Genomic DNA, 57,671 nt, shown 5'->3' with positions numbered 1-57,671 from the left:
TCTCGGCGAGCGTGCGCGTGATGAGCGCCTCGTCGAGCCCATAGGGCGTGAGCAGGACGTCCTTCGCGGTGATGAGATTGCGGATGCCGGGTTCGATGATGTTCATGCGGTGCCTGTGGCTTTATCGATGACGTGTGTGGTTATTCTAACGTCGGTGTCTGGGGAGCCATCTGCGGGAGAAAAAGCGCGCTTTCAAGCTCGGGATATTTTGTCGGATGGTTCGCGTGAGGTTCAGCCTAGCACGCGATGGCGATAAGCCGGGAGGCTCTGCCGCACAGACGCGATGCGCGCGGGATCGATCTCGCCGGCCACGACGCCCGCGCCTTCTTCGCGCACGCCGATGATTTCGCCCCACGGATCGATCAGGATGCTATGGCCCCAGGTGCGGCGGCCGTTCTCGTGCTTGCCGCCTTGCGCCGCGGCGAGCACGTAGCACTGGTTTTCGACGGCGCGCGCCTTGAGCAGCGTTTCCCAGTGCGCCTTGCCCGTTGTGTAGGTAAACGCGGAAGGAACGACGATCAGCGCGCAGTCGCCCATCATCCGGTACAGCTCGGGAAACCGCAGGTCGTAGCAGACCGACAGCCCGACGCGCCCGCACGGCGCATCGAAGGTGCGGACCTCGCCGCCGGGGCAAATGGTGCGCGCCTCGTCGAACGACTCTTCGCCCTTTTCGAAATTGAACAGATGGATCTTGTCGTAGCGCGCCACCTGGCTGCCGGACGGATCGAAGACGAGCGTGGTATTCAGCACGCGTGACGGTTCCGGCGACTCCAGCGGCAGCGTGCCGCCGATCACCCACACGCGATGTTCACGCGCGGCATCGGCGAGAAACTGCTGGATCGGCCCGTGCCCGGGCGTTTCGCGGATGGCGAGCTTGTCGGTGTCCTTGAAGCCCATGAAGCAGAAGTATTCGGGCAGCAGCACCAGTTGGGCGCCAGCGCGCGCGGCTTCGGCGATCAGCCGGCCTGCCTCGGCGAGATTGCGCTCGCGATCCGGCGTGCTGACCATCTGCAGCGCCGCGACCCTGAACGGCGCGGCGGGGGTTTCGCTTGATCTTTCGCTCATGTCTGCCTGCGGTGAATGCGTCCGAATGTGTCGATAGCGGGACAGTGGGGACCAGACGCGCCGCTGTCAGCCTCAGTCGGTGACAGCGGCGGCAGGTGTTTCGATCTTACCCTGATCGCCGTGCACCCGCTGGATGACCGGTTTCGACCACGTTCCGGTGATCGCGTAGTCCCGGGCGAACGCCTTGCCGATCGATTTCGACAGCACGAGATCGGCCGCGAGCGTGCCGAGGCCGAGCAGCGGATTGATGACGGCGGCGCCGATCGCCACTGCCCCGGCGCTCACGGTCGGGATCACGTAGGCGTGCAGGTCCTGGGTGTGGGTCGGCAGGTTCACCATCCCCTTCAGTTCGACGCGCGCCGGCGACGTGACCATCGTGAAGTTGTCGCTGCGGGCGATGCCGTTCTCGATCTTCGCCGTGCCCGTGACCTTCTCGAACGGCAGCCCTTTGCCGACGACGTCCTGGAAGTCGAGCGTGAGCAGGTGCGCGAGGCTTTGCAGGCTGAGGATGCCGAGCAGCTTCGCCGCGCCCGCGTTCGGCTTCAGGATCTGGCCGTGGCGCAGGTCGACGGCGAGATTGCCGTTCAACGTGGGCAGGTCGATGGTGGTCGGGCCGCCGTCCCACGCCGCGTTGCCCGAGATCGTGCCGCTTCCCGCGTTCAGCGCGTGCGGCAGGCCGAAGCGGTCGAGCAGCAACCCCAGGTTCGACACGGCGAGCTTGAAATCGAGCGCGGTGCGGCGGGGCGGGCCGGCTGAGGCGGGCGCGCGCCAGTTGGCGGTCGCCGCGAGCGTCGCGTCCGCATTCGACAGTTCCAGCTTGTCGAGCTGCCACACCGGCACGCCGTTCTCGACGTCGTTGCGAGCATCGACCTGGAGCCGCCCGATCGTCCGTCCGCGCACGACCACTTCGTTCACGATCAGATCGATCGACGGCATGTTGGCCGGCGGCCTGCGGATCATCTGTCCGACGAGGTCGTTCTCCGACTTCTCGGGGATCACGACCTGCGCGAAGCGCGCCTGCAACGCGCCGGGGCTGCCCTTGACCGCGCCGGGCGTCCACGCGACATAGCCCGACACCTGGTTCGACGCGATGTTGGCCTGCCATTTCCGGTCGGCCTGGCTCGCACCGATCACGACGTTTTCCCAGCGCCGGTTGAGCAGCTTCAGCGTGGTGAGATGCAGGGCGACGCGGGTCGGGATGAACTGCTTGACGTTTTCATTCATCGCGGGCGCTTGCGACACTTTCTGCACCGCTTTCTGCTCGCCCGGCGCGGGCGGCGGATTTAATTCGGCGAAGAACTTGCGCCATGCGTCGGCATCGAGTTCGTCGAGTTCGACCGCGGCCGTCACGCCCTGCGACGGCAAATCCGCCGGCTTGTTCACGCCGATCGCGCCGCGCACGACGTTCATCTGCGTCTTGCTCACCTGCTGCAATACGTAATGCGCCTTCACGGGCCCGAGCGTGAGGTTCGCATCGTGACGCCCCGCTGCGTCGCCCTCGGCGGGCTCGAAGCTCAGCGCGAACGGCATCGGCGTGCCCTGCGGCTTCGCGAAAGGCGCGGGAAAGTCGAGGCCGAGGCCCGTGAGGTCGGAACGGGTCTCGATGCGCGGCAGCGCGTTCTTGACCCCGCGCACGTGCATTTCGTAGGGCGCCGTGCCGCTCACGCGCTTGAGAACCTGCGCGACCAGCGGACTGATATGAACGTTGAGCCCCTGCGCCGCGTCCGCGCCGATACGGCCATTCACGTTGAACGCGTAGCTGCCGTCCGGCTTGACGCCGCCGTTGCCGCGCACTTCGCCGCCGAGGAAACGCCCGGTGAGGTTGTCGAGCGTGACGGTCTTGGCGGCGAAGCTCGCGCGCCCGCGCACGTGCGACAGCGGCGGCAGGTTCTCATAAGCGATTTCGTTGTCGGCGAAGGTGAGCGAACCGTCGTAGTCGACGTGCGGCTTCGGCAGCCGGATGCGCGGAATGCCGAGCTTGAGCGCGAGCGTCGCGTCGCCGGTCGCGTGGACCTTCTGCACCGCGTGCTTCGAGATCAGGCCGAGCGAACTGTCGTCGACGTACTGCAGCATGTCGGTGAGCGGGCCGTGCGCGTGGCCGTCGATCAGAAGCAGCGACTCGCGGTTGCCCGTGTCCTCGATGCGGCCGTTCGTCTTCGTGATCGCGACGTTGCGATAGTGCGCGCGGTCGATGTCGAAGCGCAGCTTGTTCTGCGCCAGCTGGAACTTGCCGTCGATGCCCTCGAAGCCCGGCCAGAAGTTCGGCATGCCGTTCGCCAGCTTCCTCGGCGGGAACGGCGTGGGATCGAACTTGCCGCCGGTGAACGGCGCTTCAATGTGGAAGATGCCGGCATCGGGAAACTTCGCGTAGGGGAATTTCGTCAGGTCGCCGTGCACTTCGATCGTGCCGTTGCGCGACGTGCCCGCCTGCAACGCATGACCGAGATAGATGCGCACGCGTTCGCTGAGGCTCGTCGGCAGGTAGCGCACAAGGCGCGTCACCTTCAGGTGCGCGACTTTCGCCTTCAGGTCGAGCGAGCCGCGTCCGTGGCCCTGGTTCCAGTAGTAGGCGGTCGCCTCGCCTTCGGCATCGGCGTTCTTCACGCGCAGCGTTTCCACGCGCACCGTGAACGCCTTGCGCGGCTCGCCGGGCGCGGGCGCGTCGGCGACGGTCCAGGCCGCGCGCCCTTCGAGCGAATCGAAGGTCAGGCGCGGATCATCGAACGCGCCGGGAATCGTGACCGCGGCGTTCCTAGTGTCGATGGTGATCGAGCCTTGCGACTGGTCGGCGTCGACTTTGCCCCACAGGTTTTCGATGCCGGGAATCCCCGCGCGCGGATGGTTGTTCACCGTGAGGCCGGGCGGCGGTTCCTGCGCCTGCACGCTGATGCCTTGCAGGTCGGCCTTCAGCATATAGCTCAGCAGCGGCGGCGCCTCGCCCTTCGCGCGTTGCTCGTCGGCTTCCTGTTGCGTCCTCGGTGGGGCGCGCTCGGAGCGCAGGACGTAATTGGCAATCTGCCCGCGCGGATTGAACCGCACGAGATCGTTCAGCACCTTGCGCGGCAGCGGCAGCGCGCGCATGAACTCGGCGAGTATTCCCAGATCGATCTGGTCGCCGGCCACGCTGATCGCCTGTCCACGCTGCGGCGCCGGTGCGCGATAGGTGGCCGTCAACGTTTGCGAGGTGAAAAGACGCGCGACCGGCGTGCCGTCGTCGAGCGGTGCCTGGCCGAACTCCGCGTGCACGTCAGACAGGTGCAGCGTGTACTCGCCGTCGTCCTGCGCGAGCGTCCAGCCGAACTGGGCGATCGGCAACTCCAGGCGCGGCTGCGTCGGCCTCACGCGCAGCGCGATATCGTTGCCCGACGACTCGCCTTGCGCCGTCTGCAGCTTGCCGCCCGCGAAGTTCAGCCAGATCCGGTTGTCGATGCGGCCGCTGTAGATCGCGAACGGCATCTCCACATAACGCGCGAGCATCGGCAGGTCGACGGGGCCTGTCGTCAGGTAGGCGCGGCCGCTCCAGTGCGCTGGCACGCCGATCGCCGCGAACGGCTGATGGCGGAAGTCCGCGCGAACGTCGAGCGGGCCGTGCAGCAATTCGCCGTCGGCGGGGGCCTGGAGCGCGAGCCGGTGGCGGGTGCCGTCGTTGATGATCGCGAGCCGCAGGCGCTTCAGCGCGATCTCCGGCGCCGCGCGCTCGGCATCGCGCCAGCGCAGCGTACCGTCGCGCAGCACGATGGCCTGCTGCCTGAGAAGCCATGTCGTGAACGCGCTTTCGCCGGTGCGTTTCGTTGGGATGGGGACGCCCGCGACCCGCAGCGAGCCGTCCGCGGCGCGCGAAATGATCACGTCAGGGCCATCGACAGTGAGATTCGAGAGCACCGGCGCGAGCCTGAACACGGAACTCCACGACAGGCTCGCGCTCGCGTGCGGCACGGCGAGGCCGGGCGCGCCATCGGCGGCATCGATGCGCAGGTTGTCGACGTCGAACACCGGCTCGAAGCCCGACCAGCGCGCGGTGAGCCGCCCGATGTGCAATTGCGCGTGAAGCTTCGACGAGACGAGATGCTCGATGCGTGGCCGGAAGGCATCGACTTGCGGAAGGACGACATAGCGCAAGCCGAGATAGAGGCCCGCCACCGCGAAATACAGCGCGACGGCCAGCACCAGGATGACCCTGAAGGCGTGCGAAAGCACGCGCTCGGCAGTGCCGCTGGGCTTCGCTTGTCCAACTTCGAGAGGGTCGACGGATTGCTTGCTGTCGGACATGCTGCGGCGTTTCGGCGATATGGTAGTTTTGCGTGTTATGCGTTGAAATGTAACACACGGTGGTGCGCATCAGGCTTGGCGCGTGCCTTCGAATCCTCCCGGAAAACCAAGCCCAGACGGCGTCTGGCGTGTTTCGCGACGGCCATCGAGCGGTGTCCCGAAGCGTCTCGCTGGCCGTCGTGTTCTTGAAGCAACGAGCGAGCCCGACTCCAGATGACTCCAGCAACACTTCGCAGTTCCGCCTATTCCAACTTTGCCGCGCGCGCGTACGCGGCGCGTCCCGAACTGCCCGCGCAAGTCGCGCAATGGGCATCGGCGCGCATCACGCGGACCTGGATCGAAGCGCGTCTGGATGCGCTGTGCCAGACCTGCGGGACGGGTGCCACGCTGAACGAGGCCGCCCTCAAGACCGCGCTGCGCCGGCTTCGCACGGAAGTGTTCTGCACCGTGATGGAACGCGATCTCGTGGGCGACGCGGACGTCGCCGAAGTGACGGGCGCGATGACCGATCTCGCCGAACTCACCGTGCAGCGGGCGCTGTCGGTATTGTCGGCGGATCTGGAAGTGCTCTTTGGCGAGCCGCGCGGGCCGGGCGGCGAGCGGCTGACGCTCGGCGTCGTCGGCATGGGGAAGCTCGGTGGGCGCGAGCTGAACGCATCGTCGGATATCGACCTGATCTTCGTCTACGAAGACGACGGCGAGACAGCCGGCGGCCAGCGCGCACCGCTCACGACGCAGGAGTTCTTCAGCCGCCTCGGGCGCCGGCTGATCGCCGCGCTTGCCGAACTCACGCAGGACGGCTACGTGTTTCGCGTCGACATGCGGCTGCGGCCGAATGGCGATTCCGGTCCGCTCGTGTGCAGCCTCGGCATGCTGGAGGAGTATTTCTACGTGCAGGGCCGCGAGTGGGAACGCTACGCGTGGATCAAGGGGCGACTCGTGTCAGAAGGCGAGAGCGCTTCGGCGCAGCGTCTCGCCAGGCAGCTCGACGCGATCGTGACGCCGTTCGTCTACCGCCGCTATCTCGACTACGGCGTGATCGCGGCGATCCGCTCGCTGCATCTGCAGATCCGCCAGGAAGCGCAGCGGCGCGCGTCGATGCGCCCAGACAAGGCCGACGACATCAAGCTCGGACGCGGCGGCATTCGCGAGATCGAGTTCAGCGCGCAGGTGTTCCAGTTGATTCGCGGCGGACAGGTGGCGGAGTTTCGCATTCGTCCGACGCTTGCCGTGCTCGCCCGGGCGGCTGCGCATGGGCTGATTTCGACGACGGTGCGCGCCGGGCTGACCGAGGCCTACCTCTTCCTGCGGAAGGTCGAGCACCGGCTGCAATATCGTAACGACGCGCAGACTCACGCGATGCCCGTCGCGCCCGAAGAGCGCGCGCTGCTCGCCGAATCGCTCGGCTTTGCCGATTACGCCGCGCTGATGGCGAAGCTCGACGCGCATCGCGAAATCGCCGAGGGCCAGTTCGACGAAATCTTCGCCAACAAGATGAACGGTCAGGGCGGGCGCGGCGTGGCCGAGGATTCGGCGGCGTCGTGGATCTGGAGCAGCGCGCTCGCCGATGACAGCGCCGGCGAAGAACTCATCGCGCGTCTCGCCGGTCTCGGTTTCACCGACCCCGCCGGCTTGCTCGCACGCCTGACGAGCGTCTGGAATTCGTCGCGCTACGCCGGCTTGCCCGCGAAAAGCCGCGAGCGCTTCGACATCGTCGCGCAGCGCGCGCTGGAAGCGGCGCAGTCGATCGAACCGCCCGAGCGGCGCGGCGACACGATCACGCGTCTCTTCGACCTGCTCGAAGCGACGGCCAAGCGGGGTGCTTATCTCGCGTTGCTGACCGAATATCCGGCGGCGCTGGATCGCGTGCTGTCGGTGCTCGGCGGCTCACGCTGGGCGGCGGGCTACCTGATCCGGCATCCGCAACTGCTCGACGAACTGCTCGACGACGAAGCCATCGCGAGCCCGTTCGACTGGCCGGAATTCAAGCGGTCGCTGCGTGCGCACATCGACGCCGCCGATGGCGCCGAACAGCAGATGGACCTCCTGCGTCACGCGCATCAGGCCGAGGTGTTCCGCATTCTGCTGATCGACCTGGCGGGGCATCTCACCGTCGAGCGCATCAGTGACCGGCTGTCCGAGCTCGCCGATGCCGTGCTCGACGTGACCATCGAAACGGTCTGGAAGCAGTTTCCGAAGCGGCATCGGGAGGTGCCGAAGTTCGCGGTGATCGCGTATGGGAAGCTGGGTGGGAAGGAGTTGGGCTATGCGTCGGACCTCGATCTGATTTTTCTCTACGACGACCCCGCTGATGCTGCTTCCGATATCTATGCGATGTTCGCGCGGCGGCTCGTCACGTGGCTCACGACGGCGACGGGGGCGGGCACCTTGTTCGATGTGGATTTGCGGCTGCGTCCGAATGGAGAGTCCGGGCTGCTGGTGACGAGTTTTGAGTCGTTTCGCGCGTATCAGATTCGCGAGGGCGATGCGGCGAATACCGCGTGGGTTTGGGAACATCAGGCGCTTTCGCGGGCGCGGTACTGCGCGGGCGATGCTGAGATCGGCGAGCAGTTCGAGGCGATCCGCGCTGAAGTGCTCGTGATGCCGCGGGAGCCTGGTGTGCTCGCGCGGGAGATCGTCGCGATGCGCGAGCGGGTGGAGGTGGGGCATCCGAATCGGACGGAGTTTTTTGATATCAAGCACGATCGCGGCGGGATGGTCGATATCGAGTTCATCGTGCAGTTTTGGGTGTTATTGCACGCGCGGGAGCATCGGGAGTTCGTGCGCAATGCGGGGAATATTTCACTGCTGAGGATCGCGGCGGAGTGTGGGCTTGTTTCGGGGGATGAGGCGGAGAGGATTGGGGCGGCTTATCGGTTGTATCGGAAGTTGCAGCATAAACTCAGGCTCGATGGGATGGAGAAGGCGCGGGTCGAGCCTGAGTTGGTCGCGCAGGAGCGGGCGGCGGTGGTGGGGTTGTGGGGGAGGGTGTTTGGGGGGATCTGACGCGTGAATAAGGTTTGCGTCGCGAAGTGTGCAAAAAATGAGCGTCGCGGAAATGTCGTTCAGTTAACCTTTTACGTGAAACAAACCGCGCGGTGATATGCGCGGTTTAGGTGAATATTTGAGGCAGTGATCAGCGGCTACTTGACTGGAGAATGTCGCAAGTCGGCCAGTTATGCGGATAACGGCGTGGGCTGGGTTCACAATCGGGTCGGCCCTAGGGATTGGCGAGTCGACACTCGGACGCCGATGGGGAGTTCCTTTCCGGAGGGTAGTCGCAGTGGTCGCTTAGCGAGCCTTCGCGGAGCTCGCCATCAGTTGCTAGTCCGTCAGGGCGCTCAAGTTTTAGCGACTGTTGCCGAAAGGTATTAAAAGGAGGTTTGTTGACGTTTCTGAGAGAGTTGATGGATACACATAGCAACGAACGATTCACGGCGTTTCTTCGCGAAAAGGCGGCAGAGGCGAAGCGCGAATTGAGATACGACCCGCGGCAGTTTCTCTCTATGTTGGGGGCAGAAGGCGGCTATTCGACTGTGGCAAAGCTGGTTGGGGGAAAAAATCCCTCCGACGGCTTCGTTAAGCTCTGGGAAAGTGGGCGTCTGGACCTTTCCGTGGAAGCGCTAGTTCTCGAGACGGAATGGATCCGATTCTTCGATGAACAATTGCTCAAAGTGGCCGAGCGAAAGTTGAAGGGGGCCGGTTACCGATACGTACGGTATGTTGCCGCCGAGAGCAGCGAGCGGCTGCCTGCGGTCGTTCTGAAAAAAGCCACGCCTGAGTACATCTGGAGGTCCGTTCAATTGTTTCAGAGCGGGGATGTAAGCCACGCTTTCGGTTCATCCACGAAATATGACTTGATCGACGAGAACGGTGATCGGTTTGCACCGAAAGCCGTCTTTGGCGTCGCCCTCTCCATGGCGTTAGATGGTGCGACAATCGAGCCAAAGCATTTTTCGGGAGACGAAGCATCGCTATGTTTCGCGCTCCTGCGAGACGCCGGCTATCAAATTGTGCCGAAAGACTTCGATTCGCCTTCGACCGATCCGGCGTCGATGCCGGAACAGGAGTGGATGGAAGGCGATCGAAAACTTGTCTCGCATCTCAGGCGAGAGCGATCCCCCGGACTGGCAAAAGCTAAAAAGGCGCAGTTTAGGCGTCTGCACGGAAAGCTCACCTGCGAGCGCTGCAAGCTGGATCCTGTTGCTGTATTCGGAACAGAGCATGCGGAAGCTTGTATCGAAGTCCATCATTCGACAACTCACGTCGGCCAGATGGGGCCTCAACACAAAACGATGCTCGATGACGTACAGTGTCTGTGCGCAAACTGTCACCGACTTGTGCACCGACTTCTGCGAGAGGAAGACAAAGTCCACGCCCACGAAGATTGATTTCCGAGGGGCAGCATGCACGTGAGAAGACGATCACCGCTTCCCTTGCATCGCATGAGTGACTGCTGCACTCTAAAACGCGACGCTTGAACTGCGACGCTATGACTGGCGGCGACGGGTCGAGCTGGGCCGGCCGCGGCGCCTCAAGGATTGACGAGACGCGCATGGTCCGCGAGCCGATTCACAATCCATATTCGTTGTTCCTTGATGGAAGGTCGATGTTCTGATTCGCGAAGTGAAGTGCGGTGGGATGGTTGGAAAACAAGAAGAAGGATAAACCAAAGAACAGCGAGCTCGTCACCTAGGCGGGATCCGGCCATGAGGCGCCAATCGCCTGTCACGTCGCCCGGACGTTCGAACGTCGGCTCCGCAACTTGCAAGCGGCCATTCGATGAGCGAAGACGAATGTAGCCTTGTCGGCCTTTGTCGATATTCCGATGTCGGTGTTGGCAATTCTGTCAGAATCCTGACAGACTATAATCCAGCGCTCGGGTCCTGCCCCACAGGGTCCCTTCACACCGCTCACCGCCCATGCTTACTGCCGTCAAAACCCGCTGGTTCCAGTCAAAGGTCCAGGCTGAAATCAAGGCGCAACACAACGATCAAGCGTTCGTCAACACGGTGTTCAACCGCGTCGATGTGCTTCGAGAACTCGACCGCCTCAGAAATGATCCTGTCCTTGCGCGCGCGAAGACGGGTCCGTTTCTAGCTGCGTGCAAGGTCTTGGCGTTGAACGTCGCCGCGACGGACAGCGAGCCCATTGTGCAGATGCAATGTGCCAACCTGCTCGGCGAGCGGCTGCGCAAAGCCCGCTCAAACAACGCCTTCTACGAAGCACATAAAGCCTTCTTTTCGGAAGTCGAAAATCTCTTTCACAACGCTATCGAGCGCAACCGTGGCGCAGCGGCTCCCCAAGCCACGTCCGACATGCCTGGACTAGCTCGACTCCGCCAAGCGTTCGACGAAGCGTCGGCCGTGGCGTCATGGTCGCTGATAACGCTGCTTAAGTTGAACGAGGAGTATTACGTCGAGCATCCCGAAGAACTGAACCGTGCCGAAGCGTCGCTCTCCAGAGGATTTGATGCGGCAGAGAACAAGAACCCACGATGGGCTTACCTACATTTCATGGAGGGGATCAACCAAGCAATCAAGGTCAACCAGAACCTAGTGCTTGCGCATCCCAAACTAACCGACGCGGTGGTGCGAATCCGGTCGATCGAGAAAGAAACGATTATCCCTCTCTGGCCGGAATACCAAGACGATCCCTCGTGGATATAGGTACATTAAGGCCCCGCTGGATAGACCCCTGTGCTCGTGATGACCGCTGTGAACCGACACCTGCCCTTGAAAATACGACGGCTCGACCGGCAGCAACGGGTCGATCTGAGACATTTATCGGCAATAAAGCACACCATGCAGACTGAGTTCGTGAGTCATAAACGCAATAGGCCGCGCTAAGTGCTCACGGCGGCCTATTTGTACATAGCATCTAACTTGAACAGCATTATCGCCATCGCAGCTTCTCGCTGTCCTGAACTGAACAGCAGCGCCCACCTAAGCCGCCAGCATCTCCTTCGCATGCTTCCTCGTAGTCGCGGTGATCTCGATCCCCCCCAGCATCCGCGCGACTTCTTCCACACGCTTCGCCTTATCAAGCGCCGTAACCGTACTAACCGTCCCGCCGTTCGAGTCCCCCGCCTTCGCCACCTGAAAATGCTGATCGCCGCGCGCCGCGACCTGCGGCAAGTGCGTCACACAAAGCACCTGCCGATCGCGCCCAAGCTGATGCAGCAGCCTGCCAACAACTTCCGCGACACCCCCGCCGATCCCCGTATCCACTTCGTCGAAGATCAACGTCGGCGTCGGACTAGCCGTACTCGCGATGACAGCAAGCGCCAAACTGATCCGCGCCAGCTCCCCACCCGAAGCAACCTTGGCCAATGGCCGCAAAGCCACCCCCGCATGCCCCGCGACGCGAAACTCCACCTGCTCAAGCCCATTCGCGCCACCCTCAACCAGCGGCACGAGCGCGACTTCAAAGCTCCCACCCGCCATCGACAACTCCTGCATCCCGACTGTCACCGCCGCCCCAAGCGCTTTCGCCGCCTTCCCGCGCGCCTTCGACAGCACCCTGGCTTCCACAAGATAAGCATCCTTCGCCTTCGAAGCGACAGCCCGCAACCCCTCAAGATCAGCGGCAGCATCAAGTTGCGCGAGTTGCTGACGACGCGCCGCATGTTCCTCCGGCAGCGCTTCCGGCTGCAACCGAAACTTCCGCGCAGTCGAATGCAACTGATCCATGCGCTTTTCGACCTGCGCGAGCCGGTCCGGATCGAGTTCCAGCCGCTGCGCATAATGCGACAGCGAATACGCCGCCTCCTGCAACTGGATCTCGGCCGGTTCCAGCGACGCGAGCACGTCTGAGAGCGCCGGGTCGATATCGGCGAGGCCGCGCAGCTTCGAAGTGATCGCGGCAAGCTGCGTGATCATCGCTTCGTCGGACTCGGAGAGGGCGTTCAGCGCACCCTGCACGCCATCTATCAAACTCGCCGAGTGCGAAAGCCGATGATGCTCCGCGCTCACTTCCTCCCACTCGCCCGGCTGCGGCGCAAGCTTGTCGAATTCGCTCAGTTGCCACGCGAGGCGCTCGCGCTCCAGTTGCAATTCGCGGTCGCGGCTCTGCGCGGTGTCGACGGCCTGCACGGCCTCGCGCCACGCGCGGTACGCCCGCGTCACACCGGCAGCCGCATCGGTAAGCCCAGCGTGCGTGTCGAAGAGTTCGCGCTGGGCGTCGGGCCGCATCAGCAACTGATGCGCGTGCTGTCCGTGAATGTCGACGAGCATTTCGCCGACTTCGCGCAACTGCGTGAGCGTCGCGGGCGTGCCATTGATGAACGCCCGCGAACGTCCGTTCGAATCGATCACGCGTCGCAGCATCACCGTGTCCGCTTCTTCCGCGACGAGCGCGCGTTCTTCGAGCCAGCGTGCCGCCGCTTCATGCGTCGCGAATTCGGCGGTGATGTCGGCGCGCGATTCGCCCGTGCGTACCACGCTCGCGTCGCCGCGCGCGCCGAGCGTGAGGGCGAGGGCGTCGATGAGGATCGACTTGCCGGCGCCGGTCTCGCCTGAAAAAACCGTGAAGCCGCTGTCGAATTCGAGGTCGAGCGCGGCGACGATGACGAAGTCGCGAATCGAGAGATGACGGAGCATGGATGGATGCTTGGGGATGTGGTGACGCTTGAGTGCGGATCAGGTGTTTGAAGCGTCGTCCTGCGACGGATGCTCGTGCCAGTGGAGCTTCTTCCTGAGCGTCGCGAAGTGGCTGTAGCCGACCGGATGCAGCACCGGAACCGTATGGCGGGAGCGGCGGACCTCGATCGTATCGTTCAGTTCGACGGCCGTGAACGACTGCATGTCGAAGTTCACGTTCACGTCGCGCCCGCCGATGATCTGGATGTCCACCTTGGAATCGTCCGGCAGCACGATCGGCCGGTTCGACAGCGAGTGCGGCGCGATCGGCACCAGCACGAAGCCCTGCAACTCGGGATGCAGGATCGGCCCCGCAGCCGATAGCGCGTAAGCCGTCGACCCGGTGGGCGTGGCGACGATCAGGCCGTCCGAGCGCTGGTCGTACATGAAATGGCCGTCCACGGACACGCGCAGTTCCGTCATGCCGGAGAAGCCGCTCCGGTTGACGACGACGTCGTTGAACGCGAGCGCGTGGTAGATCGGCTTGCCGCCGCGCATGATGCGTGCTTCGAGCAGGCTGCGCTCTTCGCGCTCGAAACTGCCCGCGAGCATCTGCGGGACCATTTCGGGCATCTGGGCAAGCGAGATATCGGTGATGAAGCCGAGCCGGCCGTGGTTCACGCCGATCAGCGGCGTCTTGTACGGCGCGAGCTGGCGGCCGAAGCCGAGCATCGTGCCGTCCCCGCCGAGCACCACCGCGACGTCAGCGCGCGCGCCGATTTCGGCCGTGGAGAGCGCCGGATAAGCGCTCACGCCAACTTCTTTGGCGGTCTGGGCCTCGAAGACGACTTCGAAGCCCTGGCCGGCGATGAGCGAGGCGAGCGCGGTCAACGGCCCTTCGATGCCGGGCGTGTTGGTGCGCCCCACGAGCGCGACAGTTTTGAATTGGCTGCCAATTTCCATGCCGGCATTACACCATAGGTGAAGGTCGAAAAGAACCGTGGGCGAACCCGGCGGGGCACGCGCGTGTCGATTAATTGTTTGTCGCTAGAATGGAGCACATCCTGAATTGAAAACGCGCGCCCGTGCGGCTTCGAGCGCGCTCGCCGTTCAATGACGCGTTGAGCTAAACTTTCCCCATGCTAGACCCACGTGCACAAACCCTCCTCAAAACGTTGATCGAGCGCTACATCGCCGAAGGTCAGCCGGTGGGCTCGCGCACGTTGTCGCGTTACTCCGGTCTCGAACTGAGCCCGGCGACGATCCGCAACGTCATGTCGGACCTGGAAGAGCTCGGGCTCGTCGCGAGTCCGCATACGTCGGCGGGGCGAATTCCCACGCCGCGCGGCTACCGGGTGTTCGTCGACACCATGCTCACTGTGGAGGCGCCCGAAGACGAGGCGATGACCACGGCCGTCAAGACGCGCCTGCAGGGCCAGGAGCCGCAGAAGATCGTCGCGGCGGCGGCGAGCGTGCTGTCGAGTCTTTCGTCGTTCGCGGGGGTGATCCTCACCCCGCGCCGCAGCCACATGTTCAAGCAGATCGAGTTCATGCGCCTGTCCGACAAGCGCATCCTGCTCATCATCGTGACGCCGGAAGGCGATGTCCAGAACCGCATCATGGCGACGCAGCGCGATTATTCGCCGTCGCAGCTCACCGAGGCGTCCAACTATATCAACGCGCACTTCGCGGGTTTGTCCTTCGATGAAGTACGCCGCCGACTTCGCGAGGAAATCGACGAGTTGCGCGGCGACATGACCACGCTGATGCACGCAGCGGTGGCCGCGAGCACCGACGAAACCGATCCCGGCGACACGCTCCTGATTTCCGGCGAGCGCAACCTGCTGGAAGTGGCGGACCTCTCGTCCGACATGGCGCGCTTGCGCAAGCTCTTCGATGTGTTCGACCAAAAGACGAGTCTCCTGCAATTGCTCGACGTGTCGAGCCACGCGCAAGGCGTGCAGATTTTCATCGGCGGCGAGTCGAATCTCGTGCCGATCGAGGAAATGAGCGTGGTGACGGCGCCGTATGAAGTGAACGGCAAGATCGTCGGAACGCTCGGTGTGATCGGGCCGACGCGTATGGCCTATAACCGCGTGATCCCGATCGTCGACATCACCGCGCGGCTGCTTTCCATGTCGCTCAGCCAGCAATAAGCGGCATCGAGCAGGTTTCCCGTTCATCGTGCCCGGCCGCGAATCGCGCCGCCACTAGGCCGTTCGGCCAATGATGCGCGCCAGGCCGCGCCGCTATAATGGCCTTCACTCCACGACGTTCCTGATCCGGCGGCTTCTTTCATGCGTTTCGACCTCGAGTTGCCTTCGCAGCATGCCGCGGCGCATCGCGTTGCCGTGCTGCTGATCAACCTCGGCACGCCCGACGCGCCGACGCCCAGGGCCGTGCGCAAATATCTCGCGCAATTCCTGTCGGACCCGCGCGTCGTCGAGATTCCCGCATTCCTGTGGCAGTTGATCCTGCGGCTCGCGATCCTGCCGTTTCGCAGCCGTGCCTCGGCGAAGAAATACGCTCAGGTGTGGATGCCGGAAGGCTCGCCGCTGCGCGTGTACACGGAACGGCAGGTCGAACAACTGCGGCGCCTCTTCGCCGCGAACGACTATCACGTGATCGTCGACTACGCGATGCGCTATGGCACGCCCGGCATTCCCGCGATGCTGAACCAGTTGAAGCTTGAAGGCGCCGAGCGCGTGCTGCTGGTGCCGATGTATCCGCAATATTCGTCGTCCACGACCGCGACCGCTTTCGACGACGCCTTCACCGCGCTCAAGCGCGTGCGCAACCAGCCGGAGATTCGCACGATCCGCCATTACGCGGATCATCCGGCGTACATCGGCGCGCTCGCCGAGCAGGTTCGCGAATACTGGCGTCATCACGGGCGGCCTGATTTCGCCGCCGGCGACAAACTCGTGCTGAGTTTTCATGGCGTGCCCAAGCGCACGATGGATCTCGGCGATCCGTATCACGACCAGTGCCAGCAAACCGGGTCGCTCCTCACCGCGGCGCTCGGGCTCACGCCGATCGAATGCCGGGTGACGTTCCAGTCGCGCTTTGGCCGCGCCGAGTGGTTGCAGCCGTACACCGCGCCGACGCTCGCCGAACTAGGCGCAGGCGGCGTGCGACGCGTGGATGTGTTCTGCCCCGGCTTCACCGCCGATTGTCTCGAGACGATCGAGGAAATCGGCATCGAAGTGCGTGACGAATTCCTGAAGGCGGGCGGCAAGCAGTTCCACCGCATTCCGTGCGTCAACGCTTCGCCTGCCTGGATCAAGGCGCTCGGCGAAATTGTCGCGCAGCATCTGCAGGGCTGGCCCGTGTACGCCGCGCATCCGTTGAGCGCGGTCGCCTGATCTGATTACCCAAACCGATGAACTACAACGTTTCGACTGACCCCGGCGCGCGTCTACGCATCGACAAATGGCTCTGGGCGGCGCGCTTCTTCAAGACGCGTTCGCTTGCAAGCGACGCCGTGGAAAAAGGCCGGGTGCGCATCGGCGGGGCGAACGTGAAGCCGTCGAAGGACGTGCGCGTCGGCGATATCGTCGAAATCGATATCGAGCGGATCATCTGGCAAGTGGAAGTGCTTGGAATCTGCGACGTGCGCGGGCCGGCGACAGTCGCGCAGACGCTCTACACGGAATTGCAGGAAGGCCGCGAGAAGCGGCTGGCGGAAACCGAACGGCGCAAGACTTATCGCGAGCCGGCGGCCGGCCTGCAGGGCCGCCCGACCAAGCGCGACCGCCGCACTATCGACAAGCTTTCAGGGTCTGACTGAAATCGGGATTGAAAAACTGCTCCACCGTGGCGTGGATGCCGCCGTATTCAGTGTTGCGCGCCGTGACGGCGCCGGACATGCAGATGGTGGTGGTTCCCGCTACGAGCACCATAGCGACCACCGCGATAGCAAAGGTCAGTTTCATGGTATCCCCGGGAACGGGCGAAACGGGCAAGGGCTGAGCGGATTGAAATGCTTTCGTAGGGTTAGGGTTAACCTGCGCCGACGAACGCTTGAACGTAGTGTAGGCGACCAATGCGATCGGCTCAATCTGAATCTGATCGCGGCGCAAAAATCACTGTTACGGTGCGTTTCGGCGACGTTCGAAACGTCGGAAATATCGCGGGCAGGGTCTTGAAAACGTCCGCGCAAACCCAAGATGAGCCGACAGTGCGGGCAGACGTCTCAGTGGACTTTCCCGCAGTGGCATTTTTGCAACGCGGGCAGGCCGGTTAGCATCGGCATCTGCCGCGTTTCGCATCCGATTCAACCCACAGCACGACATTGAGCGACATGGAAAACACGCAAGAGAATTTAGCGAAGAACCCCACGCCCGCCGACGACGCAGCGCGCCAACCCGCGGACGCCAGGGAAACCAGCAATGCGCCGGCGGCGGACGCGGCCCAGGCGGCCCAGGCGGCACAACCCGCCGCCGCGCCGGAAGCCGTCGACGCGAACGAAATCCTGGCGCAACTGGCCGAAGCTCAGGCGAAGGCCGCGACGCTCCAGGAGGAGTTCCTGCGCGCCAAGGCCGAAACGGAGAACGTTCGCCGCCGCGCTCAGGAAGACGTGTCGAAGGCGCACAAGTTCGCGATCGAAAACTTCGCCGAAAACCTGCTGCCGGTGCTCGACAGCCTCGAAGCCGCGCTCGCCGATTCGTCGACCGATCTCGCCAAAGTGCGCGAAGGCGTCGAACTGACGCTGCGCCAGTTGACCGGCGCGCTCGAGAAGGGCCGCGTCGTCGCGCTGAACCCGGTCGGCGAGAAGTTCGATCCGCATCGTCACCAGGCGATTTCGATGGTGCCGGCCGACCAGGAAGCCAATACGGTGGTGAACGTGCTGCAAAAGGGCTACGTGATCGCCGATCGCGTGCTGCGTCCGGCGCTCGTGACCGTCGCCGCGCCGAAGTAACGCGCCGTTGACCGACAGGGCCAGCGTCCCGGACGACGCCAGCGCGTTTTCCGTCTTCGGGATGCAGGAAGCCGGCCACGAAATTTCGACAAGACGGCGTTGTCTGCGGACGGCGAACTGGCGGTCCGTTTTATCTGGGGCGCGGGTCGAAACGGGTCTTGAAAACGATGCAAACGCACTTATGTTGCGTACAGGTATGAATTCTGGGCGTCCGGCCCGGCGAATCGGCGGTGCGAAGCGACGATTCGACAGGCCGGCCCCGCTGCGAACAAAGTTCAGGAGAGTATAAAAATGGGCAAAATCATCGGCATCGACCTCGGCACGACCAACTCGTGCGTGGCGATCATGGAAGGCAATCAGGTTCGCGTCATCGAGAACTCGGAAGGCGCGCGCACCACGCCGTCGATCATCGCGTATGTCGACGAGAACGAAATCCTGGTCGGCGCGCCGGCCAAGCGTCAGTCGGTCACGAACCCGAGGAACACGCTGTACGCGGTCAAACGCCTGATCGGACGCCGTTTTGAAGAGAAGGAAGTGCAGAAGGACATCGGCCTGATGCCCTACAAGATCGTCAAGGCCGACAACGGCGACGCCTGGGTCGAAGCGCACGGCCAGAAGCTCGCGCCGCCGCAAATCTCGGCGGAAGTGCTGCGCAAGATGAAGAAGACCGCTGAAGACTATCTCGGCGAGCCGGTCACGGAAGCGGTGATCACGGTTCCCGCGTACTTCAACGACAGCCAGCGTCAGGCAACCAAGGACGCGGGCCGCATCGCCGGCCTGGAAGTCAAGCGCATCATCAACGAGCCGACGGCCGCCGCGCTCGCGTTCGGTCTCGACAAGGCCGAGAAGGGCGACCGCAAGATCGCGGTGTATGACCTGGGCGGCGGCACGTTCGACGTCTCGATCATCGAAATCGCGGACGTCGACGGCGAAAAGCAATTCGAAGTGCTCTCGACGAACGGCGACACGTTCCTCGGCGGTGAAGACTTCGACCAGCGCATCATCGACTACATCATCGCCGAGTTCAAAAAGGAACAAGGCGTCGATCTGTCGAAGGACGTGCTCGCGCTGCAACGCCTGAAGGAAGCGGCGGAAAAGGCGAAGATCGAACTGTCGTCGACCGCGCAGACCGACATCAACCTGCCGTACATCACGGCCGACGCGTCGGGTCCGAAGCACTTGAACCTGAAATTTACGCGTGCGAAGCTCGAAGCGCTGGTCGAAGAACTGATCGAGCGCACGATCGAACCGTGCCGCATCGCGATCAAGGATGCGGGCGTGAAGGTCGGCGACATCGACGACGTGATCCTGGTCGGCGGAATGACGCGCATGCCGAAGGTGCAGGAGAAGGTCAAGGAATTCTTCGGCAAGGAACCGCGCCGTGACGTGAACCCGGACGAAGCCGTGGCCGTGGGCGCCGCGATCCAGGGCCAGGTTCTGTCGGGCGACCGCAAGGACGTGCTGCTGCTCGACGTGACGCCTTTGTCGCTCGGCATCGAAACGCTCGGCGGCGTGATGACGAAGATGATCACGAAGAACACGACGATCCCGACGAAGCACGCGCAGGTCTATTCCACCGCCGACGACAACCAGGGCGCGGTGACGATCAAGGTGTTCCAGGGCGAACGCGAAATGGCGGCGGGCAACAAGCTGCTGGGCGAGTTCAACCTGGAAGGCATTCCGCCGGCACCGCGCGGCACGCCGCAGATCGAAGTGACCTTCGACATCGACGCGAACGGCATCCTGCACGTCGGCGCGAAGGACAAGGCGACCGGCAAGGAAAACAAGATCACGATCAAGGCGAACTCGGGCCTCTCGGACGCCGAGATCGACAAGATGGTGAAGGACGCCGAAGCCAACGCCGAGGAAGATCACAAGCTTCGCGAACTGGCCGACTCGCGCAACCAGGGCGACGCGCTGGTTCACAGCACGAAGAAAGCGGTAGCCGAGTATGGCGACAAGGTGGATGCTGCCGAGAAGGAAAAGATCGAGGCCGCGCTGAAGGACCTCGAAGACGCGCTGAAGAGCGGTTCGAGCGACAAGGCCGCGATCGACGCGAAGATCGAGGCGCTGGCAACCGCGTCGCAGAAGCTCGGCGAGAAGATGTACGCCGACATGCAGGCGGCGCAGGGCGCGGCGGCGGGTGCCGCCGGTGCGGCAGGCGGTGCGGGCGCATCGGAGTCGGCGGGCGCGAGCCAGCCGCACGACGATGTGGTCGACGCGGAGTTCAAGGAAGTGAAGAAGGACTGAGTCGTTGAACCGCACGAGCGATTCATCGCCACGGCCGGAGCCGGTTTCGCGCAGCGGAGTGTTGCATGCGCGATACCGGCCGATCGAGACGAAGCAGTATTGAAGACGCGCCTGGCAAGCCTGATGGCTTCCCGGGCACGTTGTTTTTTTAGAGGGCGCGCGGCTTCCAGACTTTTGATTGAGTCGAGAAGCGGGGCGTCGAAAGTGACACACGAGTCGCGAGACTCGAAGCATCCGAGAGGGAGCCGGCGCGCGTCGCGTGCGGCGGCATCGAACCGATATGGCGAAACGGGATTACTACGAGGTTCTGGGCGTCGCGAAGAACGCAAGCGACGACGAGATCAAGAAGTCTTATCGCAAGCTTGCGATGAAGTTCCACCCCGACCGCAATCCGGACAACAAGAATGCGGAAGAGCATTTCAAGGAGGCGAAGGAAGCCTATGAAATGCTGTCGGATTCGCAAAAGCGGGCGGCCTACGATCAATACGGCCATGCGGGCGTCGATCCGAACATGGCGGGCGCGGGTGCGCAGGGCTTTGGCGGATTCGCCGACGCGTTCGGCGACATCTTCGGCGACATCTTCGGCCAGAATGCCGGCGGTGGCGCACGCGGTCGCGGCGGTCCGCAGGTCTATCGCGGGGCCGATCTGCGCTACAGCATGGAAATCACGCTGGAGCAGGCTGCGCACGGCTACGACACGCAGATTCGCGTGCCGAGCTGGGCGAATTGCGACGTCTGCAAAGGTTCGGGTGCGAAGCCCGGCACCAAGCCGGAAACCTGCCCGACGTGTCACGGCCAGGGCACGGTGCGCATGTCGCAGGGCTTTTTCAGCATCCAGCAGACCTGCCCGAAGTGTCACGGCAGCGGCAGCTACATTCCCGAACCGTGCGCGCACTGCCACGGCGCGGGCAAGGTGAAGGAAACGAAGACGCTGGAAGTGAAGATTCCGGCCGGCATCGACGACGGCATGCGCATTCGCTCCGCCGGCAACGGCGAGCCGGGCATCAATGGCGGCCCGAGCGGCGATCTGTACGTCGAGATTCACATCAAGCAGCACGCGGTATTCGAGCGTGACGGCGACGATCTCCACTGCCAGATGCCGATCCAGTTCACCACGGCGGCGCTTGGCGGCGAAATCGAAGTGCCGACGCTCGCCGGCCGCGCGAGTTTCACGGTGCCGGAAGGCACGCAGTCGGGCAAGACGTTCCGGTTGCGCGGCAAGGGCATCAAGGGTTTGCGTTCCAGCATCGCGGGCGATCTTTATGTGCACGTGCAGGTGGAAACGCCGGTCAAGCTCACCGACCCGCAGCGCGACCTGCTCAAGCAGTTCGAGAAATCGCTCACCGAAGGCGGCTCGCGGCACAGTCCGCAAAGCAAGAGCTGGTTCGATCGCGTGAAGAGCTTCTTTGATTGATGCTTCATTGATGATCCGGTCGATGCAATGACGTCCGATCCACGCAGCGCGATTTACGCGCTGCTCGACGATTGCGAGTCGACCGCCGAAAGACGGTCGACTCGCCTCTACACCGGCTTTGCGCACGAGCGGTCCGCGACCGATGGCGCGGCGCTCGACGCCGTGTGTGTCGAGGTCGAAAGCGATGTGCGCGGCGGTCTGCACGCGGTCGTCGTCGCGGATTACGAATTCGGTCGCAATCTTCAGTTGGCGCAGCTCGGCAATGCCGCGCTGCGCTTTTTGTTGTTCCGCGAATGCGCGCACCTCTCGCGGGATGAAGCCGATGCGTGGCTCGCGTCGCAAGATGAAGGCGCGGCGCTGCCGTCGGCGGCGGGTATCGCGGGCGTGGAGGCGAGCGTCACGCGCGACGAGTTCGACGCGGCCATCGCCGCCGTGCACGAGGCGCTGCGTGCGGGCGACTCGTACCAGGTCAACTACACCTATCGGCTGACGTTCGACGTGCTTGGCACGCCTTTGGCGCTTTATCGCCGCCTGCGAGAGCGCCAGTCGGTCCGATACGGCGCATTGATCGCGTTGCCTGAAGGCGGCGTGGTGGTGTCGTGTTCGCCGGAGCTTTTCATCGAGAAGAACGGCGATCTGCTGCGCGCCCGGCCGATGAAAGGCACCGCCCCGCGCGATACCGATCCCCAGGCGCTCCACGACGATCCGAAGAATCGCGCCGAAAACGTGATGATCGTCGACTTGCTGCGCAATGACATGTCGCGTGTGGCTGCCACCGGGACCGTGCAGGTGCCCGCGCTTTTTTCCGTCGAGCCGTATGCGTCCGTGTGGCAGATGACGTCGACCGTCGAGGCGCGCGTTCGCCCCGGCATCGCGTTTGCGGACATCGTGCGCGCGCTCTTTCCATGCGGCTCGATCACCGGCGCGCCGAAATACAAGACGATGCAGTTGATCGACCAGATCGAAAGCACGCCGCGCGGGCTTTACACGGGCGCGATCGGCTGGCTCGATCGCGGCGGGGATTTTTGCCTGTCGGTGGCGATTCGCACGCTGGTGGTCGGCGAGGGCAGGGGCACGATGGGCGTCGGCGCGGGCATCGTGCTCGATAGCGTCGCCGCCGACGAATACGCGGAATGTCTGCTGAAGGCGTCGTTTCTCACCGGGGCCGATCCGGGCTTCGAACTGTTCGAAACGATGTACGCGACGCGCGACGGCGGCGTTCGACATTACGACCGCCATCTCGCCCGCATTTCTCACAGCGCGCGGTATCTTGGCTTCGCGTTCGACGAGGAACACCTAGGGACGCTGGTCGACGACCGCTGCTGCAGCTTCGACGCAGGCAAGCCTTATCGTCTGCGAGTCGCGCTCGACAAGAGCGGCAGGATCACGTTGACCCATGCGCCGCTCGCATCATTGGCCACCGATTCAGTCGATGTCCTGCTTGCGCCCGATCACGGCTTCGCGCCGCAATCGTCGAGCGATCCGCTGCTGCGTCACAAGACGACGCGTCGCGCCGAATACGATCGCGCATGGCACGAGGCGGAGGCGCTGGGCGCCTTCGACATGCTGTTCTTCAACGAGCGCGGTGAGTTGACGGAAGGCGGCCGGACGACGGTCTTCGCAAAACTAGACGGCCGCTGGTCGACGCCGCCGATCGATGCCGGCGTTCTGCCGGGTGTCATGCGCGCCGTGTTGATGGAAGAGTTGAGCGCCGTCGAACGAACGATGACGCGGGAAGAACTCGAACGCGCCGAAGCGTTGATCGTCAGCAACGCGTTGCGCGGCGCGGTGAAGGCGCGTTTGAGGCTATCGAAGCCCTAGCGCACAGCAACACCGCCTACCGCGCTCAAGCTCAAGCGCAGCCTCAAAACGTATGCTCCGGCCCGGGAAAAGTCCCCTCCTTGACCGCGCGCACATAAGCTTCGACGGCGGCAAGAATACTCGGCTGCCCGCTCATGAAATCCTTCACGAAGCGCGGCCGCTTGCCGGGAAAAATCCCCAGCATGTCATGCAGCACCAGCACCTGCCCCGAACAGTCGATCCCGGCGCCGATGCCGATTGTCGGAATCACGACCTGTTCGGTCACCTCGCGCGCGAGCAGCGTCGGCACCGCTTCGATCACGAGCAGTTGCGCGCCCGCTTCCTGTAGCGCGAGCGCGTCGCGGCGCATCTGCGATGCGGCCGCGTCGGTCTTGCCCTGCACCTTGAACCCGCCGAACGCATGGACCGACTGCGGCGTCAGCCCGACGTGCCCGCACACCGGAATCGACCGCTCGACCAGGAAGCGCACCGTATCGGCGAGCCATTCGCCGCCTTCCATCTTCACCATCTGCGCGCCCGCGCGCATCAGTTCCACCGCGTTCGCGTAAGCGTCCTCGCGCGAGCCGAGCGTGCCGAACGGCATGTCGGCGACGATCAGCGCGCCCTTGCTGCCGCGTGCCACCGACGCCGTGTGATAGGCGATGTCCGCAAGCGTCACGGGCAGCGTCGTGCTGTGTCCCTGCAACACGTTGCCGAGGGAATCGCCGATCAGCATCACATCGACGCCCGCGCGGTCGAGCAGCGCCGAGAAGCTCGCGTCGTAGCACGTCAGCATTGCGATTCGCTCGCCTGCTTCGCGCATCGCCTGAAGCTTCGGGACGGTAATCGCGTTGCGGCCGGTTTCCTGCAAATACGCCATGATCTTTCCGAAAGATGCGGCGCGTCAGCTTCAGAGCTCGACCACGCTCAAAGCGACGTGCCTTTGACAAAGAATTCCTTGCGCCCGCGCATCGACTCGATACGGTCGACGAGCAACGCGAGGTCCGCATGCGAATCGAGCGGGTTCAGATGCTCGGCATTCACCGTGAGAAGCGGCGTTGCGTCGTAGTGATAGAAAAAGTCGTTGTACGCGTCGCACAGCGCGCGCAGGTATGCGTCGGAAATCTGCAACTCCATCGGCAGCGCGCGCTTCTGGATGCGCGCGAACAGCACTTCGGGGCTCGCCTGAAGATACACGACGAGATCCGGCGCCGGCGCGCTCGTATCGATGCGCGACGCGATCTCGCGATACAACGCGAACTCGTCGTCGGGCAGCGTGAGACGCGCGAACAGTTCGCTCTTCTGCGTGATGAAATCGGCGATGAGCGGCGCGTGGCGCGAGGTCGCATCGGCGACTTCGCGCGTCTGCTGGACCCGCTGCAACGCGAAGCTGAGTTGCGTCTGCAACGCGTAGCGCGTGGTGTCGCGATAGAAGCGTTCGAGAAACGGATTGTCCTGCGGGCGTTCGAACAGCGTGCGCATCGACCAGCGCTCGGCGAGCAGCATGGCGAGCGTCGTCTTGCCGACGCCAATCGGACCCTCGATCGCAATATAGCGATGCGGCGGGCGCAATTGCGGCGCGGTGACGGTAAGGGGCGGAGCAGCGCTCATCGGCAGAGGGGTTTGTTGGAAGCGGTGGGTGGAGCGCTGGACTCGTCCTCGCGTTGCGCCGCGAGCATCGGACACTGGCAGGTCGCGACCTTCTCGATGCGCTGGTCGCGCACCGCGCCCAGGAACGCATCGGCGCGGCCGCGTTGCGGAATGATCAGTTCGCCATCGAGTTCGACGAGCGGCACCAGCACGAACGCGCGCTCGGTGAGACGCGGATGCGGCACGATGAGATCGGCTTCATCGATGCTGGAATCGCCGTAAAGCAGGATGTCGAGATCGAGCGTGCGCGGCGCGTTGCGATACGGCCGCTCGCGCCCGAACTGCTCCTCGACGGTATGACAGAGCCGCAGCAGTTGCCGCGCGGGCAGCGATGTCTCGATCTTCACGACGCAGTTGAAATAGTCGTCGCCACCGGCGTCGACCGGCGCGGTGCGATAGAGGCTCGATTTCGCGAGCACGGTGATCGTGCGTTGCTGGGCAAGACACACGACTGCGTCTTTCAGGGTCTGACGCGCATCGCCGAGATTCGCGCCGAGGCCCAGATAAGCTACCGACATGGCATAAGTCCTACGACTGTCGTTCAGCGGCTAGCGTGACTGTAATGTTCCGGGTGCTTCAATCGTCGTGCTGGCCGGCGTCGCCTCTCACGCGTTCGTCGCGTGGATCGCGCGTCGCGACCGGGTCGCCGCCTTCACGTTCCGCGGCGTTCACGCCGCCCTCCGTCACCCCATCCGTCCTGCGGCTCTTCGCGTTGCTGCTACGCCGGCGCCGCTTCTTGGGCGCCCGGTCCTTCCCGCCGTCAGAGAGCAGCGCTTCGCGCGTGGCGGGGTCGCCATCGATGAAATCGGTCCACCACTGTCCGACCGATACATCGAGTTCGCCGGATTCGCAACGCAACAGGAGGAAATCATAACCCGCTCTAAACCTTTGGTGTTCCAGCAGCTTCAGCGCGCTTCTGCCCGAGCGTTTTTCCAGCCGATGCTGCAGACCCCAGATCTCGCGCATGTCCGACGAGAAACGCTTGTGGATCGCGAGCTTCTCGGTCTGCATGTCGAGCACGTCGTCCATCGCGCGATGCAGCGCGGGCACCGGGTATTCGCCCGCGGTCGTGAACTGCTGCCAGCGCGTCTGCATGTCGTGCCACAGGAGCGTCGCGAAGAGAAAGCCCGGTGAAACAGGCTTGCCGGCGCGCACGCGCTCGTCGGTGTTGGTGAGCGCAAGCGTCACGAATTTTTCGCCGTGCGGCTGCTCCAGCACGACATCGAGCAGGGGCAGCACGCCGTGGTGCAAACCTTCCTGACGCAAGCGCGTAAGACACGCGAGCGCGTGTCCCGAAAGCAGCAGCTTCAGCATCTCGTCGAAGAGACGCGCGGCCGGCACGTTGTTCATCAGGTCGGCGAGTTCCTTGATCGGCGCGCGCGTCGATTCCTCGATCTCGAAGCCGAGCTTCGCCGCGAAACGCACGACGCGCAGCATCCGCACCGGGTCTTCGCGATAGCGCGTTGCCGGGTCGCCGATCATGCGCAACAGGCGCGCGCGCATATCGGCCATGCCGTCGTGATAGTCCAGCACGGTTTGCGTCGCCGGATCGTAGTACATCGCGTTGATCGTGAAGTCGCGTCGCGTGGCGTCTTCGTGCTGCTCGCCCCAGACGTTGTCGCGCAGCACGCGGCCGCTTGCATCGACGGCATGCGTGCGCGCGTCCAGCTCGCCGCGCTTCAGGCGGCGCGGCGGCTCGGCGGGCGGCGCGTCGGCGGGAACGTCGACGAGTGCGCGGAAGGTCGACGTCTCGATGATGTCCTGGCCGAACTGCACATGCACGATCTGGAAGCGCCGCCCGATGATGCGCGCGCGGCGAAAGAGCTTCTGCACCTGGTCGGGCGTGGCGTCGGTCGCGACGTCGAAATCCTTGGGCGCCACGCCGAGCAGCAGGTCGCGCACGGCGCCGCCGACGATGAACGCGCGATGCCCGGCTTCCTGAAGCCCATCGGTCACGCGGATCGCGTTCTTCGAGATCAGCGACGGATCGATGCCGTGAATATCGGACGAGAGAATGACCGGGACGTTGGGGTCGCGCTTGACCGGGAGCGCGATTTTCTTGCGCGTGACCTTGCGGGCGGCGGCTTTGGTGGCGGCTTCGCTGGAAGCCGAAGCGGCGTCGGCCGATGCGCTTTCGGTGGCGTCGGCGCTATCCTGCCCGAACAGCTTGCGGATGAGTTTTTTGATCACTGTGTATTGAAGAGGTCCAGGATGCGCCAGCCTTTGGCTTGCGCGTGGGCGCGCAGGGCGTCGTCGGGGTTGGTCGCGATCGGGTCGGTGACTTTTTCCAGCAGCGGAATGTCGTTGTGGGAGTCGCTGTAGAAATAGCTGTGTTTGAAGTCGGAGAGTTGCTTGCCCATCGACGCGAGCCACGCCTCGACGCGCACGATCTTGCCCTCGCGATAGCTCGGCGTGCCGGTCGGCCGGCCGGTGAACGCGCCTTGCGGGTGATTGTCGACGGTTTCGACTTCGCAGGCGATCAGCGTCTCGATGCCGAACGCCTCGGCGATCGGCGCCGTGATGAACGCGTTGGTCGCGGTGACGAGGCAGCACAAATCGCCTTCGTCCTGATGCTCGCGCACGAGCGTGACGGCGGCCGGCACGATGCGCGGGTTGATCACTTCGCGCATGAACTGCGCGTGCCAGTCGGCGAGCTGGTCGCGAGAGTACTTCGCGAGCGGCTTGAGCATCGCGTGCAGGTACGCGTCGATGTCGAGCACGCCCGCCTTGTAGTCGGCGTAGAACGCATCGTTCTGACGCGCGAAATTCTCCGCGTCGACGATGCCGAGCTTCACCATGAAGCGACCCCATTCGTGGTCGCTGTCAGTCGGGATGAGCGTGTGATCGAGATCAAAAAGGGCGAGGTTCATGGGAGCGCATTTTACTTGAAGCGGGTTGAAGCGCGGGGCGAGCCCATCTCCGGCGACGCCGAGACGGATTCGATGCTCAGCGGGTCGCCGAACAGGTCGGTTGGTTCATCGTGCGGGGTGTCCGGCGCGTCGGGCACGGGCGGCGGTTCTTCATCGCCGGTGATGCGGCCCGCGCTGGCAGGCGCGGGCCCTGTTCTCGTCATGTCGCGCAATAACGTCAGCGTGACCGCGCGTTTTTGTTCGAGCGAAAAGCGGTCGAGTTCGTCGAGGAGTGCCATCAGGCTCGGCATGTCGCGGCGGAAATGCGTGAGCAGGTAGTTGGGCAGGTCATCGGCAAGCGCGATGCCGCGCTCGCGCGCCGCGTGTTTCAGCACCGACGCCTTGCCTTCGTCGGTGAGCGCGGTGAGATGGAACACCAGTCCCCAGCCGAGCCGCGTGCGCAAGTCCTCGCGCACCGATAAACCCATCGGCGCCGCGCTGCCGGTGGCGACGAGCGCGCTCGTCGGATGGGCGCGCACTTCGTTGAAGAGGTTGAACAGCGCGATTTGCTGCGCGCCCGACAGGTCGTCGCAATCGTCGATCGCGTAGAGCGTCACGCGCGGGTCGAAGCCGAACGCGGTCAGCGCGCTTTGCGGGCTCAGAAAGCGCGCGCGGCCCGTCGCTTCGTGGACGAGCGCCTGCAACAGGTGGCTGCGGCCGCTGCCCGGTTCGCCCCAGACGTAGAACGTGCGGTCCGCGACCGGTCCGGCCGCGAGCGCGCCTTCCAGCTCGCGCAGCCGCGTCACGAGTTCGTGGTTGCTGGCGGCGAAGAAATTGTCGAAGGTGGCAGGCGGGGGCGTGCCGAGGTCGAGCGTCAGTTGGCGTTGCACGGGCAGTCGGTTCCGTCGGGACGTATCTTGAAAAGCATGGTGCGGGTCGTGCCGCGGTACGGTTCGCGCTGGGCGCACGGCGTTCCGCTCGTTTCACCCGGATCCTGAAAAGGTCTGGGCGAGGCCGCGCGGGAACGCGTGAATTCGAGCCGGACGGCTGTCATCGGGTAAAATCCTATTTTACCGACCTTCTCGCTCATCCCCCATGAATCAGCCGAAAACCGCCCCTGACGCCCAGGGATTGTCATACCGCGACGCGGGCGTGGACATCGATGCCGGCGACGCCCTCGTCGACCGGATCAAGCCGTTTGCGAAGAAAACGATGCGCGACGGCGTGCTGGGCGGCATCGGCGGGTTCGGCGCGCTGTTCGAAGTGCCGAAGCGCTACAAGGAACCGGTGCTGGTGTCGGGCACGGATGGCGTCGGCACGAAGCTGCGCCTCGCGTTCCAGTTGAACAAGCATGACACGGTCGGACAGGATCTCGTCGCGATGAGCGTCAACGATATCCTCGTGCAAGGCGCCGAGCCGCTCTTCTTCCTCGATTATTTCGCGTGCGGCAAGCTGGACGTCGATACGGCGGCTACTGTCGTGAAGGGCATCGCGGAAGGCTGCGAGCTGTCGGGCTGTGCGCTGATCGGCGGCGAAACGGCGGAAATGCCGGGCATGTATCCGGACGGCGAGTACGACCTGGCGGGCTTCGCGGTCGGCGCGGTGGAAAAGAGCAAGATCATCGACGGCAGCACGATCAAGCCGGGCGACGTGGTGCTCGGGCTGGCTTCGAGCGGCATCCATTCGAACGGCTTTTCGCTCGTGCGCAAGATCATCGAGCGGGCGAAGCCTGACCTGAACGCCGATTTCGATGGCCGCCCGCTCGCCGACGCGCTGATGGCGCCGACGCATATCTACGTGAAACCGCTGTTGTCGCTGATGCAGAGCGTGGCCGTGAAGGGCATGGCGCACATCACGGGCGGCGGTCTGGTCGAGAACATTCCGCGCGTGCTGCGCGCAGGGCTGACGGCTGAACTCGACCATCGCGCGTGGCCGTTGCCGCCGCTCTTTGCGTGGCTGCAGAAGCACGGCGGCGTCGCGGATGCGGAGATGCATCGCGTGTTCAACTGCGGGATCGGGATGGCGGTGATCGTTGCGGCTGACGATGTCGAGACGGCGACGGGGCTGCTGTCGGCGGCCGGCGAGCAGGTCTGGACGATCGGTGTGGTGCGCGAGAGCCGGGAAGGCGAGGCGCAGACGGTGGTGATCTGAGGCGTTGTTTTGCTCGCGATAAAAAAACCGCTCCAACGTGAGCGGTTTTTTATTGGCTCACGCGGTCGATTGCCCGGAGCGCCTGTTGAGTCGCGTCGCCGGCGCAACAGTCGATCACAATCCGCTCCGGCATCGCGCGCAGCCACGTTAGTTGGCGCTTGCACAACTGGCGCGTCGCGAAGACGCCCTTGTCGCGCATCGTGTCGTAGTCGGTGGCGCCGTCGAGATATTCCCAGGCCTGCCGATAGCCGACGCAACGCATCGACGGCATCTCCAGACTCAGATCGCCGCGTGCACGCAGGCGCTTCACTTCGTCGATCAAGCCGTGCGCCAGCATCGCGTCGAAACGCGCGGCGATGCGCGCATGCAGCACGCTCCGGTCGGATGGCTCCAGCGCGATTGGCACGAAGCGGTACGGCGCCGATGCTTCCTGCACACGCGGCGCCGCGAGCAGCGCGGACATGGGCTGCCCGGTCACCATGAATACTTCGAGCGCACGCTGGATGCGCTGCGAGTCGTTCGGAGCGAGGCGCGCGGCGGTCTGCGGATCGATCGACGCGAGGCGCGCGTGCAGCGCGGGCCAGCCGTCGCGGGCGGCATCGGCATCGAGCGAAGCGCGCATTGCCTGATCGGCGGCGGGCAGGTCGTTCAGACCCTGCGTGAGCGCCTTGAAATACAGCATCGTGCCGCCGACCAGCAGCGGCACATTCCCGCGCGCCTCGATTTCAGCGACCAGACGCCACCCATCCGTACGAAACTCGGCGGCGGAATACGTTTCGGCGGGATCGATGATGTCGATCAGATGATGCGGCGCCGCCGCGCGTTCGGCGGCGGTCGGCTTGGCGGTGCCGATATCCATCTCGCGATACACGAGCGCCGAATCGACGCTCACGATTTCCACCGGCCGCCGCGCGGCGAAAGCGAGCGCGGCGGCGGTCTTGCCGGATGCCGTCGGGCCGAGCAGACACGCAACCGGGCGTGCCCGACGCTCGCGATGGTCCGCGCTCATTGCCCGCGCATGAAGAGTCGGTCGAGGTCGCCGAGCGTCAGTTGATACCACGTCGGCCGGCCGTGATTGCATTGGTCGGCGCGTTCGGTGGTTTCCATCTGGCGCAGGAGCGCATTCATTTCGTCGAGCGTCAGGCGCCGGTTCGCGCGCACCGCGTGATGGCAGGCGAGCGTGCCGAGCAGTTCGTGCTGGCGTTCGGTCAGCACGCGCGAGCCGCCATACGCCTGCAGATCCGCAAGGACCGCCCGCGCGAGCGATTGCAGGTCGGCATCCTTGAGGAGCGCGGGCACGGCGCGAATCGCAATCGAAGTCGGCGACAGCACCGCGAGATCGAAGCCGAGTGCATCGAGCGTCGCGCGTTCTTCCTCGACGACGCCGATCTCCACCGGCTCCGCCGTCATCGATACGGGAATCAGCAGCGGCTGCACGGCGATCGCCCGATCGGCGAGCGCGTTCTTGAACTGCTCGTAGAGGATGCGCTCGTGCGCGGCGTGCATGTCGACGATCACGAGCCCTTGCGCATTCTGTGCGAGCACGTAGATGCCGTGAACCTGCCCGAGGGCGAAGCCGAGCGGCTGTGCGTCGGCGGCGTGATCGTGAAGCGCGGCGGAAGGCGCGCTGTCCGTCGCCCAGGCCGGGGGAGCGGCTGGCGCGTCCTTGCGTCCGAACAGCGCGTCGTAGAGCGCGAGAGGCTGCGCGACCGGCAACGTGCCCTGCGTCATGCGCGATTGGCGCAGCCAGGACGTGCCGCTCGTGCCGCTTTCGCTTTTCGCGCGATCGCCGCCGAAGATGCCCGCGCCCGCCAGCGGCTTCGCGCTGAACGAAGCCGCTCCCGTCGACGCAATCGGCTGCAACTGCGCGGCATGCCCGCCCGCCGTGGTCTCGGGCGAAGCGCCCGCATTGCGCGCCAGCGCCCGCTGCACGGCATGAAAGACGAACTGGTGAATCGAGCGCGAATCGCGGAACCGCACCTCGATCTTCGACGGATGCACGTTCACATCGACCGCTTCGGGCGGCAAGTCGAGAAACAGCACATACGACGGATACCGGTTGCCGTGCAGCACGTCCTCGTACGCCGCGCGCACCGCGTGCGTGAGCAGCTTGTCGCGCACGAAGCGCCCGTTCACGAAGAAATATTGCTGGTCGGCGCGGCCGCGGCTCGCGGTCGGCAGGCCCGCGCAGCCGTACACGGCAAGCGGGCCGGCGCGCTCGTCGAGCGGCAGGTGCGCCGTGTCGAACACTTCGCCGAGAATCTTCGCGACCCGCGTGCGCGGATCGCTCGTGTTCCAGTGTTCGACGGCCTTGCCGTTATGCAGCACCGAAATCGCGACGTCCGGCCGCGCGAGTGCGACCCGACGGATCACGTCGAGGCAATGGCCGAGTTCGGTCTGCTCGCTCTTCAGGAATTTGCGGCGCGCGGGCGTGTTGAAGTACAACTCGCGCACTTCCATCGTCGTGCCGACCGTGCCCGCTGCCGGCGCAAGCGCGCCCGTCTGGGCGTCGATGCGCGTCGCGTGCGCGCATTCGCTCGTGCGGCTCGTGATGAACATCTCGGCCACCGACGCAATCGACGCCAGCGCCTCGCCGCGAAACCCGAGCGTGGCGACCGCTTCGAGTTCGGCGAGCGAGCGGATCTTGCTGGTGGCGTGGCGCAGGAGCGCGAGCGGCAGTTCGGCCGGCGCGATGCCGCAGCCGTCGTCGGCGATCACGATGCGTTTCACGCCGCCCTCGTCGAGCGTGATGCGCAGGTTCGTCGCGCCGGCGTCGAGCGCGTTCTCGAGCAGTTCCTTCACGACGGACGCCGGGCGTTCCACCACTTCGCCCGCCGCGATCTGACTGATCAACTGGTCGGGGAGCGGGGCAATCGCGCGCGAACGGCGCGCGGCGCCGGAGGTCGTATCGACAGCGGGAGTTTCGGTGGGATCGGGCATGACGAAATTATAGCGATTCGTGTCCGTCGGCCCGGCCGATCGATTCAAGGGTGTCGCCGCGCTCGCTTACGGACGCCAAATGCCGAGTCTCGAGGTTTCCGGCAGAAGACTTTCGGTATCATGACGCGACCGCTTTTTCATGCCATACGACGCTCACACGCGTCGTCGCTCAATTTTTCGAGGAATGCTTTTGGACACGCTGCTGCAATTTTTGGGGCTCATCCTCCATATCGACAAGTCGCTCGGCTTCTTCATCCAGCACTATGGCGGCTGGGTGTACGCCGTGCTCTTTCTGATCGTGTTCTGCGAGACCGGACTCGTGGTGTTTCCGTTCCTGCCGGGCGATTCGCTGCTGTTCATCGGCGGCGCGTTTGCGGCGACCGGGTCGATGCATCTCGGCGTGTTGATCGTCTTGCTGCTGGTAGCGGCGGTGGGCGGCAACACGGTGAATTACTGGATCGGCCGCGCGGTCGGCCCGAAGGTCTTTCACTCGAATATCCCGGTGCTGGAGCGCTTTCTCGATCGGGCCGCGCTGCAAAAGACCCACAACTTCTACGAGAAGCACGGCGGCAAGACGATCGTGATCGCGCGCTTCGTGCCGGTCGTGCGGACGTTCGCGCCGTTCGTGGCGGGCGCATCGTCGATGGACGCGACGCGGTTTCAGTTCTTCAACGTGCTTGGAGCGCTGATCTGGGTGTTGCTGCTCGTGTTGCTCGGCTATTTCTTCGGCAACATTCCGTTCATCCGCCAGTATCTGAATGTGATCGTGCTGGTGGGGATCGGCGCGGCGGTGATCCCGATCGCGCTCGGCGCGCTGTGGAAAATGACCCGCAAGGGTTCGTCGAAAGCCTGAGCGTGATGCGACGCCATCGACGCGACGCGCAAATGTGACGAGGCCGCCCGTGGGCGGCCTCGTCACTACTGCCGATGTAGCGCGCGATGCGTCAGGCGCGCCGGAACAACCGGATCGCGAACAGCAGCACGACCGCGCCGATCACGGCCGTGAGAAGCGAGCCGAGCAGGCCGCCGCCCAGCGAGACGCCGAGCGCGCTGAAGAGCCAGCCGCCGATCACCGCGCCGACGATGCCGACCAGGATGTCCACCAGCAAGCCGAAGCCGCCGCCCTTGACGAGCAGGCCCGCGAGCCAGCCCGCCACCGCGCCGATGATCAGCGCCCAGATGAGTCCGTGTTGCATGAATTCCATGCGTCAACCTCCGTGAATTGAGAAATGCAGGATGCACCCGCATCGAGCGCGGAGAATGTAGCCGATGCGCACGCCCCATGGATGCCTGTAAATGTCAAGCATTGTCAGAAGAGCGATCTTCCGGCCAATCGGCCACGCAGCCGATAAAATCGCGTCGGCGCGGGCCGGAGTATTCGGACACGCACACATGCGAAGCGCGACTCCGCTGTGATAACGTGAAAGGTTAGAACGCCAAAGTGTCGGGGAATTGGCCCACGAAAATCGTGAATGATCGTCAAATGTCTTATGCTCGCAGGGGTTGTCAGTGGTGAAGGAAAGCGTTGAAGGTGGCGTTGAAATGAATGGGCGGAATGCGTGGCGCCGGGTGCGGGCAGCCGTGGTGGCGATCGGAATGGCGGCGTTGATGTCGGGTTGCGGGCTTTTCGGGTGCGGCGGTGCCGGATCGAACGGCGGCTTCCTGGCCGGGTGCGCCGTGGGAACACGCTTCTGAGGGTCGCAGTGAGTGCCGCATCGGGCGTCGGGACGTCGGTAAAACAAACAGGCAGGGAATCGGAAGCATGGCGGTGATCCGTTCAGGAATATTCAGGTTGACGGCGTGGGCCGTCGTTTGCGGGGCTGGCCTCGCGGGTTGTTCGTCGGCGCTCGTGCCGGCGCCGGTCGTCGAGCGGTCGATGGGTGGCGACGTGCCGCCCGTCGTTCAGACGCCAGCCGACACTCAGCCGCCCGTCGCGGCTGCCGCGCCGGCCGCGCCGACCGCGTTGCAGCCTGCGGGGCCGGGTTTCTATCGCGTGAAGCCGGGCGATACGCTTTACGGCATCGCCCGCACCTACAAGCAGAGGCCCGCCGATCTGGTCAAATGGAACAACCTGCCGGAAAGCAAGCAGGTCAACATCGGCCAGTTGCTGCGCGTGGCGCCGGGCGCGGCTACGGCGACGACAGCCGGGGACGACTGGAGCAAGCCGGCGGCATCGGCCGGGCCTGTCGTTGCCGCCGGCGCGAAACCGGCGCAACCGCCGATCCTGGCCGCGACGACGCCGGCGCCGGCCCCCGCCCCGGTGGCGAAAGCTGCGCCGAGCCCCGAGCCGTCGGCCGCGGAACCGGCCACGAGCGGCAAAGGCTTCTCGCTCGCGTGGCCGACGCAGGGCGACGTCGTGACGAAGTTCGGCGCGGGCGGCAGCAAGGGGATCGACATCGCGGGCAAGCAGGGCGCGCCGGTGAAGGCCGCGGCGCCGGGCAAGGTGGTCTACGCGGGAAGCGGACTGCGCGCTTACGGGCAGATGATCATCGTCAAGCACGGCGGCGACTACCTGACGGCGTACGCACACAACAGCAAGCTGCTCGTGCACGAAGGCGACACCGTGAAGCAGGGCATGACCATCGCGGACATGGGCACGGGCGCGGACGGCAAGCCGATGCTGCACTTTGAGGTGCGCAAGTCGGGCCAGGCCGTCGATCCGATGCCGCTGCTGAAGAGCGGCGGCTGAGGACCAGTGCAAAGGACCAGACGGCAGGGAGGCCGCTCGTGAAAAGAATCATGCTTGCGGCGCTGTGCGCGGCGTCGCTGCTGACTGGCTGCGATCAACAGCAAAGCGATGCCGCGATGAACAAGCTCAAGTCGATCTTCAATGCGGTCAAGCCGGACGCCTTGCTGCTGCAGGACCTGAAGCCGGGCGTGACGACCGAGGCCCAGATTCGCGACCAGATGGGCGAGCCCGACACCACGCGCACCTTCACCGATGGCTCGAAGCGCCTCGAATATCCGCGCGGCCCGGCCGGGACGACCACCTACATGGTCGATCTCGATGCGAACGGCCGCTTTGTCGCGGTGACGCAGGTGCTGACGGCGCAGAACATCGCGAAGGTGCGGCCGGGCATGTCGATGGACGAGGTGCGTCGCCTGCTCGGCAAGCCGACCACGGTGGCCGAATATCCGCTGAAGCAGGAGCGCGTCTGGAGCTGGCATTGGGAAGAGGGCGGCGTGACGCGCGACGCGATGTTCAACGCGCACTTCGGGCCCGACGGCATCGTGACGACGACCTCTCGTTCCGAAGCGGAAGGCGGTGGGCGCCATTGATCGCATTGATCGCATGCTGATGGCACCGACGGACAACGGGGCGATGGACGAACACAAAAAAACTACGCAGAGCGCCCGCGAGGCGCGGCGCGCGCTGATCGAGCAAGCGACCCGATACCGCGCTGCCCGTGCGGAGAAGCCTGACGCGCAGTGGAATTGCTCACGCGGCCACGCCTGGGACGACGCGTTGAGCGCCGCGCAGAACGTGCGCTGCATGAACTGCGCGGCGCAGCGTCGGGAGATGCATCTGCGGCGCCTGCGTGAAATCGCCGAGGTTCGTGGCGGCGCGCTGCTCTCCGCGACTTATGTCGATGCCGCCACGCCGCTCTGCTGGCAATGCGCGTCCGGGCACGTGTGGAAGGCGCGCCCGGATGCAATCGAGCGCGAGTGGTGCCGCCATTGCGTGCGCGAAGGCGTGTATGACGCGATCACGCCCGTGCGCATTGAAGCGCCGTTGGCGCACGCCGCCGCCCAAGTGTGCTCGGAAAATCGATGACCTGCCGCCTTCGCTACCGCACCGTATTGCGGACCTGCTGCAACAGCCACGCGTGCGCCTGATCCCCTTCGAATCGCTTGTGCCACGACATGCAGAGCGGCGTCGCGGCGAAGTCGATCGGCGGCTCGTGCACGCTCAGGTCGAATAAGTTCGCGAACATGGTGGCCATCCGGCTCGGCACGTTGCAGATGTAGCCCGTCCTCGCCGCCACCATCGGCATCGTCATGAAGTTCTGCACCACCGCACCGATGGGCCGCTGCAAGCCGAGGCCCGCGAGCGTCTGGTCGACGATCGATCCCTGCCGGTCCGGCATCCGGATGATCACATGCGGCCGCTTCAGATAAAGCGCCATCGGGAAACGGCGCTTCGTCAGCCTTTCCTGCTTCCAGATCAGCGTCGCGAGGCTGATGTCCGTGAGCGTTTCGTTGTGCACGCCCATGCCCTTGAGCGGCTGGCCGCTCATGATCACGTCGATTTCCCCCGACTCCAGCAGTTGCAGCGCGAGATCGCCTTCGGGCACGTGCGTCATTCGCACGACGATGCCCGGCGCGTCTTTCCCCAACTGCTCGACGAGTTGCGGCACGATCGAAAACTCGATCAGATCGCCCGCCGCGATATTGAATTCCCGCTGCGCCAGCGACGGCACGAACGTCTCTTCTTCCTGAAGCGCCAGCCCGATCTTTTCGAGCGCCTCCCGAACCGGTCCGATCAGCGCTTCGCAGCGCGCCGTCGGCACGAGACCGCCTTTCGCATTCACAAAGAGATCATCGCCGACCGCATCGCGCATCCGCCGCAATGCGTGACTGACGGCGGGTTGCGTCAGCGCGAGCCGGTCGCTCGCCCGAGTCACGCTGCGCGTGTCCCACAGCACGACGAACACCGACAGCAGGTTCAGGTCGAAGCTTCGGATATTAATTTTGTGCATGCGTCGAATAATAATAGTTCATTTTACTTATAAGACCTTTCCTGTTGTCATAGCAAAAAACGCTGCAACCAAGGAGACAGACATGAGCAGTAGAACACCCCTTTCAATGGGCTGGTTTTGCCCCACGCTCGGTGACACGAGCGCATTCGGCGATGCCTCGAAAGCATTTCCCCAGTCGATGGAACATTTCGAGCGCGTCGCCGTGGCCGCCGAGAACGCCGGCTTCGACTACATGCTGATCCCGGTCACGCCGTATTGCTGGGACGCGTGGGTGACGGCGTCGTTCATGGTCAGCCGCACGTCGAAGCTGAAGGCGCTCGTCGCGATGAAGCCGGGCTTCATCCATCCGGTCGCGCAGGCCAAGATGATCTCGACGTTCGAGCAGTTGTCGCAAGGGCGGTTGTACATGAACCTGATCGCCGGCCTCAGCGAGAAGGACGCAGTCGCCGAAGGGCAGCGGGCCTCGAAGGAAGAGCGCTACGAGCAGCTCGAAGAGGAAGTCGTCCTCATCAAGAAGCTGCTGTCGGAAGAGCAGGTCGAATTCAAGGGCAAGTACTACCAGGTCGACAAGCCGGTCATCATTCCGAAGTCCATCCAGAAGCCGTATCCGCCGTTCTTCCTCGGCGGCGGCTCGGAGCAGGCCGCGGAGATTTCCGCGCGCCACTCCGCAGTGCATCTGTTCTGGGGCGACTATCCGGAGCGCATCGGCGAACAGATCAAGGAGATGCGTGCGCGCGCCGCCAAGTATGACCGCGAGAACGAACTGCGCTTCGCGATGCGCCTGCAGGTCGTCTGCCGTGAAACCGAGGACGAAGCGTGGGCAGCGGCGCATCAACTGGTCGCGGGCGCCGAAGGCTGGAAGGACGAGGTCAAGGGCATCAGCGCAAAAATGAATTCCATCGCCAACCAGCGCCAGCAGGAACTGTCGAAGACCGTCGGCAGCAAGATGACGCCGCATCTGTGGACCGGCATTACCGAAGTGCGTCCCGGCGCGGGCGTCGCGGTGGTCGGCAATCCGCAGCAGGTGGCCGCGCAACTGCGCGAGTTCATCGAAGTGGGCTGCAGCGGCTTTTGCCTGTCGGGCTATCCGCATCATGAAGAGGCCGAGCGTTTCGGACGCCTCGTCATGCCGCTCTTGATGAACTGACCGAACTTAACGAAAGCATGAAACCCCGGCTTCGAAATATCAAAAAAATGAACCGGCCGGGGCATGAAGGAGACAAGCATGACAACTCAAATCGACGCCGCCCAATTTCGTCGCGCACTCGGCTCGTTCACGACCGGCGTGACGATCGTCACGACGCAAGGTGAGGACGGCAAGGACTACGGCCTCACGGCGAACAGCTTCAACTCGGTATCGATGGACCCGCCGATGGTGCTCTGGAGTCTCGGCAAGAAATCGACCAGCCTGCCGGTTTTCGCGGCCACGGACCACTTTGCCGTGCATATCCTCGCGGCCGACCAGGAAGCCGTATCGAACCGGTTTTCGAAGAGCGGCACCGACAAGTTCGCCGGTTGCGCGGTGACGCGCGGTCACGGCGGCGTCCCGTTGCTCGACGGGTGCTCCGCGCGATTCGAATGCCGCGTCGTGCATCGGTATGAAGGCGGCGACCACGTGATCTTCGTCGGCGAAGTGATGAATTTCGACAGCTTCAACCAGCCGCCGCTCGTATTCCACGGCGGCAACTACGGCCTCGTGATGAAGAAAGCCGCCGACGCCGCCGACCTCACCGGTTCCGCATCCAGCTTCGGCGACGGCTGGCTCGGCTTTCTGCTGGCGCGCGCCTACTACCAGTTGCTGGTACCGGTGAGGAACAACTTCGGCCGCAACGGGTTGCGCGATGTTGACTACCACGTCCTCACCGTGCTGAGCATGGGCGAAGGGCGAACCATCGCCGAACTCGACAAGCTCGTTTCGATTTCGGGATTTCACGTCACCGAGGACGATATCCGCACGCTGATCGAGCGCGGCATCGTCGCGCTGGACGACGTCGGTGCGGATCGCGTCGTGCGCTTCACCGAAGCCGGCCGCTGCTACGCGATCGAGCTTCTCGCCATCGCGAAGGCAGCGGAAAGCGACGCCGAGCGCTCGCTCGACTACCGCGAGGCGCAGGTGCTGAAGCTGCTGCTCAGGCGCCTGATCGGATCGACGGAATCGGCGCTTCCCGATCATTGGCGCCGTGACCAGTTCTGGCGGGGGAACAACCTGTGGCGCACTCCCGTGCCCTCGGACGCCGCTTGACAAAGCAGCCCGAAGCAGCCCCAAGCAGCCCCAAGCCGAGGCAAACGAAACCACGTCCACTCGCAGCGAGCCTCGCGAGTGGAGCATTCCCGGTCGGTCGCACACAAAAACCAGGCGATCGAACGAGGGGGAGACACATCATGAAAGCAGGTATCGAAGCGGGCCCGCCGAACGGCGCCGGTGCGCTGGAAGTTCCCGGCACGAGTGCCGGACGTTCGTGGTACGCGGTAGGCGTGTTGCTGGTCGCGTACGTTTTTTCCGTCATGGACCGGCAGATCCTGACCCTGCTCGTCGGCCCGGTCCAGCAGACGTTGCACGTCAACGACACGCTGATGGGCATGCTGCACGGCTTCACCTTCGCGGCCTTCTACGCGCTGATGGGCTTGCCGATCGCGCGCATCATCGATCGCGGCGACCGGCGCCTCGCCATCGCCGCCGGCATCGCGCTCTGGAGTCTCGCGACCGCCGCCGGCGGCCTCGCGACCGAATACTGGCATCTGCTGCTGGCGCGCGTCGGCGTGGCGGTCGGCGAGGCGGTGTTGCTGCCGGGCGCCGTGTCGCTGATCGCCGACTTGTTCGCGGCCGAAAAGCGCGGACGCGCGATGAGCGTGTTCGGTGCGAGCGGGCCGTTCGGCGCCGGCGCGGGTTTGATCGCGGGCGGCCTGATTCTCGGCATCTTCACGCTCGCGCCGCCGTCGCTTCCGTGGTTCGGCGCGCTGCACCCGTGGCAGGCGACGTTCATGGCGCTCGGGTTGCCCGGACTCTTCGTCGCGCTGTTGATGCTGGCCGTTCCCGAGCCGAGGAACGCGGTGAGTGGCTCAGGCAAGGGCTCAGGCAAGGGCTCAGGCAAGGCGAATGCGCGGGCCGTGCCGGTCGCGATGGTCAGGCACTATGCCGCCGAGAACCGCCGCACGATGATCTCCCTGATGCTGGGCGCCGGCTTCTTCTACACCTGCGTATATGGCTGGTCCGCGTGGGCGCCGACCTATTTCGTCCGCGAGTTCGGCTGGAAGTACTCGGAGATCGGCGAGGCGCTTGGATTCCTGCTCGCAATCGTCGGCCCGCTGGGCGCGATTTTCGGCGGATGGCTCGGCGACTTCTGGAAGCGTCGCGGCATGGCGCACGGCTACTTGCGGGTCGCGTTCGTCGCGAGCGCGGGTCTCTCCACGTCGGCAATCGGCATGGTGAGCGTGCACGACGCCCACCTGGCGCTTGGCTTCGTCGGGCTGGCTTCGTTCTTCACGTTCTTCCTGTTCGGCGCCGGACCGTCGGCGATCCAGGAAATCTCGCCGGCGCCGATGCGCGGCCAGTTCGCGGCTTTGTACACGGGCGTGCTTAACCTGCTCGGCGCGGGTTGTGGTCCCGTCGCGGTCGGCGTGCTGACCGACTACGTGTTGCGCGACCCGATGGCGATCGGGCAGTCGATCGCCATCGTGAGCCTGATATTCGGCAGCATCGCCTGCCTTCTCTTCCGGCGCGGCTTCCGGGCGTATCGCGACACGCTCGGAAACGCAGCCGACTGGCGCCCCGCGCCGGCCATGGCCAACCCGATCGACACCGCCAAGGTCAATGCCGTAGCGCACTGACGGGCGTCGCCCGAACCCCACCAGTCAACCTGACACGCCACGAGGCGCACGCACCGCAAGTGCGGCGTGCGGCCTCGTGCGCGCTGAACGCTGTCAAACGAGGAGCAAACAGATGAAGATTCACACGCATATTTACGTCAACGGCAAGTGGACCGAGCCGAACGGCGCCGACCGCGCCGATGTGACCAACGCGACGACGGAAGACGTCATCGGCCGGATTCCGCTCGGCGACGCGAGCGATGCCGACAACGCCGTGCGCGCCGCGCGCGCCGCCTTCGACGGCTGGTCGCGCACGAGCCCGCAACAGCGCTCCGAATGGCTCGCGAAGATCGCGCAAGGCCTCGAAGCGCGTGCCGCTGAAATCGCGCAACTGGTCAGCGCGGAAGTCGGCACGCCGATCGCTTGGTCGCAGTTCGCGCAGACCGGCGCGGCGGTCGCGCACTTCGGCGTGGCGGCGCAGTTGCTCGGCACTTACGATTTCACCGAAACCGTCGGCAATTCCGAAGTGTTGCGCGAGCCGGTCGGCGTGGTGGCGTGCATCACGCCGTGGAATTACCCGCTCACGCTGATCGCGGCCAAGGTCGCGCCGGCGCTCGCCGCGGGCTGCACCGTCGTGTTGAAGCCCTCGGAAGTGGCGCCGCTCACGGCTTATTTGCTCGCCGAAGTGATCGATGCAGCCGGCCTGCCGCCGGGCGTCTTCAATCTCGTGCCGGGCTATGGTCCGGTGGTCGGCGAGGCGCTGGCCTCGCATCCCGAAGTCGACATGGTGTCCTTTACCGGATCGACGGCGGCGGGGCGGCGCGTCGGCGAACTGGGCGCGCAGACGATCAAGCGCGTCGCGCTCGAACTGGGTGGCAAGTCGGCCGCCGTCATCCTCGACGACGCCGATTTCGCGAGCGCTGTCCCCGGCGCGATCCAGGCGTGTTTCCTCAACAACGGACAGACCTGCTCCGCCCATACGCGGATGCTCGTCCCGCGAGCACGCATGGACGAGGTGAAGCGGATCGCGGCGCAGGTGGTCGGCGGGATGCGGGTCGGCAATCCGCTCGACGAGCGCAACCAGATCGGCCCGGTCATCTCGGCGCTGCAGCGCTCGCGCGTGCAGGGCTACATCCGCCGGGGACTGGAAGAGGGCGCCGAACTCGTGACGGGGGGACCGGACGCACCCGAAGGGCTCGCGCATGGCTACTTCGTCCAGCCGACCGTCTTCGCCAACGTCACCTCGCAGATGACGATCGCCCGCGAGGAAATCTTCGGGCCGGTGCTCTCGATCCTCGCCTACGACGACGAAAACGACGCAGTGCGCATCGCGAACGACTCGATCTACGGGCTTTCCGGCGCGGTCTGGTCGGGCGATGTCGAGCGCGCGCGACGCGTGGCGCGGCGTCTGCGCACGGGCCAGGTCGACATCAACGGCGCGCCGTTCAACCTGCTCGCGCCGTTCGGCGGCTACAAGCAGTCGGGCAACGGACGCGAGTTCGGCACGTACGGCCTCGAGGAATACCTCGAATACAAGGCCGTGCAAATGCCGGTTCAAGCGTCCTCTCAATGAACCCGCCATGTCACGACCGCAACTGAAGGGATAACACCATGTTTGGATCGATGATGGATCGGCCGCTTCTGGTTTCGTCGCTGCTCGTGCACGCCGAGCGCCAGTTTGGCAATACGGAGATCGTGTCGCGCGAAACGAGCGGCGCGCTCCATCGCTACACGTTTCGCGACGCCGCGAAGCGCGCGCGGCAGCTCGCCCGTGCGCTCGAAGGGCTTGGCGTGACGCGGGGCGCGCGCGTCGCGACGCTCGCGTGGAACAACCACCGACATCTGGAAGCGTACTTCGCCGTGTCGGGCAGCGGTGCCGTGCTGCACACCTGCAATCCGCGCCTGCATCCGGAGCAGCTTGCGTACATCCTCAATCACGCAGAGGACGAAGTGCTGCTCGTCGACGCGACCTTCCTGCCGCTCGTGGAAGCGATCGCGCCGCGCTGCCCGGCGCTGCGCCACTACGTGCTGCTGGGCGGCCCGGAGGACATGCCGGCGGCGAGCCGCGTGCCGGGTTTCGTCCCGGCCCTCGCCTGCTACGAAGACCTGCTCGCCGCCGCAACCGACGACTTCGCGTGGCCCGAATTCGACGAACACACGGCCAGCACGCTCTGCTACACGTCGGGCACGACGGGCAATCCGAAGGGCGTGCTCTATTCGCATCGCTCGACGATCCTGCACACGTTCGCGGTGAGCCTGCCCGATTCGCTTTCGCTCTCCGCGCAGGACTGCCTGCTGCCGGTGGTGCCGATGTTCCACGTCAACGCGTGGGGCCTTCCCTACGCGGCGGCGATGAACGGCTGCAAGCTCGTGCTGCCCGGTCCGAAGCTCGACGGCGCGAGCCTCTACGAGCTGATCGAAGGCGAGCGCGTGACCTGCAGCGCGGGCGTGCCGACGATCTGGCTCGGCCTCGCGCAACACATGGAACAAAACGGCCTGACGCTCTCGACGATGACGCGCACGGTCGTCGGCGGCTCGGCGATGCCCGAAGCGCAGATCCGCACGTGGACGCAGCGCTTTCATGTCGAAGTGCGGCACGCGTGGGGCATGACCGAGACGAGCCCGCTCGGCACGCAGGGCGCGCTGTTGCCGAAGCATGCGGGGTTGTCCGTCGAGGCGCAGTGCGCGCAACGCGCGAAACAAGGCCGCGCGGTGTTCGGCGTGGAAATGCGCATCGTCGATGCCGACGGCCGCGAGCAGGCGCGTGACGGCAAGTCGTCCGGCGAACTGGAGGTGCGCGGCCCGTGGATCGCCGCCGGGTACTTCCGGAACGAGAAGCCCGCGCTGCGCGACGGCTGGTTCCCGACCGGCGACATCGCCACCATCGATGCCGACGGCTACATGCAGATCACCGATCGCGTGAAGGACGTCATCAAGTCGGGCGGCGAGTGGATCAGCTCGATCGACCTGGAGAATGCCGCCGCCGGGCATCCGGCCGTGCTGATGGCGGCGGTGATCGGCGCGCGGCATCCAAGGTGGGACGAGCGGCCGGTGCTGTTCGTCGTGAAGAAGCCAGGGCACGCCGCCGACAAGGCCGACATCCTCGCCTGGCTCGCCGACAAGGTGGCGAAGTGGTGCCTGCCCGATGAGGTGATCTTCCTCGACGGCCTGCCGCTCGGTGCAACCGGCAAGGTGCAGAAGATGGAATTGCGGCGGGAATACGCGGACGTGCTGTGCGCGGCGCAGTGAGACCCATCTTTAATCGAAGGAACAACCATGAACCAGATCAAGGGCGGTTGCCTCTGCGGCAGCGTTCGCTATGAAAGCTCGCAGGCGCCGGCGCTGAGCGCCGTGTGTCATTGCAGCCACTGCCAGAAGCAGTCGGGCAGCGCATTTTCGACGAACGTCGTCGTTCCCGCGGCGGGTTTCGAGGTCGCCGCGCGGACGCTCGCCACCTTCTACGACACCGGCGAAAACGGCCTCTCCGTGAAGCGCCATTTCTGCAACCAATGCGGCTCGCCCGTCTACACGGAACTGGAGTCGAATCCGGGCGTCGTCGTGGTGAAGGCCGGCACGCTCGACGATCCCTCGTGGGTGCAGCCGCACGTGCACATGTGGCGTGGTTCGGCGCAACCGTGGGTGAGCGTCACCGAAGGCACCGTCTGCTTCGAGCGCAATCCCGAGGCGTAGCGCTGCGGCACCGCCAGCGGCGGTGTTTTCGAGCAGTTTCATCAAGATTCACTAGCTAGAGATGCAAAGCATGCAAGCCGACAAAACGATGTCAATCGATCGCATTGAAGATGCGCTGGCCGCGATTCGTCGCGGCTCGCTCGCCGTCGTGGTGGACGACGAGGATCGCGAAAACGAAGGCGATCTCATCATGGCCGCCGAACTGGCGACGCCGGAAGCGGTGGCGTTCATGGTCCGCTGGACGAGCGGCGTGTTGTGCGTCGCGCTGCCGGGCGAACGGCTCGACGCACTGCGGCTGCCGCTGATGGTCCCGCGCGGCAACGATTCGATGCAGACCGCGTTCACGGTCACGGTCGACTACCGGCACGGAACGACGACCGGGATCTCGGCCGCCGACCGCGCAATCACGATCCGCGCACTGGTCGATCCCGACGCGCACGCCGGCGACTTCAATCGCCCGGGCCACTTGTTTCCACTGCGCGCGGTGCCGGGCGGCGTGCTGAAGCGCCCGGGACACACCGAAGCGACGGTCGACCTGTGCTGCCTCGCGGGGCTGCGCGAGGGCGGCGTGCTCGCCGAGATCGTCAACGACGACGGCAGCATGGCGCGCCTGCCGCAACTGATCGAATTCGCGCGACGGCACGGTCTGCCGATCGTCACGATCCGCGATCTGATCGCGTATCGAACGCGCGCAAGCGAGACCGTGCGCGGCGAGTGCGAGGCCGCGCTGGCCTGACAGCCTGACAGCTGGAGCGCCGCATCGCCGTGGAGGCGGCCATGCGGGATGTAGCGCGCGAACAGCGGGGGTGTTCGAAAGGGAGCGGGTCTGCAGGTCGTTACGGGTTGAACAACACTTTATAAAGCAGGAGACAGTATGAAGTCGAAGTTGAAGTCAAAATGGATCGCGGCGGCGGCGTTCGCCGCGGCAGGCGGCACCGCGCACGGGCAATCGTCGGTCACGCTCTACGGCGTGCTCGATGCCGGCCTGATGTATCAAAGCACGTCGGCGGCATCATTCAATCCGGCATCGAAGAATCTTGGCAAGCTGTATCGCTTCAAGGATGCAGGCATTTACTCGAGTAACTTCGGCATGACCGGCACCGAAGACCTCGGCGGCGGCTATCGCGCGAATTTCAAGCTGCAGGGCACCTTCGACACCGGCACCGGCAAGGCCGGCCTCACCGATACCCCGGGCGTCGCCGGAGAATTCAACCAGATCGCGAGCGTCGGCGTGTCGGGGCCGTTCGGATCGGTCACTGCGGGGCGCCAGATCGCGCCGCTCGCGATCGCGATGGGCGAGACCGATGTCCGCGGCGGCCGCTGGTTCGGCAGCATCCTGACGTCGTGGCTTGGCATGAACCAGGCGGCGGGCTGGGCGGGCACGAGCACCAACGGACCGCTCGGCGCACTCTATGACAGCAACGCGATCGTCTACGAATCGCCGAGCTTCGCCGGTGTGAAGGGTTTGCTTGAATACTCGCCGGGCGGGGTCGCGGGGAGCTTTCAGGGCAACACGCGCGAGTCGGCTGTGCTGAAGTATTCGAACTATGGACTGCGGCTCTCGGCGGCGTATTACAACGGCCACGACACGAATCCCGGACCGAACACCGTACCGACGGGCCTTGCCAACAATCGTCTTTATTATCTTGGCGCGTTCTACACGCTGCATGATTTCTCGATATCGGCGTCGTACACGAATGGCAAGAATCCGGCGCGTTCGAACCAGGTCAACATCGACATGTACACCTTCGGCCTTGGCTACCGGTTCACGCCCGCGTTCAAGGTGACGAGCGGGGTCTACTACCTGAAGGACCGCAACAACTCGGCGAACAAGTCGACGGAGATTGCGGCGGGCGCCGAATATAGTCTGTCGAAGGCGACGATGGTTTATGGCGAAGCCGGGCATGTGAACAACAAGGGAACGATGACGCAGACAATCGCCTATGGCCAGCCGGTTGCGCCCGGCATGGCGACGACGGCTGTCATGTTTGGGGTGCGGCATACGTTTTAGCGGGGGCGCTGGCGTTTTGCGGCAAGGCGGTGCTTACGCCGTTTGATGCGCTCGGGCTTCCATGGAACCTGCTTGGGGGTTGGTCTATCAGCGGCAAACGATGTAAGCCAACCCCTGCAGCCCGACGGTCGAATTCTCACTGAGCGGGCACCGGCGCACCGCTGCCCCGGCGCAAGACAAAGATTCGCTAGCTGCGTGCGCTGCTCACTCTGCACCGCAACAACCTCGACCTCGACGATGCATAAGCCAGTTCCTGCTGCGCGACGGCGCTGAACGCGACTCCACTTCGTAGCGCACCTCTTGCAAGTCAAAGAGGCCCGCATTCTCGGCAACGGCCTCCGCCAACAGTGCTTCCCGCTCCCGCAAGGCAGCCTCCGCCGAAAGCGCGATCTCGCACTGGCGGCGCACGCGAGGAGTGCTTTCATCGACGTGAAAACCTCCAGGATTGCTTTTCTTCTGCGTCAGACGCCGCTCGATGACGGTTGAAGTTTCAATATTTGGTTCAGTTACGCGGACGGGCGGAGTACTCGCGTCGCGGGCGTAATTACGACCAATAACACAGTTCCCAAGTGGCACAAATAGGGAATTTATATTGGCCGGCGGTGTCGGCGGATTCCGGTGGGCGCGTGATACCCTTATTTCGTAAGCGAAAAGACTTAATACGAAGACTCAATATGCAGCATCAATGCAAAGTGCGAAGTGCATGAATCAAAACGATTGCGCGATTATGCAGTGCAGCATGGTATCGGTCATATAAAACGCAGTTGTGACGAATCCGCCATCTCAGCGACAGGTTAATGGAGGACGCGTAAGCACCGTCTTGGACCAGGGCGCGCGGTGCGTCGGCACTGGTCGAATGGGGTAAATACCAACTTAACGAAAGGCTGTCAAAGTTGAAAAATCGACGCGCTACGCCTAAGATGAATCGCGTCACACGAATAAAAATACAATCCGGGGATCGCAGACAGCCTGTTTCCGCAACATACGGCGCCGCTGTTTCAGTTTATTTCCCCCGCTCGTCCATTGAAGCGCCCGTTTCAGCTTCCTCACACGCGTCTGCGTTTCACGCGATATCATGCACTCCATTCCAGCCATCCATCTATTTTGCTTACTGAAGAAATTACTGCCTGAAAATCACCCGAAAAAGGAGTGCGTATGTCATGGCTTACCGCAACACTACGCAGTTATCCGGAGATCGCCATTTTTCTCTCGCTGGGGATAGGGTATTGGGTTGGAGGCAAGAGTTATCGCGGTTTTAGTCTCGGCGCCGTAACGGCCACGCTGCTCGCGGCAATTGCGATCGGCCAGCTCGGAATTACGATCTCGCCAAACGTCAAATCGGTTTTCTTTCTGATGTTCCTCTTCGCGGTAGGCTATGGCGTCGGTCCGCAATTCGTGCGCGGCATCGCGAAGGACGGGCTCCCGCAGGCACTCTTCTCGGTCGTCCAATGCGCGCTGTGTCTTGCAGCGCCGTACGTGGCCGCGAAGCTCGCCGGCTACGACATCGGCTCGGCGGCGGGACTCCTGGCCGGCTCGCAGACCATCTCGGCATCGATGGGACTCGCCACCGACGCCATCAACCGCATCGGCCTCCCCGCCGACCAGACGAAAGTGCTGCTCGACGCCATGCCGACCGCCTACGCGGTCACCTACATCTTCGGCACGATCGGCTCGGCCATCCTCCTCGCGACGCTCGGGCCGATCCTGCTGCGCATCGACCTGGTCGCTGCGTGCAAGGAATACGAAGCGACGCTCGGCGGGTCGCAGGAAGTGGGCGGCGCGGGCGTGGCCTGGCACAAGTACGAATTGCGCGCCTACCGGATCCCGGAAGGTGGCCCCGCCATCGGCAGGACGGTGGGGCAGATCGAGGCGAGCGAGCCCACCGGAACGCGGCTTTTCATCGAGCGGATCAGGCGCGGCGGCGCGGTGCAGGATGCGAAGCTCGATGACGTGCTGCAGGCGGGCGACGTGGTCGCGGTGGGCGGGCGCCGCGAGCAACTGATCGACATCCTGGGTCCGCGCGGTGCCGAAGTCGAAGATCCGGAACTGCTCGCGGTACCGGCCGAAGGCGTCGATGTCTATGTGACGAGCAAGGCCGTCAACGGCAAGACGCTGGTGGAAGTCGCCACCCTGCCGGCCGCGCGCGGCGTGTTCCTGCGCAAGATCAAGCGCGGCCCTACGGAGACGCAGATTCCGGTGCTGCCGAGCACGAAGCTCTATCGCGGCGACACCTTGACGCTCGTCGGCCGCACCCAGGACACCACCGCCGCCGCCAAGGCGCTCGGCGTGCTCGACCGGCCGACGAGCGCGGCGGACATCGCGTTCGTCGGCTTCGCGATCACGCTTGGCGCGTTGATCGGCGCGGTGGTGATCAAGGTCGCGGGCATCCCGATCACGCTCTCGACGGCCGGCGGCGCGCTGATCGCGGGCATCGTGTTCGGCTGGCTGCGCGCGATTCACCCGACCTTCGGCCGCATTCCCGAGCCGACCATCTGGTTCATGAACTCGGTGGGCCTGAACGTGTTCATCGCGGTGGTGGGCGTGACGGCGGGTCCGGGCTTCGTCAAGGGGCTTCAGCAACTCGGCGTGAGCCTCTTCATGTGGGGCATTTTTGCGACCGCGGTGCCGCTCATCATCGGCATGTTCGTCGCGAAGTATGTGTTCAAGTTCCATCCGGCGCTGCTGCTCGGCATCTGCGCCGGCTCGCGCACGACGACAGCCGCGCTCGGCATGATCTGCGATGCGGCGAAGAGCCAGGTGCCGGGGCTCGGTTATACGGTGACTTATGCCGTCGGCAATACGTTGCTCACGATCTGGGGGATGGTGATCGTGATGATGCTCAGTTAGCGTTCCGGTTCGAGGTATCGGTTTTCCCCTTTTTGCAGCACACCCTACCTGGAGGTGTTGGATGGCAAAGTCAAAGGCAGGCTCCGCGTCGGACGCGGGCGATCGGTCCAAGATGGCCTCGCTCAGCCCGTTCGAACTGAAGGACGAACTCATCAAGGCCGCGGGCGGTGGCGCGGTGTCGCGTCCGGCAAACGCATCGATGCTCAACGCCGGGCGCGGCAATCCGAATTTCCTCGCGACGGTTCCGCGCCACGGATTCTGGCAACTGGGCCTCTTCGCGATGCGCGAATCGGAGCGCTCGTTCGCCCATATGCCGGAAGGGCTCGGCGGCTTTCCGAAACGCGAGGGACTTGAGGAACGCTTCGAGATTTTCGCGCGCGATAACAAGGGCGTGCCCGGCATCGACTTCCTGCGGGGAGCGGTGTCGTACGTGCGCGATCAACTGGGCCTCTCGGCCGGCGATTTCCTTTACGAAATGTGCGAGGGCATCCTCGCGTCGAACTATCCGGTGCCCGACCGGATGCTGAAGCTGTCGGAGATCATCGTCGGGCAGTATCTGCGGCGCGAGATGATCGGCGCGTATCCGTTCATCGGCGAATTCGACATCTACGCTGTGGAAGGCGGCACGGCGGCGATGACCTACATCTTCAACACCATGCGCGAGAACCACCTGATCAAGGCGGGTGACACCATCGCGCTCGGCACACCGATCTTCACGCCGTACATCGAGATTCCGCGCCTGAACGACTACCGGCTCAACGTCGTCAATCTCGAAGCCGATGTCGAGAGCGGCTGGCAGTACCCGAAGAAGGAACTCGACAAGCTGCGCGACCCGAAGGTGAAGGCGTTCTTCCTCGTGAACCCGAGCAATCCGCCCTCGGTGAAGATGGACACCGAAAGCCTCGAATACATCGCCGAGATCGTGAAGGAGCGGCCCGACCTGATCCTGCTCACCGACGACGTCTACGGCACCTTTGCCGACGATTTCGTCTCGCTCTTCGCGCTGTGCCCGAAGAACACGATCCTCGTGTATTCGTATTCGAAGTATTTCGGCGCGACCGGCTGGCGGCTCGGCGCGATCGCGACGCATCGCGAGAACGTGCTCGACCAGCAGATCGCGGCGCTTTCGAAGGAGCAGAAGAAGGAACTGCACGAGCGCTATGAGTCGATCACGACCGAGCCGGAAAATCTCAAGTTCATCGACCGGCTGGTGGCCGACAGCCGCACCGTCGCGCTGAACCACACGGCGGGCCTGTCGACGCCGCAGCAGGTGCAGATGGTCCTGTTCTCGCTTTTCTCGCTGATGGACACGCCCGACGCGTACAAGTGCGCGTTGAAGCGCCTGATCCGCAGCCGCAAGCAGGCGCTGTATCGCGAGATCGGCATCACCTTCGACGACGACGACGTGAACAAGGTCGACTACTACACGATCCTCGACCTCGAATTCCTCGGCGAGCGGGCGTACGGACGCGAGTTCGTCGACTGGCTCATCAAGAATACGGAGCCATCGGAGTTGCTGTTCCGGCTCGCGAAGGACGCGCGCGTCGTGCTGCTGCCGGGTCGCGGCTTCGGCACGCAGCATCCGTCGGGCCGCGTATCGCTCGCCAATCTCAACGAGAGCGACTACGTGAAGATCGGCCGGGCGATCCGCAACCTGCTCGGCGAATACGTCGAACGTTACAACGCCGAATCCGGCAAGAAGCTCGACAGAAACAAGGTGCTTTGACGGAATCCTTCATAGGAGAAGCAAATGGACTCATCCATGGACAAAGTCACGCCTTATGACGAGTTCAACTTCGAGATACCCGAGAACGAGTTCCCGAAGTCCGGCATCTCGGCGCGCGCCGCCGCCGCGCTCGTCGTCAGCGAGGAATGGACCGACACCAATCCGATGCTCAACATGTCGTCGTTCGTCACGACGTTTGCGGAGCCCGAGGCGGTCGAGGTCGCCAAGCGGAACATGTACAAGAACTACATCGACCATGACATGTATCCGCAGGTCTTCGCGATGGAAACGCGCATGGTGAGGTGGCTGCACCAGTTGTGGAACGGGCCGAAGGACGTCGAGCCGTATGGCACGGCGACGATCGGTTCGTCGGAGGCGTGCATGCTCGCCGGCCTCGCGCACAAGTGGAACTGGCGCCAGGCGCGCGAGAAGGCGGGCAAGGACGCGACGCGGCCGAACATGGTCACCGGCGGCAACGTGCAGATCGTATGGAAGAAGTTCCTGCGCTATTTCGATGTCGAGCCGCGCATCGTGCCGCTCAAGCCGGGCAACTACCGGCTCACCGCCGAGCACCTCGACAAATACGTCGACGAGAACACCATCGCGGTGGTCGCGATCGCGGGCCAGACCTTCACCGGCGAGGACGACGACATCCAGGAGATCCACGACTGGCTCGACGCCTACGAGAAGAAGACCGGCATCTCGATCCCGATGCATATCGACGGCGCGTCGGGCGGCTTCGTCAATCCGTTCCTCTATCCCGACTACAAGTGGGACTTCCGGCTGCCGCGCGTGCAGTCGATCAACGCGTCGGGGCACAAGTTCGGCCTGACGCCGCCGGGGCTCGGCTGGGTGGTGTTTCGCGAACGCAAGGTGTTCAACGAGGACCTGATCTTCTACGTGAACTATCTCGGCGGCGAGATGCCGACCGCGACGCTCAACTTCAGCCGCAACGCCGCGCCGATCGCCGTGCAGTACTACCAGTTCCTGCGGCTCGGCTTCGACGGCTACAAGCGAGGCATGACGCACACGCTGAAGAACGCCATAGCGCTGCGCGAGGCGCTCGTGGAAAGCGGCTACTTCACGATCATGAACGAGACGCAGCGCATCCCTGTCGTGGCCGTCACGCTCGATCCGAAGGTGAAGAACTTCAACGAGTTCGATGTCTCGAACAAGGTGCGCGAGAAGGGCTGGGTGCTGTCGGCGTATTCGATGCCGCCGGATGCGCAGGAGGTGAGGAGCCTGCGCGTGGTGGTGCGGCCGCACATCAACCACAACGTCGCGATGATTTTGGCGCGGGATATCATCGGTGCGTGCAAGTATCTCGAGCAGCACGGCGGCAGCGCAACGGCGCCAACGCTGCACGGGCACCCGGACGAAAAGACCTCGCCGGCCAAGTGCTGAGTGTGCGCTGCCCGGAGCGCGAAGGCGCTCCGGGCGCGCTTCTTGTCCACGATCCATGCCGCCGATAAGACGCATGCCGAAGCATCGGCGAATTGAGGCATCTCGTTCGATCTATTGATTCAGACGTTGTGCGGCGACTATACTGCGCAACACCCGACACTGAATCATTCGGATAGCGAATAGAAATGGCTGATAAAAAAACTGAAGCGAAAGAAAGCGCGGACGCCCCAGGCCCGCTGAGCGCCAAGGCCTACGAAAAGGAGCTTGCCCGGCTGCACGTGGAACTGGTCAAGCTTCAGGAGTGGGTCGTGCAAACCGGCGCGAAGGTTTGCGTCGTGTTCGAGGGCCGCGACGGCGCGGGAAAAGGCGGCACGATCAAGGCGCTTACCGAGCGCGTGAGTCCGCGCGTGTTTCGCGTGATTGCGCTGCCGGCGCCGACCGAACGCGAAAAAACCCAGATGTATCTGCAGCGCTACTTGCCGCATCTGCCGGCGGCGGGCGAGGTCGTCATCTTCGATCGAAGCTGGTACAACCGGGCGGGCGTCGAGCGGGTCATGGGCTTCTGTTCGGAAGAGCAGGTGACGGCGTTTCTCAAGGCGGCGCCGCTCGTCGAGCGGGCGATCGTCGAATCCGGGATCATCCTGCTGAAGTACTGGCTCGAAGTCAGCGAGGACGAGCAGACGCGGCGGCTAGAGGCGCGGATTCAGGATGGGCGCAAGACCTGGAAGCTGACGGGCATGGATCTGGAATCCTACAGCCGCTGGTACGACTACTCGCGCGCACGCGACGACATGTTCGCCGCCACCGACACCGGTTTCGCGCCGTGGTTCGTGGCGCGCTCGAACAGCAAGAAGAACGTGCGGCTGAACATCATCAGCCATCTGCTGCACAGCATTCCGTACGAGGCCATGCCCCGCAAGAAAGTGAGCTTGCCGAAGCGCCAGAAGCCCGACGGATATCGCGAGCCGGACTATTCGTACAAGTTCGTTCCCGAGAAGTTCTGAGCGAATCGCCGGACTTTCTGCGTCCGCTTGTTTTTCCGCTGGCGGCGCCCTGGCGTCGCATGTCTGTTGCAATCGTGGATGGCCCGCACTCATGGCGCATGACACATCGAATCGCCCTGCAGGCGTCATTCACCGGATCGTGCCCGAATGGATCCTGCAATACCGAAGGCAATGGGCACGACCGGACATCATCGCCGGGTTGACTGCCGCCGCGCTGGTGATTCCCAACGCGCTCGCCTATGCGACGGTGGCGGGCGTCCCCGTGCAGGCCGGTCTCTATACGGCTTTCCTGCCGATGCTGATCTACGCGCTCTTCGGAACTTTCGAGGGTGCTGAGCGTCAGCACGACCACCACGCTGGCAATCCTCGCGGCATCCGCGGTCGGCCAGGCCACCGCGCACGCCGATCCGTCCAAGGCATTGACCGCCATGGCCACGCTCGTCGTCCTCGTCGGCGTGATGCTCGCGATGGCCTCCGCGTTTCGGCTCGGCTTCCTGGCGAACTTCATCTCCGAGCCGGTGCTGATCGGCTTCAAGGCGGGTATCGCGGTCGTCATCGTGGTCGACCAGATTCCGAAGCTGCTCGGCATCCATTTCACGAAGGGCTCGTTTTTCCACAACCTCGCTGCGATTGCCGAGGGCATTCCTCACGCATCGATACCCACCGTCGCCGTGAGCGCGCTGACGGCCGGCACACTCATCGCGTTCAGGCGTTTCATGCCGCGCGCGCCGGCGCCGCTCATCGCGCTGGCAGGCGCGGTGGCGGTCGTCAGCCTGCTCGGGCTCGTGGCTCACGGCGTCGCAACGGTGGGCTACGTCCCGACCGGCCTGCCGTCGCTGACAATGCCTGATATCTCGCTGGTCCGCGAACTCTGGTCCATCGCGCTCGGCACGGCGCTGATGAGTTTCACCGAGACCGTCGCGGCCGGACGCGCGTTCGCCGTCGACGGCGAACCCACACCGCGCGCCAACAGGGAACTGTTCGCGACGGGCCTCGCGAATCTCGGCGGCGCGTTCTTCGGCGCGATGCCCGCCGGCGGCGGGACGACGCAGACCGCGGTGAACCGTCAGGCGGGCGCGTGCACGCAGGCGGCGGAGCTCGTCACGGCGGCCATCGCACTCGGATCGATGCTGCTACTCGCGCCGTTGATCGGATTGATACCGCACGCCGCGCTGGGTGCGGTGGTCGTCGTGTACTCGGCCGGGCTCTTCAAGCCGGCGGAGTTCCGCGCGATCCTCCGGGTGCGGCAGACGGAACTCGTCTGGGCATGCGTCGCACTGGTCGGGGTCGTCGTGCTCGGGACGCTGCACGGCATCATCGTCGCGATCGTCGTCTCGCTCGTGGCGCTCGCGCATCAGGTGTCGAATCCGCCCGTGTACGCGCTCCGGCGCAAGCCCGGCACCAATGTGTTCCGCCCGGTTTCGGCCGAGCATCCGGATGACGAGTCCGTCTCGGGCATGCTCGTGTTGCGGCCGGAAGGGCGCATCTTCTTCGCCAATGCGGAGCACGTCGCGATAAAGATCCGCGCGCTGATCGTCGAGTCGCGGCCGCGCGTCGTGACGATCGATCTGGGCGGCGTCTTCGACATCGAATACACCGCGCTCAAGATGCTGACGCAAGCCGAACAGCACTTGCGGCAAAGGGGCGTGGCGCTGTGGCTGGCGGACCTGAACCCCGGCGTGCTGGAGATGGTGCATCGATCGCCGCTCGGCGACACGCTTGGCCGCGAGCGGATGTTCTTCAACGTCGAGCAGGCGATCGAGCGATACCGGAACGCGATCGCGGAAGGCGGCGTCTAGTGAGCGCCATCAAACCTTCAACTGCCGGGCGCGATAACGATGACGGAGCGTGCGCGCGCGAAGACCACCGAGCGCCACGAACGCGCGATGCGAAATTGGCCGCCGATTCGTTCCGCAATTCGAACGGGCGGACGTGGGTCGCGCGTGAGTCGATTTGCGGCTGTCACCGGCATTGCCTAATATGAAGTCCACGCGTCTCGCCAAAAAGCGCCGCGCGCAACGGCACACGCACCACGAGGGAATGCGATGGACGCGAAACACGCGAAGTACCGCCACCTGATCGACGTCTGCAAGTCGATCCCGCCCACGCCGACGGCCGTCGTGCACCCTTGCGACCACAGTTCGCTCGAAGGCGCGATCGAGGCCGCGAAACTCGGCCTCATCGCGCCGATTCTCGTCGGCCCGGCCGAGCGGATCAACAAGGTCGCCGCCGCCAACAACATCGATCTCACTGGCGTGCACATCGTCGATGCGCCGCACAGTGTCGCGGCGGCCGCGATGGCCGTGCAGCTCGTGCGCGAGGGCCAGGCCGAGGCGCTGATGAAGGGCAGCCTGCACACCGATGAACTGATGGGCGCCGTGATCAGGCGCGATACCGGGCTGCGCACCGCGCGGCGCGTCAGCCATTGCTTCGTGATGGACGTGCCGGGCTACGAGCACGCGCTCATCATCACCGACGCCGCCGTCAACATCGCGCCGACGCTCGAAGAGAAAGTCGACATCCTGCAGAATGCGATCGATCTCGGGCACGCGCTGAACATGCAGGAAGTGCGCGTCGCGATCCTGTCGGCGATGGAAACCGTCAATCCGAAAGTGCCGTCGACCGTCGAGGCCGCCGCGCTCTGCAAGATGGTGGACCGGCACCAGATCACGGGCGCGCTCGTCGACGGGCCGCTCGCGCTCGACAACGCCATCGACCTGGAAGCCGCGAAGATCAAGCAGATCGATTCGCCGGTGGCGGGGCGCGCGAACGTGCTGCTCGTGCCGGACCTCGAAGCGGGCAACATGCTCGCGAAGAGCCTTTCGTTTCTGGCGGGCGCGGACGCGGCGGGCATCGTGCTCGGCGCGCGCGTGCCGATCATCCTCACGAGCCGCGCCGATTCGATCCTCACGCGCCTCGCGTCGTGCGCGGTCGCGGCACTCGTCGCGAAGGCGCGCCGCGAGAACGCAAAATTGCTGGGGTGAGATCGTGTCCGATGTGATTCTCGTGCTCAACGCAGGTTCGTCGAGCGTCAAGTTCAGCGTCTTCGATGCCGCGAGCGACGCGTTCCCGCTCCTGTTGCACGGGCAGATCGAAGGCATCTACACCGAGCCGCATTTCACGGCAAACGACGCCGATCATGCCGAGATCGGCTCGCACGCGTGGCCGGGCGGCACCGAACTGGGGCACGACGGCGCGATCCATTACCTGCTCGAATTCCTGCGCAGCCATCGCGGCGACCATGACCTCGTGGCGGTCGGGCATCGCGTCGTGCATGGCGGCATGGACTTCACGCAGGCCGTGCTCGTCACGCCGGAAGTGATGTCCGCGCTCGCGAAGCTGACGCCGCTCGCGCCGCTGCATCAGCCGCACAATCTCGAGCCGATCGAGATACTCGGCAAGCTTCGTCCCGATCTGCCGCAGGTCGCGTGCTTCGATACGGCGTTTCATCGCGGGCAGACCGAGGTCGCGCAGGCGTTCGCGCTGCCGCCTTCGATCACCGAGCGCGGCGTGCGGCGTTACGGGTTTCACGGGCTGTCGTACGAATATATCGCGAGCGTGCTCGGGCGCTTCGATCCGAAGGCCGCCGCGGG

At 64.4% G+C, this 57,671-nt stretch carries 45 protein-coding genes and 2 pseudogenes (2 of these 47 running past the window's edge); 31 read left to right on the top strand and 16 right to left on the bottom strand.

Translation table 11 applies throughout. The features are described 5' to 3' along the window. From AWB68_RS07050 to AWB68_RS07040, 3 genes are all read right to left on the bottom strand, one after another. Positions 1 to 106 carry the beginning of a metallopeptidase TldD-related protein gene (locus AWB68_RS07050; RefSeq protein ID WP_087643627.1) on the bottom strand. It extends 1,247 nt beyond the left edge of the window, so only the first 106 of its 1,353 coding nucleotides appear in the window; its start codon is at positions 104 to 106; the stop codon falls past the left edge of the window. A gap of 125 nt (positions 107 to 231) precedes the next feature. Beyond that, the gene (locus AWB68_RS07045; protein ID WP_087643626.1) at positions 232 to 1,065 is read right to left on the bottom strand and encodes a carbon-nitrogen hydrolase family protein; all 834 of its coding nucleotides are present in this window, start codon (positions 1,063 to 1,065) and stop codon (positions 232 to 234) included. Positions 1,066 to 1,137: 72 nt separating this feature from the next. Beyond that, positions 1,138 to 5,334: a YhdP family phospholipid transporter gene (locus AWB68_RS07040; protein WP_087643625.1), complete on the bottom strand. Its 4,197-nt coding sequence runs from the start codon at positions 5,332 to 5,334 to the stop codon at positions 1,138 to 1,140. A gap of 213 nt (positions 5,335 to 5,547) precedes the next feature. Here AWB68_RS07040 and glnE point away from each other — a divergent pair, with 213 nt between their 5' ends. The 3 genes from glnE to AWB68_RS07025 all read left to right on the top strand — a co-directional run bounded on the left by glnE (position 5,548) and on the right by AWB68_RS07025 (position 11,003). Continuing rightward, positions 5,548 to 8,340: a bifunctional [glutamate--ammonia ligase]-adenylyl-L-tyrosine phosphorylase/[glutamate--ammonia-ligase] adenylyltransferase gene (glnE, locus tag AWB68_RS07035; RefSeq protein ID WP_087643624.1), complete on the top strand. Its 2,793-nt coding sequence runs from the start codon at positions 5,548 to 5,550 to the stop codon at positions 8,338 to 8,340. A gap of 401 nt (positions 8,341 to 8,741) precedes the next feature. After that, positions 8,742 to 9,725: an HNH endonuclease gene (locus tag AWB68_RS07030; RefSeq protein WP_125482890.1), complete on the top strand. Its 984-nt coding sequence runs from the start codon at positions 8,742 to 8,744 to the stop codon at positions 9,723 to 9,725. 531 nt (positions 9,726 to 10,256) lie between these two features. Further along, entirely contained in the window at positions 10,257 to 11,003 is a 747-nt protein-coding gene (locus tag AWB68_RS07025; RefSeq protein ID WP_087643622.1) for a hypothetical protein, read from the top strand. A 276-nt stretch (positions 11,004 to 11,279) separates the two neighbouring features. On the opposite strand, the gene recN is transcribed toward AWB68_RS07025, so the two are convergent. Further along, complete coding sequence (gene recN / locus AWB68_RS07020) at positions 11,280 to 12,935, bottom strand: DNA repair protein RecN (RefSeq protein ID WP_087643621.1); 1,656 nt, start codon at positions 12,933 to 12,935, stop codon at positions 11,280 to 11,282. Between the two features lie 39 nt (positions 12,936 to 12,974). Then, positions 12,975 to 13,877, bottom strand: coding sequence for an NAD kinase (locus tag AWB68_RS07015; protein ID WP_087643620.1), 903 nt, complete (start codon positions 13,875 to 13,877; stop codon positions 12,975 to 12,977). Positions 13,878 to 14,053: 176 nt separating this feature from the next. Here AWB68_RS07015 and hrcA point away from each other — a divergent pair, with 176 nt between their 5' ends. The 3 genes from hrcA to AWB68_RS07000 all read left to right on the top strand — a co-directional run bounded on the left by hrcA (position 14,054) and on the right by AWB68_RS07000 (position 16,704). After that, a complete protein-coding gene (gene hrcA, locus AWB68_RS07010) occupies positions 14,054 to 15,070 on the top strand; it encodes a heat-inducible transcriptional repressor HrcA (protein ID WP_087643619.1) in 1,017 nt (338 codons plus the stop codon). Between the two features lie 141 nt (positions 15,071 to 15,211). Beyond that, a complete protein-coding gene (gene hemH / locus AWB68_RS07005; protein ID WP_087643618.1) occupies positions 15,212 to 16,279 on the top strand; it encodes a ferrochelatase in 1,068 nt (355 codons plus the stop codon). A gap of 17 nt (positions 16,280 to 16,296) precedes the next feature. After that, positions 16,297 to 16,704: an Hsp15 family ribosome-associated heat shock protein gene (locus tag AWB68_RS07000; RefSeq protein ID WP_087643617.1), complete on the top strand. Its 408-nt coding sequence runs from the start codon at positions 16,297 to 16,299 to the stop codon at positions 16,702 to 16,704. Here AWB68_RS07000 and AWB68_RS48820 read toward each other — a convergent pair. Continuing rightward, on the bottom strand, positions 16,676 to 16,849 hold the full coding sequence (locus AWB68_RS48820; RefSeq protein WP_200828647.1) for a hypothetical protein: 174 nt from the start codon (positions 16,847 to 16,849) through the stop codon (positions 16,676 to 16,678). The two genes, AWB68_RS07000 and AWB68_RS48820, sit on opposite strands and share 29 nt — an antisense overlap. Before the next feature lie 368 nt (positions 16,850 to 17,217). On the opposite strand from AWB68_RS48820, the gene grpE reads away from it, so the two are divergent. The 4 genes from grpE to pabB all read left to right on the top strand — a co-directional run bounded on the left by grpE (position 17,218) and on the right by pabB (position 23,320). After that, positions 17,218 to 17,835, top strand: a complete 618-nt coding sequence (gene grpE / locus AWB68_RS06990; RefSeq protein WP_087643615.1) for a nucleotide exchange factor GrpE — start codon at positions 17,218 to 17,220, stop codon at positions 17,833 to 17,835. 291 nt (positions 17,836 to 18,126) lie between these two features. Then, positions 18,127 to 20,085, top strand: coding sequence for a molecular chaperone DnaK (gene dnaK, locus AWB68_RS06985; RefSeq protein WP_087643614.1), 1,959 nt, complete (start codon positions 18,127 to 18,129; stop codon positions 20,083 to 20,085). A gap of 280 nt (positions 20,086 to 20,365) precedes the next feature. Then, positions 20,366 to 21,499 carry a molecular chaperone DnaJ gene (gene dnaJ / locus AWB68_RS06980; protein WP_087643613.1) on the top strand — a complete coding sequence of 378 codons (1,134 nt, stop codon included), beginning with the start codon at positions 20,366 to 20,368 and terminating at the stop codon, positions 21,497 to 21,499. A 27-nt stretch (positions 21,500 to 21,526) separates the two neighbouring features. Next, the gene (gene pabB, locus AWB68_RS06975; protein ID WP_087643612.1) at positions 21,527 to 23,320 is read left to right on the top strand and encodes an aminodeoxychorismate synthase component I; all 1,794 of its coding nucleotides are present in this window, start codon (positions 21,527 to 21,529) and stop codon (positions 23,318 to 23,320) included. Between the two features lie 43 nt (positions 23,321 to 23,363). Here pabB and panB read toward each other — a convergent pair whose 3' ends face one another. Genes panB through hda form a run of 6 tightly spaced genes read right to left on the bottom strand, consistent with a single transcriptional unit; the run spans position 23,364 to position 28,694 of the window. After that, positions 23,364 to 24,179 carry a 3-methyl-2-oxobutanoate hydroxymethyltransferase gene (panB, locus tag AWB68_RS06970; protein ID WP_087643611.1) on the bottom strand — a complete coding sequence of 272 codons (816 nt, stop codon included), beginning with the start codon at positions 24,177 to 24,179 and terminating at the stop codon, positions 23,364 to 23,366. A gap of 47 nt (positions 24,180 to 24,226) precedes the next feature. Beyond that, positions 24,227 to 24,910, bottom strand: a complete 684-nt coding sequence (locus AWB68_RS06965; RefSeq protein WP_087643610.1) for a deoxynucleoside kinase — start codon at positions 24,908 to 24,910, stop codon at positions 24,227 to 24,229. Continuing rightward, positions 24,907 to 25,467 carry a 2-amino-4-hydroxy-6-hydroxymethyldihydropteridine diphosphokinase gene (gene folK / locus AWB68_RS06960; RefSeq protein WP_087643609.1) on the bottom strand — a complete coding sequence of 187 codons (561 nt, stop codon included), beginning with the start codon at positions 25,465 to 25,467 and terminating at the stop codon, positions 24,907 to 24,909. The genes AWB68_RS06965 and folK overlap by 4 nt, the downstream gene beginning before the upstream one ends. Positions 25,468 to 25,525: 58 nt before the next feature. Next, positions 25,526 to 27,139 carry a polynucleotide adenylyltransferase PcnB gene (gene pcnB / locus AWB68_RS06955; protein ID WP_235028240.1) on the bottom strand — a complete coding sequence of 538 codons (1,614 nt, stop codon included), beginning with the start codon at positions 27,137 to 27,139 and terminating at the stop codon, positions 25,526 to 25,528. Next, positions 27,136 to 27,819 (bottom strand): histidinol-phosphatase, encoded by a 684-nt coding sequence (locus tag AWB68_RS06950; protein WP_087643608.1) that lies wholly within the window; start codon positions 27,817 to 27,819, stop codon positions 27,136 to 27,138. The genes pcnB and AWB68_RS06950 overlap by 4 nt, the downstream gene beginning before the upstream one ends. 11 nt (positions 27,820 to 27,830) lie before the next feature. Further along, entirely contained in the window at positions 27,831 to 28,694 is an 864-nt protein-coding gene (gene hda, locus AWB68_RS06945) for a DnaA regulatory inactivator Hda (protein ID WP_374729558.1), read from the bottom strand. Positions 28,695 to 28,893: 199 nt separating this feature from the next. Here hda and purM point away from each other — a divergent pair, with 199 nt between their 5' ends. Further along, a complete protein-coding gene (gene purM, locus AWB68_RS06940; protein ID WP_087643606.1) occupies positions 28,894 to 29,949 on the top strand; it encodes a phosphoribosylformylglycinamidine cyclo-ligase in 1,056 nt (351 codons plus the stop codon). A 49-nt stretch (positions 29,950 to 29,998) separates the two neighbouring features. On the opposite strand, the gene miaA is transcribed toward purM, so the two are convergent. Together miaA and mutL are read right to left on the bottom strand one after the other, a co-directional pair. After that, entirely contained in the window at positions 29,999 to 30,958 is a 960-nt protein-coding gene (gene miaA / locus AWB68_RS06935) for a tRNA (adenosine(37)-N6)-dimethylallyltransferase MiaA (RefSeq protein WP_087643605.1), read from the bottom strand. Next, the gene (gene mutL, locus AWB68_RS06930; RefSeq protein WP_087643643.1) at positions 30,955 to 32,889 is read right to left on the bottom strand and encodes a DNA mismatch repair endonuclease MutL; all 1,935 of its coding nucleotides are present in this window, start codon (positions 32,887 to 32,889) and stop codon (positions 30,955 to 30,957) included. Before mutL ends, miaA begins: the two co-directional genes overlap by 4 nt. Before the next feature lie 190 nt (positions 32,890 to 33,079). On the opposite strand from mutL, the gene AWB68_RS06925 reads away from it, so the two are divergent. Continuing rightward, the gene (locus tag AWB68_RS06925; protein WP_087643642.1) at positions 33,080 to 33,742 is read left to right on the top strand and encodes a VTT domain-containing protein; all 663 of its coding nucleotides are present in this window, start codon (positions 33,080 to 33,082) and stop codon (positions 33,740 to 33,742) included. 91 nt (positions 33,743 to 33,833) lie between these two features. Here the strand turns inward: AWB68_RS06925 and AWB68_RS06920 are convergent, their stop codons facing one another. Next, positions 33,834 to 34,085 carry a GlsB/YeaQ/YmgE family stress response membrane protein gene (locus tag AWB68_RS06920; RefSeq protein WP_087643641.1) on the bottom strand — a complete coding sequence of 84 codons (252 nt, stop codon included), beginning with the start codon at positions 34,083 to 34,085 and terminating at the stop codon, positions 33,834 to 33,836. 566 nt (positions 34,086 to 34,651) lie between these two features. On the opposite strand from AWB68_RS06920, the gene AWB68_RS06915 reads away from it, so the two are divergent. The 3 genes from AWB68_RS06915 to AWB68_RS06905 are packed head-to-tail and all read left to right on the top strand — an operon-like array spanning position 34,652 to position 36,664. Then, positions 34,652 to 35,578, top strand: a complete 927-nt coding sequence (locus AWB68_RS06915) for a peptidoglycan DD-metalloendopeptidase family protein (RefSeq protein ID WP_087643604.1) — start codon at positions 34,652 to 34,654, stop codon at positions 35,576 to 35,578. 50 nt (positions 35,579 to 35,628) lie between these two features. Further along, the gene (bamE, locus tag AWB68_RS06910) at positions 35,629 to 36,168 is read left to right on the top strand and encodes an outer membrane protein assembly factor BamE domain-containing protein (RefSeq protein ID WP_087643603.1); all 540 of its coding nucleotides are present in this window, start codon (positions 35,629 to 35,631) and stop codon (positions 36,166 to 36,168) included. Positions 36,169 to 36,211: 43 nt separating this feature from the next. Continuing rightward, positions 36,212 to 36,664 (top strand): hypothetical protein, encoded by a 453-nt coding sequence (locus tag AWB68_RS06905; RefSeq protein WP_200828646.1) that lies wholly within the window; start codon positions 36,212 to 36,214, stop codon positions 36,662 to 36,664. A gap of 13 nt (positions 36,665 to 36,677) precedes the next feature. Here the strand turns inward: AWB68_RS06905 and AWB68_RS06900 are convergent, their stop codons facing one another. Further along, positions 36,678 to 37,589, bottom strand: a complete 912-nt coding sequence (locus AWB68_RS06900; protein WP_087643602.1) for a LysR family transcriptional regulator — start codon at positions 37,587 to 37,589, stop codon at positions 36,678 to 36,680. Between the two features lie 82 nt (positions 37,590 to 37,671). Between AWB68_RS06900 and AWB68_RS06895 the strand changes: the two genes are divergently transcribed. The 16 genes and pseudogenes from AWB68_RS06895 to AWB68_RS06820 form a co-directional block, all read left to right on the top strand. Beyond that, positions 37,672 to 38,736, top strand: a complete 1,065-nt coding sequence (locus AWB68_RS06895; RefSeq protein WP_087643601.1) for an LLM class flavin-dependent oxidoreductase — start codon at positions 37,672 to 37,674, stop codon at positions 38,734 to 38,736. Positions 38,737 to 38,814: 78 nt separating this feature from the next. Continuing rightward, positions 38,815 to 39,831 carry a flavin reductase family protein gene (locus AWB68_RS06890; RefSeq protein ID WP_160109981.1) on the top strand — a complete coding sequence of 339 codons (1,017 nt, stop codon included), beginning with the start codon at positions 38,815 to 38,817 and terminating at the stop codon, positions 39,829 to 39,831. A gap of 140 nt (positions 39,832 to 39,971) precedes the next feature. Beyond that, complete coding sequence (locus AWB68_RS06885) at positions 39,972 to 41,417, top strand: MFS transporter (protein WP_087643599.1); 1,446 nt, start codon at positions 39,972 to 39,974, stop codon at positions 41,415 to 41,417. Between the two features lie 112 nt (positions 41,418 to 41,529). Beyond that, on the top strand, positions 41,530 to 42,969 hold the full coding sequence (locus AWB68_RS06880; RefSeq protein ID WP_087643598.1) for an aldehyde dehydrogenase family protein: 1,440 nt from the start codon (positions 41,530 to 41,532) through the stop codon (positions 42,967 to 42,969). A gap of 38 nt (positions 42,970 to 43,007) precedes the next feature. Next, positions 43,008 to 44,645 (top strand): 3-(methylthio)propionyl-CoA ligase, encoded by a 1,638-nt coding sequence (locus AWB68_RS06875; RefSeq protein ID WP_087643597.1) that lies wholly within the window; start codon positions 43,008 to 43,010, stop codon positions 44,643 to 44,645. A 27-nt stretch (positions 44,646 to 44,672) separates the two neighbouring features. Next, positions 44,673 to 45,086 (top strand): GFA family protein, encoded by a 414-nt coding sequence (locus AWB68_RS06870; RefSeq protein ID WP_087643596.1) that lies wholly within the window; start codon positions 44,673 to 44,675, stop codon positions 45,084 to 45,086. Between the two features lie 88 nt (positions 45,087 to 45,174). Next, on the top strand, positions 45,175 to 45,822 hold the full coding sequence (gene ribB, locus AWB68_RS06865; protein ID WP_087643640.1) for a 3,4-dihydroxy-2-butanone-4-phosphate synthase: 648 nt from the start codon (positions 45,175 to 45,177) through the stop codon (positions 45,820 to 45,822). A 150-nt stretch (positions 45,823 to 45,972) separates the two neighbouring features. Next, positions 45,973 to 47,097 (top strand): porin, encoded by a 1,125-nt coding sequence (locus AWB68_RS06860; protein WP_374729557.1) that lies wholly within the window; start codon positions 45,973 to 45,975, stop codon positions 47,095 to 47,097. A 1,155-nt stretch (positions 47,098 to 48,252) separates the two neighbouring features. After that, a complete protein-coding gene (gene aspT / locus AWB68_RS06850) occupies positions 48,253 to 49,944 on the top strand; it encodes an aspartate-alanine antiporter (protein ID WP_087643593.1) in 1,692 nt (563 codons plus the stop codon). Positions 49,945 to 50,005: 61 nt separating this feature from the next. After that, positions 50,006 to 51,670 carry a bifunctional aspartate transaminase/aspartate 4-decarboxylase gene (locus AWB68_RS06845; protein WP_087643592.1) on the top strand — a complete coding sequence of 555 codons (1,665 nt, stop codon included), beginning with the start codon at positions 50,006 to 50,008 and terminating at the stop codon, positions 51,668 to 51,670. 24 nt (positions 51,671 to 51,694) lie between these two features. Then, on the top strand, positions 51,695 to 53,074 hold the full coding sequence (gene gad / locus AWB68_RS06840; protein WP_087643591.1) for a glutamate decarboxylase: 1,380 nt from the start codon (positions 51,695 to 51,697) through the stop codon (positions 53,072 to 53,074). 185 nt (positions 53,075 to 53,259) lie between these two features. Continuing rightward, positions 53,260 to 54,078: a polyphosphate kinase 2 gene (gene ppk2, locus AWB68_RS06835; protein WP_087643590.1), complete on the top strand. Its 819-nt coding sequence runs from the start codon at positions 53,260 to 53,262 to the stop codon at positions 54,076 to 54,078. 91 nt (positions 54,079 to 54,169) lie between these two features. Next, positions 54,170 to 54,343 (top strand): annotated as a pseudogene (locus AWB68_RS51065) (SulP family inorganic anion transporter); the annotation flags it as partial. 64 nt (positions 54,344 to 54,407) lie between these two features. Next, positions 54,408 to 55,877 (top strand): SulP family inorganic anion transporter, encoded by a 1,470-nt coding sequence (locus AWB68_RS06830; RefSeq protein WP_327382053.1) that lies wholly within the window; start codon positions 54,408 to 54,410, stop codon positions 55,875 to 55,877. Positions 55,878 to 56,120: 243 nt separating this feature from the next. Continuing rightward, positions 56,121 to 57,062 (top strand): annotated as a pseudogene (locus tag AWB68_RS06825) (phosphate acetyltransferase); the annotation flags it as partial. Between the two features lie 4 nt (positions 57,063 to 57,066). Continuing rightward, a protein-coding gene (locus AWB68_RS06820) for an acetate/propionate family kinase (protein ID WP_087643589.1) crosses the window boundary here: on the top strand, positions 57,067 to 57,671 show its 5' portion. Its footprint extends 583 nt past the window's final position; only the first 605 of its 1,188 coding nucleotides appear in the window; its start codon is at positions 57,067 to 57,069; its stop codon lies off the right edge, out of view.

Source organism: Caballeronia choica (assembly GCF_001544535.1).
GTDB classification, from domain to species: Bacteria; Pseudomonadota; Gammaproteobacteria; order Burkholderiales; family Burkholderiaceae; genus Caballeronia; species Caballeronia choica.
This window is presented reverse-complemented; position numbering and strand designations above follow the sequence as displayed.

What these genes read in the sequence shown, in the direction of transcription:
- AWB68_RS07045 (WP_087643626.1), bottom strand. Translation starts at nt 1,065, where the DNA reads ATGAGCGAAAGATCAAGCGAAACCCCCGCCGCGCCGTTCAGGGTCGCG.
- panB (WP_087643611.1), bottom strand. Translation starts at nt 24,179, where the DNA reads ATGGCGTATTTGCAGGAAACCGGCCGCAACGCGATTACCGTCCCGAAG.
- mutL (WP_087643643.1), bottom strand. Translation starts at nt 32,889, where the DNA reads ATGCCCGATCCCACCGAAACTCCCGCTGTCGATACGACCTCCGGCGCC.
- gad (WP_087643591.1), top strand. Translation starts at nt 51,695, where the DNA reads ATGGACTCATCCATGGACAAAGTCACGCCTTATGACGAGTTCAACTTC.
- glnE (WP_087643624.1), top strand. Translation starts at nt 5,548, where the DNA reads ATGACTCCAGCAACACTTCGCAGTTCCGCCTATTCCAACTTTGCCGCG.
- AWB68_RS06965 (WP_087643610.1), bottom strand. Translation starts at nt 24,910, where the DNA reads ATGAGCGCTGCTCCGCCCCTTACCGTCACCGCGCCGCAATTGCGCCCG.
- AWB68_RS06920 (WP_087643641.1), bottom strand. Translation starts at nt 34,085, where the DNA reads ATGCAACACGGACTCATCTGGGCGCTGATCATCGGCGCGGTGGCGGGC.
- AWB68_RS06905 (WP_200828646.1), top strand. Translation starts at nt 36,212, where the DNA reads ATGGACGAACACAAAAAAACTACGCAGAGCGCCCGCGAGGCGCGGCGC.
- AWB68_RS06950 (WP_087643608.1), bottom strand. Translation starts at nt 27,819, where the DNA reads ATGAACCTCGCCCTTTTTGATCTCGATCACACGCTCATCCCGACTGAC.
- AWB68_RS07025 (WP_087643622.1), top strand. Translation starts at nt 10,257, where the DNA reads ATGCTTACTGCCGTCAAAACCCGCTGGTTCCAGTCAAAGGTCCAGGCT.
- recN (WP_087643621.1), bottom strand. Translation starts at nt 12,935, where the DNA reads ATGCTCCGTCATCTCTCGATTCGCGACTTCGTCATCGTCGCCGCGCTC.
- miaA (WP_087643605.1), bottom strand. Translation starts at nt 30,958, where the DNA reads ATGAGCGCGGACCATCGCGAGCGTCGGGCACGCCCGGTTGCGTGTCTG.
- AWB68_RS06915 (WP_087643604.1), top strand. Translation starts at nt 34,652, where the DNA reads ATGGCGGTGATCCGTTCAGGAATATTCAGGTTGACGGCGTGGGCCGTC.
- AWB68_RS06870 (WP_087643596.1), top strand. Translation starts at nt 44,673, where the DNA reads ATGAACCAGATCAAGGGCGGTTGCCTCTGCGGCAGCGTTCGCTATGAA.
- AWB68_RS07040 (WP_087643625.1), bottom strand. Translation starts at nt 5,334, where the DNA reads ATGTCCGACAGCAAGCAATCCGTCGACCCTCTCGAAGTTGGACAAGCG.
- folK (WP_087643609.1), bottom strand. Translation starts at nt 25,467, where the DNA reads ATGTCGGTAGCTTATCTGGGCCTCGGCGCGAATCTCGGCGATGCGCGT.
- AWB68_RS06900 (WP_087643602.1), bottom strand. Translation starts at nt 37,589, where the DNA reads ATGCACAAAATTAATATCCGAAGCTTCGACCTGAACCTGCTGTCGGTG.
- AWB68_RS07015 (WP_087643620.1), bottom strand. Translation starts at nt 13,877, where the DNA reads ATGGAAATTGGCAGCCAATTCAAAACTGTCGCGCTCGTGGGGCGCACC.
- grpE (WP_087643615.1), top strand. Translation starts at nt 17,218, where the DNA reads ATGGAAAACACGCAAGAGAATTTAGCGAAGAACCCCACGCCCGCCGAC.
- hemH (WP_087643618.1), top strand. Translation starts at nt 15,212, where the DNA reads ATGCGTTTCGACCTCGAGTTGCCTTCGCAGCATGCCGCGGCGCATCGC.
- AWB68_RS06875 (WP_087643597.1), top strand. Translation starts at nt 43,008, where the DNA reads ATGTTTGGATCGATGATGGATCGGCCGCTTCTGGTTTCGTCGCTGCTC.
- dnaK (WP_087643614.1), top strand. Translation starts at nt 18,127, where the DNA reads ATGGGCAAAATCATCGGCATCGACCTCGGCACGACCAACTCGTGCGTG.
- AWB68_RS06880 (WP_087643598.1), top strand. Translation starts at nt 41,530, where the DNA reads ATGAAGATTCACACGCATATTTACGTCAACGGCAAGTGGACCGAGCCG.
- ppk2 (WP_087643590.1), top strand. Translation starts at nt 53,260, where the DNA reads ATGGCTGATAAAAAAACTGAAGCGAAAGAAAGCGCGGACGCCCCAGGC.
- ribB (WP_087643640.1), top strand. Translation starts at nt 45,175, where the DNA reads ATGTCAATCGATCGCATTGAAGATGCGCTGGCCGCGATTCGTCGCGGC.
- purM (WP_087643606.1), top strand. Translation starts at nt 28,894, where the DNA reads ATGAATCAGCCGAAAACCGCCCCTGACGCCCAGGGATTGTCATACCGC.
- hrcA (WP_087643619.1), top strand. Translation starts at nt 14,054, where the DNA reads ATGCTAGACCCACGTGCACAAACCCTCCTCAAAACGTTGATCGAGCGC.
- pabB (WP_087643612.1), top strand. Translation starts at nt 21,527, where the DNA reads ATGACGTCCGATCCACGCAGCGCGATTTACGCGCTGCTCGACGATTGC.
- dnaJ (WP_087643613.1), top strand. Translation starts at nt 20,366, where the DNA reads ATGGCGAAACGGGATTACTACGAGGTTCTGGGCGTCGCGAAGAACGCA.
- AWB68_RS07030 (WP_125482890.1), top strand. Translation starts at nt 8,742, where the DNA reads ATGGATACACATAGCAACGAACGATTCACGGCGTTTCTTCGCGAAAAG.
- AWB68_RS06845 (WP_087643592.1), top strand. Translation starts at nt 50,006, where the DNA reads ATGGCAAAGTCAAAGGCAGGCTCCGCGTCGGACGCGGGCGATCGGTCC.
- AWB68_RS48820 (WP_200828647.1), bottom strand. Translation starts at nt 16,849, where the DNA reads ATGAAACTGACCTTTGCTATCGCGGTGGTCGCTATGGTGCTCGTAGCG.
- aspT (WP_087643593.1), top strand. Translation starts at nt 48,253, where the DNA reads ATGTCATGGCTTACCGCAACACTACGCAGTTATCCGGAGATCGCCATT.
- bamE (WP_087643603.1), top strand. Translation starts at nt 35,629, where the DNA reads ATGCTTGCGGCGCTGTGCGCGGCGTCGCTGCTGACTGGCTGCGATCAA.
- AWB68_RS07000 (WP_087643617.1), top strand. Translation starts at nt 16,297, where the DNA reads ATGAACTACAACGTTTCGACTGACCCCGGCGCGCGTCTACGCATCGAC.
- AWB68_RS06890 (WP_160109981.1), top strand. Translation starts at nt 38,815, where the DNA reads ATGACAACTCAAATCGACGCCGCCCAATTTCGTCGCGCACTCGGCTCG.
- AWB68_RS06885 (WP_087643599.1), top strand. Translation starts at nt 39,972, where the DNA reads ATGAAAGCAGGTATCGAAGCGGGCCCGCCGAACGGCGCCGGTGCGCTG.
- AWB68_RS06895 (WP_087643601.1), top strand. Translation starts at nt 37,672, where the DNA reads ATGAGCAGTAGAACACCCCTTTCAATGGGCTGGTTTTGCCCCACGCTC.